This is a genomic window from Nocardioides sp. GCM10030259 (genome assembly GCF_042666375.1).
Lineage (GTDB): Bacteria > Actinomycetota > Actinomycetes > Propionibacteriales > Nocardioidaceae > Nocardioides.
The window spans coordinates 111,958-168,139 of the sequence record NZ_JBHTDF010000019.1; the positions used below are offsets into that span (position 1 = coordinate 111,958).

53 protein-coding genes (2 of these 53 running past the window's edge) are annotated in these 56,182 nt (G+C 73.0%); 11 read left to right on the forward strand and 42 right to left on the reverse strand.

Annotated features, from left to right (window positions below; all coding sequences use genetic code 11):
* Window positions 1-110 carry the 3' portion of a TetR/AcrR family transcriptional regulator C-terminal ligand-binding domain-containing protein gene (locus tag ACFQQI_RS16865; protein WP_378565914.1) on the forward strand. Its footprint begins 481 nt before the window's first position, so 110 of the gene's 591 nt are visible here — the last part of the coding sequence; its start codon lies off the left edge, out of view; its stop codon occupies window positions 108-110.
* Between the two features lie 45 nt (window positions 111-155).
* Window positions 156-1,745, forward strand: a complete 1,590-nt coding sequence (locus ACFQQI_RS16870) for an MFS transporter (protein ID WP_378565916.1) — start codon at window positions 156-158, stop codon at window positions 1,743-1,745.
* A 60-nt stretch (window positions 1,746-1,805) separates the two neighbouring features.
* Here ACFQQI_RS16870 and ACFQQI_RS16875 read toward each other — a convergent pair whose 3' ends face one another.
* The gene (locus ACFQQI_RS16875; RefSeq protein ID WP_378565919.1) at window positions 1,806-2,342 is read right to left on the reverse strand and encodes a type 1 glutamine amidotransferase domain-containing protein; all 537 of its coding nucleotides are present in this window, start codon (window positions 2,340-2,342) and stop codon (window positions 1,806-1,808) included.
* Between the two features lie 254 nt (window positions 2,343-2,596).
* Here ACFQQI_RS16875 and ACFQQI_RS16880 point away from each other — a divergent pair, with 254 nt between their 5' ends.
* Together ACFQQI_RS16880 and ACFQQI_RS16885 are read left to right on the forward strand one after the other, a co-directional pair.
* Window positions 2,597-4,993, forward strand: coding sequence for a GH25 family lysozyme (locus ACFQQI_RS16880; RefSeq protein WP_378565922.1), 2,397 nt, complete (start codon window positions 2,597-2,599; stop codon window positions 4,991-4,993).
* Window positions 4,990-5,313: a hypothetical protein gene (locus ACFQQI_RS16885; RefSeq protein WP_378565925.1), complete on the forward strand. Its 324-nt coding sequence runs from the start codon at window positions 4,990-4,992 to the stop codon at window positions 5,311-5,313. The genes ACFQQI_RS16880 and ACFQQI_RS16885 overlap by 4 nt, the downstream gene beginning before the upstream one ends.
* Window positions 5,314-5,320: 7 nt before the next feature.
* On the opposite strand, the gene ACFQQI_RS16890 is transcribed toward ACFQQI_RS16885, so the two are convergent.
* The 12 genes from ACFQQI_RS16890 to ACFQQI_RS16945 all read right to left on the reverse strand — a co-directional run bounded on the left by ACFQQI_RS16890 (window position 5,321) and on the right by ACFQQI_RS16945 (window position 19,842).
* Complete coding sequence (locus ACFQQI_RS16890; protein WP_378565928.1) at window positions 5,321-6,415, reverse strand: hypothetical protein; 1,095 nt, start codon at window positions 6,413-6,415, stop codon at window positions 5,321-5,323.
* Between the two features lie 4 nt (window positions 6,416-6,419).
* Window positions 6,420-7,421, reverse strand: a complete 1,002-nt coding sequence (locus tag ACFQQI_RS16895) for a methionine synthase (protein WP_378565931.1) — start codon at window positions 7,419-7,421, stop codon at window positions 6,420-6,422.
* Window positions 7,422-7,551: 130 nt separating this feature from the next.
* Window positions 7,552-8,655, reverse strand: coding sequence for a tRNA 2-thiouridine(34) synthase MnmA (mnmA, locus tag ACFQQI_RS16900; protein WP_378565934.1), 1,104 nt, complete (start codon window positions 8,653-8,655; stop codon window positions 7,552-7,554).
* Window positions 8,652-9,827, reverse strand: a complete 1,176-nt coding sequence (locus tag ACFQQI_RS16905) for a cysteine desulfurase family protein (protein WP_378565937.1) — start codon at window positions 9,825-9,827, stop codon at window positions 8,652-8,654. Before ACFQQI_RS16905 ends, mnmA begins: the two co-directional genes overlap by 4 nt.
* Before the next feature lie 51 nt (window positions 9,828-9,878).
* Entirely contained in the window at window positions 9,879-10,841 is a 963-nt protein-coding gene (locus ACFQQI_RS16910) for an endonuclease/exonuclease/phosphatase family protein (protein ID WP_378565940.1), read from the reverse strand.
* Window positions 10,842-10,858: 17 nt separating this feature from the next.
* Entirely contained in the window at window positions 10,859-11,974 is a 1,116-nt protein-coding gene (gene proB, locus ACFQQI_RS16915) for a glutamate 5-kinase (RefSeq protein ID WP_378565943.1), read from the reverse strand.
* Complete coding sequence (gene obgE, locus ACFQQI_RS16920; protein WP_378565946.1) at window positions 11,971-13,533, reverse strand: GTPase ObgE; 1,563 nt, start codon at window positions 13,531-13,533, stop codon at window positions 11,971-11,973. The genes proB and obgE overlap by 4 nt, the downstream gene beginning before the upstream one ends.
* An 86-nt stretch (window positions 13,534-13,619) precedes the next feature.
* On the reverse strand, window positions 13,620-13,874 hold the full coding sequence (rpmA, locus tag ACFQQI_RS16925; protein WP_378565949.1) for a 50S ribosomal protein L27: 255 nt from the start codon (window positions 13,872-13,874) through the stop codon (window positions 13,620-13,622).
* Between the two features lie 42 nt (window positions 13,875-13,916).
* Window positions 13,917-14,225, reverse strand: coding sequence for a 50S ribosomal protein L21 (rplU, locus tag ACFQQI_RS16930; RefSeq protein ID WP_378565952.1), 309 nt, complete (start codon window positions 14,223-14,225; stop codon window positions 13,917-13,919).
* A gap of 169 nt (window positions 14,226-14,394) precedes the next feature.
* Entirely contained in the window at window positions 14,395-17,514 is a 3,120-nt protein-coding gene (locus tag ACFQQI_RS16935) for an Rne/Rng family ribonuclease (RefSeq protein WP_378565955.1), read from the reverse strand.
* Window positions 17,515-17,917: 403 nt separating this feature from the next.
* Window positions 17,918-18,640, reverse strand: a complete 723-nt coding sequence (locus tag ACFQQI_RS16940) for a TIGR03936 family radical SAM-associated protein (RefSeq protein WP_378565958.1) — start codon at window positions 18,638-18,640, stop codon at window positions 17,918-17,920.
* A gap of 14 nt (window positions 18,641-18,654) precedes the next feature.
* Window positions 18,655-19,842 (reverse strand): winged helix DNA-binding domain-containing protein, encoded by a 1,188-nt coding sequence (locus ACFQQI_RS16945; protein ID WP_378565961.1) that lies wholly within the window; start codon window positions 19,840-19,842, stop codon window positions 18,655-18,657.
* Between the two features lie 51 nt (window positions 19,843-19,893).
* Here ACFQQI_RS16945 and ACFQQI_RS16950 point away from each other — a divergent pair, with 51 nt between their 5' ends.
* The gene (locus tag ACFQQI_RS16950; RefSeq protein ID WP_378565968.1) at window positions 19,894-21,135 is read left to right on the forward strand and encodes an MFS transporter; all 1,242 of its coding nucleotides are present in this window, start codon (window positions 19,894-19,896) and stop codon (window positions 21,133-21,135) included.
* On the opposite strand, the gene ACFQQI_RS16955 is transcribed toward ACFQQI_RS16950, so the two are convergent.
* From ACFQQI_RS16955 to ACFQQI_RS17000, 10 genes are all read right to left on the reverse strand, one after another.
* Complete coding sequence (locus ACFQQI_RS16955) at window positions 21,041-21,592, reverse strand: GNAT family N-acetyltransferase (protein ID WP_378565971.1); 552 nt, start codon at window positions 21,590-21,592, stop codon at window positions 21,041-21,043. The two genes, ACFQQI_RS16950 and ACFQQI_RS16955, sit on opposite strands and share 95 nt — an antisense overlap.
* Window positions 21,589-22,299 (reverse strand): hypothetical protein, encoded by a 711-nt coding sequence (locus ACFQQI_RS16960; protein ID WP_378565974.1) that lies wholly within the window; start codon window positions 22,297-22,299, stop codon window positions 21,589-21,591. The genes ACFQQI_RS16955 and ACFQQI_RS16960 overlap by 4 nt, the downstream gene beginning before the upstream one ends.
* Entirely contained in the window at window positions 22,296-23,138 is an 843-nt protein-coding gene (locus ACFQQI_RS16965; RefSeq protein WP_378565977.1) for a hypothetical protein, read from the reverse strand. Before ACFQQI_RS16965 ends, ACFQQI_RS16960 begins: the two co-directional genes overlap by 4 nt.
* Window positions 23,139-23,181: 43 nt before the next feature.
* The gene (locus ACFQQI_RS16970; RefSeq protein ID WP_378565980.1) at window positions 23,182-25,146 is read right to left on the reverse strand and encodes a TIGR03960 family B12-binding radical SAM protein; all 1,965 of its coding nucleotides are present in this window, start codon (window positions 25,144-25,146) and stop codon (window positions 23,182-23,184) included.
* 73 nt (window positions 25,147-25,219) lie between these two features.
* Window positions 25,220-25,378, reverse strand: coding sequence for a hypothetical protein (locus ACFQQI_RS16975; protein ID WP_378565983.1), 159 nt, complete (start codon window positions 25,376-25,378; stop codon window positions 25,220-25,222).
* 31 nt (window positions 25,379-25,409) lie between these two features.
* Window positions 25,410-26,105 carry a RibD family protein gene (locus ACFQQI_RS16980; protein ID WP_378565986.1) on the reverse strand — a complete coding sequence of 232 codons (696 nt, stop codon included), beginning with the start codon at window positions 26,103-26,105 and terminating at the stop codon, window positions 25,410-25,412.
* Window positions 26,098-26,853, reverse strand: coding sequence for a lysylphosphatidylglycerol synthase domain-containing protein (locus tag ACFQQI_RS16985; protein ID WP_378565989.1), 756 nt, complete (start codon window positions 26,851-26,853; stop codon window positions 26,098-26,100). The genes ACFQQI_RS16980 and ACFQQI_RS16985 overlap by 8 nt, the downstream gene beginning before the upstream one ends.
* Window positions 26,850-27,755: a glycosyltransferase family 4 protein gene (locus ACFQQI_RS16990; protein WP_378565992.1), complete on the reverse strand. Its 906-nt coding sequence runs from the start codon at window positions 27,753-27,755 to the stop codon at window positions 26,850-26,852. The genes ACFQQI_RS16985 and ACFQQI_RS16990 overlap by 4 nt, the downstream gene beginning before the upstream one ends.
* Entirely contained in the window at window positions 27,752-28,132 is a 381-nt protein-coding gene (locus ACFQQI_RS16995) for a 6-pyruvoyl tetrahydropterin synthase family protein (RefSeq protein WP_378565995.1), read from the reverse strand. Before ACFQQI_RS16995 ends, ACFQQI_RS16990 begins: the two co-directional genes overlap by 4 nt.
* Window positions 28,120-29,154, reverse strand: a complete 1,035-nt coding sequence (locus ACFQQI_RS17000) for a 3-hydroxyacyl-CoA dehydrogenase NAD-binding domain-containing protein (RefSeq protein ID WP_378565998.1) — start codon at window positions 29,152-29,154, stop codon at window positions 28,120-28,122. Before ACFQQI_RS17000 ends, ACFQQI_RS16995 begins: the two co-directional genes overlap by 13 nt.
* Window positions 29,155-29,175: 21 nt before the next feature.
* Between ACFQQI_RS17000 and ACFQQI_RS17005 the strand changes: the two genes are divergently transcribed.
* Complete coding sequence (locus ACFQQI_RS17005; protein WP_378566001.1) at window positions 29,176-31,188, forward strand: CDP-alcohol phosphatidyltransferase family protein; 2,013 nt, start codon at window positions 29,176-29,178, stop codon at window positions 31,186-31,188.
* Window position 31,189: 1 nt separating this feature from the next.
* On the opposite strand, the gene ACFQQI_RS17010 is transcribed toward ACFQQI_RS17005, so the two are convergent.
* From ACFQQI_RS17010 to ACFQQI_RS17030, 5 genes are all read right to left on the reverse strand, one after another.
* Window positions 31,190-31,927: an anti-sigma factor family protein gene (locus ACFQQI_RS17010; protein WP_378566004.1), complete on the reverse strand. Its 738-nt coding sequence runs from the start codon at window positions 31,925-31,927 to the stop codon at window positions 31,190-31,192.
* Window positions 31,924-32,436 carry a sigma-70 family RNA polymerase sigma factor gene (locus tag ACFQQI_RS17015; protein ID WP_378566007.1) on the reverse strand — a complete coding sequence of 171 codons (513 nt, stop codon included), beginning with the start codon at window positions 32,434-32,436 and terminating at the stop codon, window positions 31,924-31,926. The genes ACFQQI_RS17010 and ACFQQI_RS17015 overlap by 4 nt, the downstream gene beginning before the upstream one ends.
* 66 nt (window positions 32,437-32,502) lie before the next feature.
* Window positions 32,503-34,659 carry a DEAD/DEAH box helicase gene (locus ACFQQI_RS17020; protein WP_378566010.1) on the reverse strand — a complete coding sequence of 719 codons (2,157 nt, stop codon included), beginning with the start codon at window positions 34,657-34,659 and terminating at the stop codon, window positions 32,503-32,505.
* Between the two features lie 219 nt (window positions 34,660-34,878).
* Window positions 34,879-36,408, reverse strand: coding sequence for an aldehyde dehydrogenase family protein (locus tag ACFQQI_RS17025; protein WP_378566013.1), 1,530 nt, complete (start codon window positions 36,406-36,408; stop codon window positions 34,879-34,881).
* Window positions 36,409-36,418: 10 nt separating this feature from the next.
* The gene (locus ACFQQI_RS17030; RefSeq protein ID WP_378566016.1) at window positions 36,419-36,913 is read right to left on the reverse strand and encodes a GNAT family N-acetyltransferase; all 495 of its coding nucleotides are present in this window, start codon (window positions 36,911-36,913) and stop codon (window positions 36,419-36,421) included.
* Window positions 36,914-36,954: 41 nt separating this feature from the next.
* On the opposite strand from ACFQQI_RS17030, the gene ACFQQI_RS17035 reads away from it, so the two are divergent.
* Window positions 36,955-37,521 (forward strand): TetR/AcrR family transcriptional regulator, encoded by a 567-nt coding sequence (locus tag ACFQQI_RS17035; protein ID WP_378566019.1) that lies wholly within the window; start codon window positions 36,955-36,957, stop codon window positions 37,519-37,521.
* Window positions 37,522-37,608: 87 nt separating this feature from the next.
* Here ACFQQI_RS17035 and ACFQQI_RS17040 read toward each other — a convergent pair whose 3' ends face one another.
* A complete protein-coding gene (locus tag ACFQQI_RS17040; RefSeq protein ID WP_378566022.1) occupies window positions 37,609-38,760 on the reverse strand; it encodes an NAD(P)/FAD-dependent oxidoreductase in 1,152 nt (383 codons plus the stop codon).
* Window positions 38,753-40,891 (reverse strand): transketolase C-terminal domain-containing protein, encoded by a 2,139-nt coding sequence (locus tag ACFQQI_RS17045; protein ID WP_378566025.1) that lies wholly within the window; start codon window positions 40,889-40,891, stop codon window positions 38,753-38,755. The genes ACFQQI_RS17040 and ACFQQI_RS17045 overlap by 8 nt, the downstream gene beginning before the upstream one ends.
* Before the next feature lie 110 nt (window positions 40,892-41,001).
* Between ACFQQI_RS17045 and ACFQQI_RS17050 the strand changes: the two genes are divergently transcribed.
* From ACFQQI_RS17050 to ACFQQI_RS17060, 3 genes are all read left to right on the forward strand, one after another.
* Entirely contained in the window at window positions 41,002-42,363 is a 1,362-nt protein-coding gene (locus ACFQQI_RS17050; protein ID WP_378566028.1) for a helix-turn-helix domain-containing protein, read from the forward strand.
* Window positions 42,364-42,797: 434 nt separating this feature from the next.
* Window positions 42,798-45,470: a pyruvate, phosphate dikinase gene (gene ppdK, locus ACFQQI_RS17055; protein WP_378566031.1), complete on the forward strand. Its 2,673-nt coding sequence runs from the start codon at window positions 42,798-42,800 to the stop codon at window positions 45,468-45,470.
* A 48-nt stretch (window positions 45,471-45,518) separates the two neighbouring features.
* The gene (locus ACFQQI_RS17060) at window positions 45,519-46,361 is read left to right on the forward strand and encodes a lysyl oxidase family protein (RefSeq protein ID WP_378566034.1); all 843 of its coding nucleotides are present in this window, start codon (window positions 45,519-45,521) and stop codon (window positions 46,359-46,361) included.
* A gap of 19 nt (window positions 46,362-46,380) precedes the next feature.
* Here the strand turns inward: ACFQQI_RS17060 and ACFQQI_RS17065 are convergent, their stop codons facing one another.
* The 11 genes from ACFQQI_RS17065 to ACFQQI_RS17115 form a co-directional block, all read right to left on the reverse strand.
* Entirely contained in the window at window positions 46,381-47,400 is a 1,020-nt protein-coding gene (locus ACFQQI_RS17065) for an LLM class flavin-dependent oxidoreductase (RefSeq protein ID WP_378566037.1), read from the reverse strand.
* A 37-nt stretch (window positions 47,401-47,437) separates the two neighbouring features.
* Entirely contained in the window at window positions 47,438-47,998 is a 561-nt protein-coding gene (locus tag ACFQQI_RS17070) for a histidine phosphatase family protein (protein WP_378566040.1), read from the reverse strand.
* Window positions 47,999-48,016: 18 nt separating this feature from the next.
* On the reverse strand, window positions 48,017-48,391 hold the full coding sequence (locus ACFQQI_RS17075; protein ID WP_378566043.1) for a carboxymuconolactone decarboxylase family protein: 375 nt from the start codon (window positions 48,389-48,391) through the stop codon (window positions 48,017-48,019).
* A gap of 11 nt (window positions 48,392-48,402) precedes the next feature.
* Window positions 48,403-49,134, reverse strand: a complete 732-nt coding sequence (locus ACFQQI_RS17080) for an SDR family oxidoreductase (RefSeq protein ID WP_378566046.1) — start codon at window positions 49,132-49,134, stop codon at window positions 48,403-48,405.
* Between the two features lie 87 nt (window positions 49,135-49,221).
* Entirely contained in the window at window positions 49,222-50,715 is a 1,494-nt protein-coding gene (locus ACFQQI_RS17085) for an aldehyde dehydrogenase (RefSeq protein ID WP_378566049.1), read from the reverse strand.
* On the reverse strand, window positions 50,712-51,329 hold the full coding sequence (locus ACFQQI_RS17090; RefSeq protein WP_378566052.1) for a hypothetical protein: 618 nt from the start codon (window positions 51,327-51,329) through the stop codon (window positions 50,712-50,714). The genes ACFQQI_RS17085 and ACFQQI_RS17090 overlap by 4 nt, the downstream gene beginning before the upstream one ends.
* Window positions 51,330-51,331: 2 nt before the next feature.
* Window positions 51,332-51,535, reverse strand: a complete 204-nt coding sequence (locus ACFQQI_RS17095) for a ferredoxin (RefSeq protein WP_378566055.1) — start codon at window positions 51,533-51,535, stop codon at window positions 51,332-51,334.
* A 13-nt stretch (window positions 51,536-51,548) separates the two neighbouring features.
* On the reverse strand, window positions 51,549-52,892 hold the full coding sequence (locus ACFQQI_RS17100) for a cytochrome P450 (protein ID WP_378566058.1): 1,344 nt from the start codon (window positions 52,890-52,892) through the stop codon (window positions 51,549-51,551).
* Entirely contained in the window at window positions 52,889-53,668 is a 780-nt protein-coding gene (locus ACFQQI_RS17105; RefSeq protein WP_378566061.1) for an SDR family oxidoreductase, read from the reverse strand. The genes ACFQQI_RS17100 and ACFQQI_RS17105 overlap by 4 nt, the downstream gene beginning before the upstream one ends.
* The gene (locus ACFQQI_RS17110; protein WP_378566064.1) at window positions 53,665-54,873 is read right to left on the reverse strand and encodes a cytochrome P450; all 1,209 of its coding nucleotides are present in this window, start codon (window positions 54,871-54,873) and stop codon (window positions 53,665-53,667) included. Before ACFQQI_RS17110 ends, ACFQQI_RS17105 begins: the two co-directional genes overlap by 4 nt.
* Window positions 54,870-55,448, reverse strand: coding sequence for a TetR/AcrR family transcriptional regulator (locus ACFQQI_RS17115; RefSeq protein ID WP_378566067.1), 579 nt, complete (start codon window positions 55,446-55,448; stop codon window positions 54,870-54,872). The genes ACFQQI_RS17110 and ACFQQI_RS17115 overlap by 4 nt, the downstream gene beginning before the upstream one ends.
* A gap of 89 nt (window positions 55,449-55,537) precedes the next feature.
* Between ACFQQI_RS17115 and ACFQQI_RS17120 the strand changes: the two genes are divergently transcribed.
* Entirely contained in the window at window positions 55,538-55,879 is a 342-nt protein-coding gene (locus tag ACFQQI_RS17120; protein ID WP_378566070.1) for a DUF2200 domain-containing protein, read from the forward strand.
* Here the strand turns inward: ACFQQI_RS17120 and ACFQQI_RS17125 are convergent.
* A protein-coding gene (locus tag ACFQQI_RS17125; protein WP_378566073.1) for a universal stress protein crosses the window boundary here: on the reverse strand, window positions 55,876-56,182 show its 3' portion. The gene runs 179 nt beyond the window's last position; 307 of the gene's 486 nt are visible here — the last part of the coding sequence; its start codon lies beyond the right edge, outside the window — the gene reads right to left on this strand; it ends in the stop codon at window positions 55,876-55,878. The genes ACFQQI_RS17120 and ACFQQI_RS17125 overlap by 4 nt on opposite strands.

Here is a 56,182-nt window from a genome sequence, read left to right on the forward strand (position 1 = left end):
TCGTCCTGCACCGCCTCTTCATCCTCGGCGAGTGCCCCGACCCCGACACGATCACCCGCGTGATCGACCAGATCATCCTGCCGGCCGCGACCCGCGCCCCGGCGTCCTGACCCGACTCCCACCCCGAGTCCGTAGAGGAAGACGAGACCAACCCGATGACCGACGTGATGACGTCCGAGCCAGGCTCGGGCAAGAAGCTCCATCTGGGGTGGGCGCTGGTGCTCATCTCGGTGGCGCAGCTGATGGTGGTGCTCGACGGCACCATCGTGAACATCGCCCTGCCCTACATCCAGGACGACCTCAACATCTCCGACGCCAACCTGACGTGGATCGTCACCGGCTACGCACTGGCCTTCGGCAGCCTGCTGCTGCTCGGCGGTCGACTCGGAGACCTCTACGGCCGCCGCCGCATCTTCATGGTCGGCCTGGTGATCTTCGGCATCGCCTCGCTGCTCGGCGGTCTCGCGACCAACGAGCCGCTTCTGCTGGCCGCCCGCGCCCTCCAGGGCCTCGGCGCCGCGCTCGCCTCCCCCGCCGCCCTCGCGCTGATCGCGACGACGTTCCCGGCCGGACCGGCGCGCAACCGCGCGTTCGCCGTGTACGCCGCGATGTCCGGCGTCGGCGCGGCCGTGGGCCTGCTGCTCGGCGGTTGGCTGACCGGACTCGACAGCTTCCTCGGGGCCGACGTCGAGGGCTGGCGACTCACCCTGCTGATCAACGCCCCCATCGGCATCGTCGCGGCCATGCTCGCCCCGCGCGTGCTCAACGAGTCGGAGAAGCACACCGGCTGGCTGGACCTGCGTGGTGCGGTCACCGGCACGCTCGGCCTGCTCGGCCTGGTCTATGGGTTCAGCCGCGCCGGCGAGCACGGCTGGAGCGACACTTGGACGATCGTGAGCCTCGTCGCGGGCGCCCTCGTGCTCGCGCTGTTCCTGCTCGTCGAGAGCCGCATCGAGCACCCGCTGCTGCCTGCGCGGGTCTTCCTCAACCGCACCCGGGCCGCGAGCTTCGTCGCGATGTTCCTGGCCCCGGCGGCGATGTTCGCGATGTTCTTCTACCTCAGCCAGTACGTCCAGCGGGTCATGGGCTACTCGCCGCTCGAGGCCGGCGTCGCGTTCCTGCCGTTCTGCGTCGGGCTCGTCCTGGCCGCGGGCATCTCGTCGAACCTGGTCAACCGGATGGACCCGCGCTACCTGGCCGGCGTCGGCACCCTGATGGCCTCGGCCGCGCTGTTCGGCTTCTCGCGGCTGCCGTTCGACACCACGTTCCCCGTGCAGGACCTCCAGGGTGACTACGCGACCGACGTGCTCCCGTACATCCTGCTGATGTCCTTCGGCATGGGCATGACGTTCGTGCCGCTCACCCTCACCGCGGTGCACCACCTGCGGACCGAGGACTCGGGCATCGGCTCCGGCGTGCTGAACACCATGCAGCAGGTCGGCGGCGCGCTCGGACTGGCGCTGCTGGCCACGGTGGCGACCCAGGTCTTCACCGACCGCGGCAGTGAGCTGCAGGCCGCGGCCGGCGAAGCGGCGGCCGGTGGAGCGCAGCCCAGCCCCGAGCAGCTGCAGGCGATGCAGCAGGTCATGGCCAACCAGGTGTTCGCCGAGGGCGCGACCAGCGCCTTCCTGCTCGGCGCCATCCTGATGCTGGGCGCCTCGCTCGTCACCTGGCTGTTCCTGAACGTCAAGCACCAGGAGCTGGCCACCGACGGCCCGGAGGGCACCCCCGTCCACGTCGGCTGACCCAGCACGTCGCGTCGTCCGCCTCTCGAGGTCCACAGACCTCGGAAGGCGGGCGACTCGTCATTTCAGGGCGTCCTCGAGCGCCTTGATGAACGCCGGGAGGTCGCCCGGGTCGCGGCTGGTGATCAGCGAGCCGTCGACGACGACCTCCTCGTCGACCCAGGTCCCGCCGGCGTTGCGTACGTCGTCCGCCAGCGACGCGTAGCTGGTCAGCCGGCGGCCGCGCGCGAGGCCCGCCGACACCAGCAGCCACGGTCCGTGGCAGATCACGGCCAGCGGCTTGCCGTCCTCGATCGCCTGCTTCACGATCTGCTGGGCGCGCTCCTCGGTGCGGAGACGGTCGGCGTTCACCGTGCCACCCGGCACGACGACGGCGTCGACCGAACCCACGTCGAGGTCGTCGAGCGTGCCGTCGACCTCGACCCGCTGGGTCGGCTTCGTGTCGCCCTCGACGGCCTGGATCGGGTCGGTGCCGGTCGAGTGGACCACGACGGTCGCGCCGGCCTCGCGCAGGGCGTCCCGAGGCTCCACCAGCTCGGCCTCCTCGAAGAAGTCGGTCGCGATGATGGCCACGGTCTTCCCGCTGAGATCGGTCATGTCCCGGGCGGTACCCACGCGGCGCGGAGATACGTGGTCGCCGTGGGCTGCAAGAACGGACTACACCATCCTCCCGGTTCGATGGCCCAGGCGGGTCATTGATGCTTTGAGCATCCGGAGCGCACCGTCGTTGGGGAGGGCACCTCAGGGGGCAGACGCTCCCGGCCCTGCTGATCGGCTCCTGGGAAGTCGAGGTCGCCATGACGAGCACTGGACTTCCTGAGCTCAGGGGAGAGTCGAACGGCGCACCACAGGTGCCCACCGCAACGGCGCCGTTCCGCATCATCACGGCGAACGTGCAGTCGTTCCCCCCGGACGCCATGACGACGCAACAGGCACTCGCAGACCTGACGTCCAATGCTGCGGACGGCGACCTCGTGCTCCTGCAGGAGATCGCCCCGTCGTACCGTCCACTCGTCCAGGAGGCGTTCCCCTCCCCGGAGTGGGACGTGTACTACGGCAAGGTCGACAACTCCACGCCCATCGCGTTCCGCAAGGCGATCTTCGCGAGGTCGGCGGGCGACGTCACCGTGCTCCACGAGCCGCACCCGCGGCTGCACAGGCGTCGGTACATCACCCATGTGCGCCTGAGGCATCGCGCGCTCGGGATCGAGTTCCACGTCACGAACCTGCACCTGGTCGCCGGCGCCTTCAACAACGTCATCGAGCCGGACCAGGCGCTGCGCGTCCAGGAGTGGAACGAGGGGATCGCCAAGCACCGGTTGATCCTCGAGACCATGGTGGCGAGCGGCCTGCCCGTCATGGGCGGCGGCGACTACAACCGGCAGCTGCGCAGGCACAAGTCCCTCGGCACCGAGATCGCCGGGAGACCGCTCAGGTACGCCGTCGACCCCGGTTCCATCGACCTGCTGTGGTTCATCGACGGAGACCGGGCAGGTTGGAAGGTCCGCTCGAAGCGGATGCTGCCCGGCCGGAACTCCAAGGACGCGGTCCGCAACAGCGACCACGCAGCACGAGAGGCGACCGTCATGGTCACTGCCAGCACGAAGCGCCGGGCGAAGACGCCCACAACCTCGACAGCTCCGCCCCAGCCGAAGGGACCACCGCCGCCCGCCGTACGCGTGCCCGGTCCGTTCGAGCTGACGACGTTCGGCGACGGGACCCCGAAGAAGGTGGACCAGAAGACGCGCGCCGCGCTCGAGGAGGCCGAGCGTCGCCTGGGCTATCGACTCACCGTCGTGCAGGGCTCCTACAACGCGGGTCGCGTGGCCGCGTCCGCCGGCACCCACGACGCGGGCGGGGTCGTCGACCTCCTCGCCTGGGACTGGCGCCGCAAGGTCAAGGTGCTGCGCGCGGTGGGCTTCGCCGCCTGGTACCGCCCCACCCGGCCGGGAACGTGGAACGCGCACATCCACGCGGTGCTCGTCGACCACGGCAACCTGTCGGCGGGCGCGAAGGCCCAGGTCGCCGCGTACCGAGCCGGAGGTGACGGGCTGGCGGGCAACCGCGCCGACGACTTCCCCCGGCCCAACCCGATCCCGGTGTTCAAGTATCCACCCGCACCCGTCGTCGCTGCGACGCCGGACGGCGGCGACGGACAGCGCGACGGCGGCGTGGAGCCGCTGGGCAAGGCGTACCCACCGCGGCGCACGCTCGACGGCGTCGACATCAGCCACCACCAGTCGGGCCGTCTCGACCTCGCCGCCGCCAGGGCGGCCGGCCTGCGCTGGCTCTACGTCAAGGCGACCGAGGGCACCTCGTTCAAGGACCAGACCCACCGCAAGAGAGTGCGCCAGGCGCGAGCCGCCGGACTTCCGGTGGGCGCCTACCACTTCGCGCGTCCCGAGGGCCGCGACGCCGCGGCGGAGGCACAGTTCTTCCTCAAGAACATCGAGCTGCGCGCCGGCGACATGGTGCCCATGCTCGACCTCGAGGACATCGGCGACCTCACCCTCGCCCAGCTGACGGAGTGGACCGGCGTGTGGGTGCGCACGGTCACGCAGGCGGTCCGCCACAAGGGACTGGTCGGCAAGCCGGTCATCTACACGCCGTTCAACCTCGAGAACGGCTTCGGGTGCCTCCTGTGGGTGGCGCGCTACAGCAACGACTTCCGCGCGCCGGTGATCCCGCGCCCGTGGAAGCGGGCCGCCATCTGGCAGCACTCCAACGGCCAGTTCGGTCCGTTCAAGAGCGTCCCAGGTCTCGGTCGTGTCGACGTGAACGCCCTGCACCCGGATGTGTCGCTGGGGGCGCTGCGGCTGCGGCCGGAGAAGTCGGCAGCCGGAAAGCCGGCGAAGCCGGCGGACGGGAAGCCGGCGACCGGGAAGCCGCGGCCGGAGGACGACGCACCGGTGCCCGTGCATGTGCCGCCGGTCGACGTCGTGGTCCCGGTCGCGCCGGCCGAGCCGGTCCCGCCTGTGATCGACCCGGCGCCTCCCGCCACCGTGGCGCCTCCCGCCTCCGTGGCGCTGCCGGGCATTCCGATCGTGCCCACTGTCACGACCACCACGAACGGGAGCACGCCGGGCGACGCCGGCTCGATCACGGTCACGATCACGGTGCCGCTGCCGGCGACTCCCGCGCCCGTCCTCATCACGCCCGATCTCGGCGATGTGGAGGAGCAGCTCAGCCTCGCCGCCCGCAGTGTCCAGGGCGCCATCGACTCGCTTCCCGAGAGGCCCGAACAATGAACCCGCTCACCATCGCCGCCGATGTGCTCCGGGGGCTGCCGGCCGGCGTCCGCAAGACGATCTACTCCGTGCTCGCACTGGTCGGTGCTGCGCTGGCCGGCCTCGTCGCGCTCGGCGTCGACGAGCTCGGCCCGGTCTCGGTCGACCGCCTGCTGCAGATCTACGCCTACCTCTCGCCGCTCATGGGCGCCGTCGCAGTCGCGAACGTGACGCCGGCCAAGGGCGGCGAGGAGCTCTTCGACTTCGACGAGGACGTCGACCTGTCCTCGTTCGAGCCGCTGGGCGATGAGGACGAGGTGTTCGCCGAGGCGGTGCACTGAGCCGGCCTCAGAAGGCGTCGAACACCCTCTTCTCGGTGGTCAGCCCGATGAGCCGGTCGTTGAGGAGACCGCGCAGCATCCACCACTCCCCGCGGAGGGTGGCGGCGTAGCGCCCGGCCGGGACGACGAAGTCGCTCTGCCGCACCACGACCACCTCGCGACGACGTACGGCGACCGCCCAGGTCTGGCCGCGACTCCCCGGGATCCAGGCGAAGTAGCGGGGACCGCGTCGCCCGTCGTCGCGCAGGCAGTGGCCCGCGAACCGCGGCGTCCGGCACACGTGCCGCGACATCCAGGCCGGCAGGTGCCTCGAGGCGAGGACGTCGATCGTCCGGCGCGGATCGTCCCTCCCCATGCGCTCCCGCGAGAACTGTGCCCCGAGCGCGTCGTCGCCGAACGTCGCGCGCAGCGGCGAGCGCCGCAGGTGGTGGTAGTAGGCGTACCCGCCGGTGTGCAGCCAGTAGCCCCACGCCAGCGACCTGTTCGTCGACGGGACCCGGTCACCGGCATGCGGGTCGGGCTCACCGCCCCTCCACCCCGGCAGCGCGGCGCCTGCGTCGACGACCTCCTGCGTCGTGTTCATGCTGATCCGCGGGTCCTGCACGATCGTCTCGAGGGTCTCGACCGGGATGAAGAGATCCTGGTCGCGCGGGTCACCGGTGATCACGTCGCCGGCCCACAGCGCGGAGACCCGCTCACCGGCGCGCTGGAGCAGCACGCGGACGTACCCGGGGTCCTCCTCGGGCGTCTCGAGACCCCAGCTCAGGGTGAGCCTGCCGGTCTCGACCGTGCGGCTCTCGCAGTGCGGCCGCAGCCCGCGGCACGGGTGCTGGGTGCCGTGCTTCGGGGCGACGAAGACCTCGAGCAGGTCGCCGTCGTACTCGCCGTCGCCGTGGTAGCGGAGGTCGGCCCCGAGCCCGCCGCCGTCGTAGTGCGGGCCGGTCCACGTCGCCTGGCGGTGGGTCGTGTCGTCGGGCGCATGCTCGAGGGCCATCGCGGCGATCGCCCGCTGCGTGATCGGCACCTCCCCGTCGGCCCGCGCGTGCGCGGGCTGGGGCAGGGCGAGGGCCATGGCGACGAGCAGGATCCCGAGGCGACGCATCTGCTCAGCCTGCCAGGTTGGCCGCCGTCGTCCGGGCCAGGCCGAGCGCCCGGCGTGCCCACGCGGGCGACGCGCCGGCCAGCCCGCAGGCGGGGGTGATCACGAGCCGCTCCCCCACCTCGACGGGATCGAGCCCGAGCATGTCGAGCCACCGCAACACCGACTCGGTGAGCTGCGCGTCGGTCGGCGGCGCGGGCGGATCGAGCGTCGGTACGACGCCGAGCGCGACCGTCTCGCCGGACTCGAGCGCCTCGGCGAGGGCGTCGTGGTCGGCAGCCGAGAGCGTGGCGAGGTCCACCGAGAGCCCCTGCGCACCCGCCTTGCGGAGCACCGGCCACGGCACGCCGGGGGCGCACGAGTGCACCCACGGCTCGGCGCCCGCCTCGGCGATCGCCGCCAGCACCCACTCCACGTGCGCGGACGCCTCGGGCAGGTCGACGGTGCGGTGCTTGTGGAACCCCGACGCGGTCGGCACCCGGCCGCCGAGGACGGCGGCCAGCGCCGGCTCGTCGACCTGCACCACGAGTCGCTCGACTCCGGGCAGCCGACGGCGTACGTCGGCGACGTGGCCGCGCAGGCCCTCGGCCAGCGCCTGCGCGAGCTCGCGCCGGGCACCGACGTCGGCGAGCACCTTGTCGCCGCGCGGTCGTTCGACGGTGGCGGCCAGCGTCCACGGGCCGGTCACCTGGACCTTGAAGACCCCCGCGTACCCCTGCGCCTGCTCCTCGAGGCCGTCGAGGTCCCGGGCGAGCAGGCTGCGGGCCCGCCGGTGGTCGACGCCGCTGCTGTCGGCTCCGGTCAGCCTCCAGCCCGCCGGCTGCAGGTCGGCGCCGAGCTCGGCGACGACGGCGAGCGCCCGGCCGGTCATCGTGGCGGTCGCACCGCGACCGGGGACCTCGGGCAGGTGCGCGAGGTCGGTCAGCTCGCCGAGGACGACCCGCAGCGCCTCGTCGTACGCAGCCTGGTCGTCGCCGGGCATCGACCCGACGCCGGTGGCGGTCACCATGAGCGCCCGCCCAGCGGTGGGTTCGGCTCGGTTCGAGCCACGCAGACCGAGCCATACTCACCGCCGCCGCGCCGCGCCGCGGGGCGGCGGTGGATTCGGCTCGGTTCGAGCCACGCAGACGGAGCCATACTCACCGCTGCCCCGCCGACACCCGTGACGTCGCCGAGATGGTGGCGGAGCCGACCACGCGCGTGCCGTCGTAGATGACCGCGGCCTGGCCGGGGGCGATGCCGTACGCCGCGTCGAGCAGCTCGATGTCCACACCCTCCTCCGTCACCGTCACGGCGGCGCGGTGCTCGTCACCGTGGGCCCGCAGCTGCACCGTGCCCGACAGCCGGGTCGGGACCGTGCCGCACCAGCGCGGCCGGATGCCGGTGAGCCGGTCGACGGCGAGCCGCTCGTGCGGGCCGACCGTCACCGTGCCGGACACGGGCTCGATGTCGAGCACGAAGCGCGGCTTGCCGTCGGGCGCGGGGCGGCCGAGCCGCAGGCCGCGCCGCTGGCCGATCGTGAACGCGTAGGTGCCCTCGTGGGTGCCGACCGCGGCACCGGACTCGTCGACGATCGAGCCACCCCGGTTGGGCGCGCGGTCGCCGAGCTTCTCGCGCAGCCAGCCGGCGTTGTCGCCGTCGGCGACGAAGCAGATGTCGTGGCTGTCGGGCTTGTCGGCCACGAGCAGCCCGCGCTCCGCCGCCTCCAGACGCACCGCCGACTTGGGCGAGTCGCCGAGCGGGAAGAGCGAGTGCCGCAGCTGCTCCTGGTCGAGCACGCCGAGCACGTAGGACTGGTCCTTGCCGTGGTCCACCGCCCGGTGCATCTCCACGAGCCCGTCGTCGCCACGTCGCAGCTGCGCGTAGTGGCCGGTGGCGACCGCGTCGAACCCGAGCCCGAGCGCGCGGTCGAGGACGGCCGCGAACTTGATCTTCTCGTTGCAGCGCAGGCAGGGGTTGGGCGTGCGGCCCGCGGCGTACTCGTCCATGAAGTCCTCGACCACGTCCTCGTGGAACCGGTCGGAGAGGTCCCAGACGTAGAACGGGATGCCGATCACGTCGGCCGCGCGGCGCGCGTCGTTGGCGTCCTCGATCGTGCAGCAGCCGCGCGCACCGGAGCGGTACGACGCGGGGTTGCGCGACAGCGCGAGGTGGATGCCGGTGACGTCGTGTCCGGCCTCGGCCGCGCGGGCCGCGGCGACGGCGGAGTCGACGCCGCCGGACATGGCAGCGATGACCCTCATCGCCGCGCTGCCCGGGCCCGTTCGACGACGGGTGCGATCGCCTCGACGACGGCGTCGACGTCGGCCTGGGTCGAGGTGTGGCCGAGGGAGAAGCGCAGCGAGTGACGGGCCGCCTCCTCGTCGCGCCCCATCGCCAGCAGCACGTGGGAGGGCTGCGGCACGCCGGCCGAGCAGGCCGACCCGGTCGAGCACTCGATGCCGCGGGCGTCGAGGAGCATCAGCAGCGAGTCGCCCTCGCAGCCCGGGAAGCCGAGGTGGGCGTTGCCGGGCAGCCTGTCCGTCGGGTGACCGTGGAGGTGCGCCTCGGGGACCACCTCGATCACCCGGCGCACCAGGTCGTCGCGCAGCGCGGAGACCCGGGCGGCGTGCTCGGCCTGCTGCTTGACGGCCAGCTCGACCGCCGCCGCGAACCCGACGATCGCCGGGGTGTCGATCGTGCCGCTGCGGATGTCGCGCTCCTGGCCGCCACCGTGGACGATCGGCGTCAGCGCGAGCTCGCGGCGTACGACGAGCGCGCCCACGCCGAACGGGCCGCCGACCTTGTGCCCGGTGAGCGTCAGCGCGTCGACGCCCGTGCGCGCGAACGCGACGGGCACCGAGCCGATCGCCTGCACCGCGTCGGTGTGCACCGGGATGCCGTGCTCGGCCGCGAGCGCCACGACCTCGTCGACGGGCTGGAGCGTGCCGACCTCGTTGTTGGCCCACATCACCGAGACCAGGGCGACCGTCGCGGGGTCGCGCTCGATCGAGGCACGCAGGGCGTCGACGACGAGCCGGCCCCGGTCGTCGACCGGCAGCAGCTCCACCTCGGCGCCCTCGGCCTCGGCGAGCCAGTGCAGCGGGTCGAGCACCGCGTGGTGCTCGATGGAGGTCGCGAGGATGCGGGTGCGCGCCGGGTCGGCCGCGCGGCGGGCCCAGTAGGCGCCCTTGAGCGCCAGGTTGTCGGCCTCGGTGCCACCGGAGGTGAACACGACCTCGCCCGGCCGGCAGTCGAGCGCCTGCGCGATGGTCTCGCGCGACTCCTCGACGACCCGCCGCGCGCGGCGTCCGGAGGCGTGCAGCGAGCTCGGGTTGCCGACGTCGAGCAGGTGGGCCGTCATCGCCTCCACCGCCGCGGGGACCATCGGGGTGGTCGCGGCGTGGTCGAGGTAGACGGTCTTCAGGTCGCTCATCGCACCGACCAGCGTACGGCGCGCGACCCCGGACACCCCACTCGGCGCCCGCTACTTGGCCGCGAGGGTCGCGACGACGGCGCGGTGGTCGCTGCCGGGGACGTCCGCGGTCTCCACGCCGATCGCCGCCAGGCGCGGGCCCAGCAGCACGTGGTCGATCTGGGCGAGGGCGACCGGGATCACGGCGTACTCCCCACCGTCGGGCCACGTGGGGTGCCAGCCGGCGTTCGCGAGCTCCCCGACGTCGCGGTAGCCGCGGTCGGCCAGCGTGCGCATCGAGGCGTGGTCGGCAGTGGCGTTGAAGTCGCCGACGACCAGGTCCGGGTCCCGGTCGGTGACCTCGTCGACCAGCGTGGCCTGGTCGCGCCGCCAGCCCGCGGCGTCGACGGGGTACGTCGGGTGCACGGCGAGCACCTGCAGGTCGTCCCAGCGGAAGCTCCAGCTGCCCAGTGCCATCGGCAGCCGCTCGGCATCGGTCAGCTCGGTCCGCGCGAACGCCATGGTGCCGGTGGCCAGGACGCCCGGCTCGCCGACGCGGTGCGGGAACAGGTCGTCGAGCCCCGCGCGCTCCATGTCGGCGAGCACGGCCAGTGTCACCTCCTCCATCACCAGGAGGTCGACGTCCTGCTCCGACGCCGTCCGCACGACCTCGACGCCGTCGGCCTCCCCGAGACGGAGGTTCGCCGTCATGACGACCAGCGGGTCCGCGCCCTCCGCCGCGGGCGGATTGGCGCCGCTGAGCTGCGGCGCGTACCACCACCCGTGCAGCACCAACCCCGCCGCGGCCACCAGCGCGACCGGGAGGGCCGCCGCCCGCCACCGCCGCAGCACGACCAGTCGCGCCCCGGCGAGCACCAGCACCACGGTGTACAGCGGCAGCGCCAGCGGCGTGAAGGCGACCAGCGCGATGCCGGACCGGAAGCCGGGGTCGGTCAGGCGCGCGACCGTGATCGCGAGCGCCGGCACGAGGACGAGCGCCGTGACAGCCCAGAACACCCCGACCCGCGCACGCACGGGCCAGAACCTATCGGTCAGAGCAGCACGAGGTCGTCGCGGTGCACGACCTCGCGCTCGTAGCCCTTGCCGAGCTCGCGCTTGAGGTCGCTCGAGATGCGTCCGAGCAGCTGCGGCAGCTCCTCGGCGTCGAAGTTCACGAGTCCCCGCGCCACCGGCGTGCCGTCGGGTGCGGCGAGGTCGACCGGGTCGCCGGCGTGGAACGTGCCCTCGACGGCGGTGATGCCGGCGGCCAGCAGCGATGCCCGCCGCTCGACGACGGCCAGCACCGCCCCGGCGTCGAGCAGCAGCGTGCCCTTCGGCTCCGTCGCGTGCGCGAGCCACAGCAGGCGCGTCGGTCGACGACGGCCGGTGGTGTGGAACAGCGTGCCGACCCGCTCCCCCGCGAGCACGGCTGCGGCGTTCTCGGCCGAGGTGAGGACGACGGGGATGCCCGCGCCGGTCGCGATGCGGGCGGCGTCGACCTTCGTCTGCATGCCGCCGGTGCCGAGCCCGGCGGCGCCGGACTTGCCGATGCGTACGCCGTCGAGGTCGTCGACCGAGGCCACCTCGCCGAGCAGCGTGCTGTCGGGGTGGCTCGGGTTGGCGTCGTACAGTCCGTCGACGTCGCTCAGCAGCACCAGCAGGTCGGCGTGCACGAGGTGGGCGACGAGCGCCGCGAGGCGGTCGTTGTCGCCGAAGCGGATCTCGCTGGTCGCGACCGTGTCGTTCTCGTTGACGATCGGCAGCACGCCGAGGTCGAGCAGCTTGGCGAAGGTCTGGTAGGCGTTGCGGTAGTGCGAGCGCCGGGTGACGTCGTCGACGGTCAGCAGCACCTGGCCCGCGATCACGCCGTGCCGCGCGAGCTCCTCGGTGTAGCGGTGCACGAGCAGCCCCTGGCCGACCGAGGCCGCGGCCTGCTGGGCGGGCAGCGCCTTCGGGCGCGTGCGCAGCCCGAGCGGTGCGAGCCCGGCGGCGATGGCGCCCGAGGAGACCAGCACGACCTCGGCGCCACCGGACCGCAGCTTCGCGAGCACGTCGACGAGGTGGCGCACCCGCTGCGGGTCGATGCCGCCCTCGGCGGTGGTCAGGGAGGAGGACCCGACCTTGACGACGATCCGCTTGGCCTCGGTCACCTCGGTGCGGGGGCTCACTGGGGTTCGTCCTCGCCGGGGTCGTGCTCCGCCCAGTCGGGGTCGTCCGCCGTGCCGATCTCGTACGACGTGGGCCCTTGCGCTCCCTGCACTTCTTGGGCGGGTCGGTCGAGCCGGCGCGCGACGTCGGCACGCGTCTCGCCGTCGGCGCGGTCCCCCATCGCGTCGTCGATCGCCCGGCGACGGCGGGCGGCCGGACGCGAGTCGTCGAACCGCTGGTCCTCACCACGACGACCGAGCATCTCCGCACCCGCGTCGATGCCCGGCTTGAAGTCGAAGACCACGGCGTTGTCGGGGTGGCCGATGAGGACGGCGTCGCCCTCTTCCGCACCCAGCTCGACCAGCCGGGTCTCGACGCCCAGCCGGTTGAGCCGGTCGGCGAGGAATCCGACGGCCTCGTCGTTGCTGAAGTCGGTCTGGCGCACCCACCGCTCGGGCTTCTCGCCACGGACCCGCCAACCCTCGCCGGTGCGCTTGACCGTGAAGTCGTCGCTGCCGTCGGCCGAGGCGGGCCGCAGCACGATCCGCGTCGCCTCGACGACCGGCTTCTCGGCGCGCGCGGCGTCGACGATCGCGGCCATGGCGAACGTCAGCTCGCGCAGGCCCTCACCGGACGCGGCGGAGACCTCGAAGACGCGCAGGTCGCGCTCGCGCAGCTCGTCGACGACGAAGCCCGCGATGTCGCGCCCGTCGGGGACGTCGACCTTGTTGAGCGCCACCAGCCGCGGGCGGTCGTCGAGCCCGCCGTACCGGCTCAGCTCACGCTCGATCACGTCCAGGTCGTCGACCGGGTTGCGACCCGGCTCGATGCTGGCGGTGTCGATGACGTGCACGATGGCCGCGCAGCGCTCGATGTGGCGCAGGAAGTCGTGGCCGAGGCCGCGACCCTCGCTCGCGCCCTCGATGAGGCCGGGCACGTCGGCGACGGTGAACGTCGTGTCGCCGGCGCTCACGACGCCGAGGTTGGGCACGAGCGTGGTGAACGGGTAGTCGGCGATCTTCGGCCGGGCACGGGAGATCGCGGCGATCAGGCTGGACTTGCCGGCGCTCGGGAAGCCGACCAGGCCGATGTCGGCGACGACCTTCAGCTCGAGGACGATCTCGAGCTCGTCGCCGGGCTCGCCGAGCAGCGCGAAGCCGGGAGCCTTGCGCTTCGACGACGCCAGCGCGGCGTTGCCGAGCCCGCCGCGGCCGCCCTGCGCGACGACCAGCTCCGTACCGGGGCCGACCAGGTCGGCGAGCACGGTCCCCTTAGGCGTGGTGACGAGCGTGCCGTCGGGCACGGGCAGCACCAGGTCCCGGCCGTGGGCGCCGTTGCGGTGGGCACCCGCGCCGTGGCCGCCGTGCTCGGCGCGCCGCTTCGGGCTGTGATGGTAGTCGAGGAGCGTGGTCACGTCCGGGTCGACGCGGAGGATGACCGAGCCGCCCGGGCCGCCGTTGCCGCCGTCGGGGCCGCCGAGCGGCTTGAACTTCTCGCGATGCACCGAAGCGACGCCGTTGCCGCCGCGGCCGGCGCTGATGTGCAGCGAGACGCGGTCGACGAACGTGGGGAGCGCCATCGGGTGCCTTCTCTCAGGGTAGAAATCGGAAAGGGCGCCCCGAGACCGGGACGCCCTTCCTTCGAAGCGTTGGTGCGAGCGTCAGGTCACTCGCCCGGGACGACGTTCACGACGCGGCGACCGCGACGCGTGCCGAACTCGACGGCACCCGCGACGAGCGCGAACAGGGTGTCGTCACCGCCGCGGCCGACGCCGCTGCCCGGGTGGAAGTGGGTGCCACGCTGGCGCACGATGATCTCGCCGGCGTTGACGACCTGGCCGCCGAACCGCTTGACGCCCAGACGCTGCGCGTTGGAGTCGCGGCCGTTCTTGGTGGACGCGGCGCCCTTCTTGTGTGCCATCTCTTCAGTCCTTCGAGGGAGTCGTTGGTGCGATCGGCCTGATCAGGCGTTGATCGCCGTGACCTTGACCTGGGTGTACTTCTGGCGGTGACCCTGGCGCTTCTTGTAGCCGGTCTTGTTTTTGTACTTCTGGATGATGATCTTCGGGCCCTTGGTGCCACCGAGGACCTCGGCGGTCACGGACGCCTTGCCGAGCTTGGCGGCGTCGGAGGTGACCTTCTCGCCGTCGACGACCATCAGGACCGGGAGGGAGAGGGTCTCGCCGACAGCGGTCGCGACCTTGTCGATCTCGATGACGTCGCCCACGGCAACCTTCTGCTGGGTGGCGCCAGCGCGCACGATCGCGTACACCGCGGTCTCCTTCGTCGATCTCTCAGCTGAACTGGAACGTCTGGTCTGGGGCGCAACGCTGGGCGGCGCCGCACAGAGAGGGCGCGCCCCTGAGCGCGCACCGAGGGTCAATACTACGGACGCGACCCGTCGAGGGCAAAACCGCGCCCCGGCCCGCGCCTCGCGCGGGTCACCGCTTGCGCGAGCCCTTCTTCTTGATCGGGACGTGCTCGACGTGCGGCGGCTCCTCCTCCGTGGAGGCGCCGGGCTCGGCGTCGCTCGTTCCGGGCTCCACCGCGCCGTCCGCCGGGGGCGCACCGACGCTGCCCACGGCGCCCGGGGGCGGCGGCAGGGTCTCGCCGGCCGTCTCGTCGGCCGTCTCGTCGGCCGTCTCCACCGGCGGTCCGGCCGGACGGCTCGCCCGGCGGCCGCGACTGCGGGTCACGACCTTCGGGGGCTCGGGTGCGGCCTCGGGCTGGGCGTCCGGCTCCGGGGTCTCGACGGGCTCGACCACCGGCTGTTCGACCACCGGCTGCTCGACCACGGGCTCGGCCACCTGCTCGGGCGCGGCGGCGGGGCGGCTCGCGGCGCGGCGACTGCGGGTGCGCGTCGTCACCTTGGGCGCCTCGGGCTCCGCGGGCTGCTCGGGTGCGGGGGTCTCGACGGGCTCGACCACCTCGGCGGCCGTCTCTTCGGCGGCCTTCTCAGAGGTCTTCTCCGCGGCCTTGTCTGTGGCCTTGTCCGTGGCCTCGTCGGCGGCCGGCTCGGCCTCGGGCTCCGCCTCCGGGCGTGCCATGGCGGCGACGTCCTTGGGCGACGGCGGCTTCGGAGCACCGCCGTTCCCGCCGTTGCCGCTCTCCTGGTCCTGCCCGCGCCCGCGGCCACGTCCGCGACGTCCGCGACGCGGCTCCTCCTCGGAGCCCTTCGGCTCCACCGGGGCGTCGTGGATGACCACGCCGCGTCCCTGGCAGTGCTGGCAGTTCTCGCTGAACGCCTCGACCAGGCCGGTGCCGATGCGCTTGCGCGTCATCTGGACCAGGCCGAGCGAGGTGACCTCCGCGACCTGGTGACGGGTCCGGTCACGGCCCAGGCACTCGACGAGGCGGCGCAGCACCAGGTCGCGGTTGGACTCGAGGACCATGTCGATGAAGTCGACGACGATGATGCCGCCGATGTCGCGCAGCCGGAGCTGGCGGACGATCTCCTCAGCGGCCTCGAGGTTGTTCTTGGTGACGGTCTCCTCGAGGTTGCCGCCAGAGCCGGTGAACTTGCCGGTGTTGACGTCGACGACGGTCATCGCCTCGGTGCGGTCGATGATCAGCGAGCCACCCGAGGGCAGCCAGACCTTGCGGTCGAGGCCCTTCGAGATCTGCTCGTCGATGCGGTACTCCGCGAACACGTCGGCCTTGCCGCCCTGGCCGTCCGGCCCGGGGTCGTAGCGGACCAGCCGCTCCTCGAGGTCCGGCGCGACGTGCGCGACGTACCCCTGCACGGTGTCCCAGGCGTCGTCACCCTGGATGACGAGCTTGGAGAAGTCCTCGGTGAAGAGGTCGCGGACGACCTTGAGGGTCAGGTCGGGCTCGCCGTACAGGAGCTGCGGCGCGCTGCCCCTCGCCTTGCCCTCGATGTCCTCCCAGCGAGCCTTGAGGCGCTCGACGTCGCGGGTCAGCTCGTCCTCGCTGGCGCCCTCGGCCGCGGTGCGCACGATGACGCCGGCGGAGTCGGGGACGATCTCCTTGAGCAGCGCCTTGAGGCGGTTGCGCTCGGTGTCGGGGAGCTTGCGGGAGATGCCGCTCGTGGTGCCGTCGGGGACGTAGACCAGGAACCGGCCGGCCAGGCTGATCTGGCTGGTCAGGCGGGCGCCCTTGTGGCCGACGGGGTCCTTGGTGACCTGCACCAGCACGGTCTGGCCGGACGAGAGGACCGACTCGATCTTGCGGGGTTGGCCGTCCTTGTGGCCGAGCGCGGACCAGTTCACCTCGCCGGCGTAGAGGACCGCGTTGCGGCCCTTGCCGATGTCGATGAACGCCGCCTCCATGGAGGGCAGGACGTTCTGGACCCGGCCGAGGTAGACGTTGCCGATCAGCGAGGTCTGCGACTCGCGGGCGACGTAGTGCTCGACCAGCACGCGGTCCTCGAGCACGCCGATCTGGGTGAGGTCCTGGCGCTGGCGGATCACCATCACGCGGTCGACGGCCTCGCGGCGGGCGAGGAACTCCGCCTCGCTGACGATCGGCGCCCGGCGGCGGCCCGCCTCGCGGCCCTCGCGACGGCGCTGCTTCTTCGCCTCGAGCCGGGTCGAGCCGGTGACCGCGGTGATCTCGTCCTCGACGGAGCGCTTCGAGCGCACCCGGGTCACGGTGTTCTCCGGGTCGTCGGTGGCGTCGCCGCCCTCCTCGCCGGCGCGGCGCCGGCGGCGTCGGCGGCGGGACGACGAGCTCTCGCCCTGGCCCTCCTCGGCGCCGGACGTGTCGTCGCCGGCCTCGTCGGTGTCGCCCTCGGCGGCCTCGGCGTCGTCGGCGCTGTCGCCGGCCTCGCCCGAGGAGTCGCCTGACTTGCGCCGACGGCGACCACCGCGGCGGCGCCGGCGCCGGCCGGACCCGGTGCCCTCGCCGCCCTGCTCCTCGGTCTCGCCCTCGCCCTCGGCGGTGGCGTCCTCGGCGGGCTCGGACGCCGGCTCCTCGGTCGGCTTCTCGGTCGGCTTGTCGGTCGGCTTCTCGGCCGCCTTGTCGGTGGCCTCCTTGGCGGGTGCGCCCTTCGTGGCCGTCTTCTTGGCGGTGGTCTTCTTGGCGGCCTTCTTCTTCGGCTTCTGGGCCGCCGGCGTCTCGGCGGCGGCCTCGTCGGCGGGCGGCACGGTGCCCTCCGCCGGCGTCTCGTCGGCTGCCGCGGCCGCCTTGCGCGTACGCCGCGCCGGGGTCTTCTTCGCGGGCTCGGGCGCCTGGAAGAGCAGTGCGGTCGCCGTCGGGTCGCCGTGCGGCCCCTCGGTCGCCTCCGCCTCGGTCACCGCGACCGGAGCCTCGGCGGCCTTCTTGGCGGGGGCCTTCTTGGCGGGCTTGGCCGGGGCCTTCCTGGTGGCCTTCTTCGCGGGGGCGGGAGCCTCGACACCGAGGTCGAGCTGCTCCTCGGCGGCGGGCGCGGCGGCTGCCTTCTTCGCGGTGGTCTTCTTCGCGGCCGCCTTCTTGGCGGTCGTCTTCTTCGCGGCGGTCTTCTTCGCGGCCGCCTTCTTCGCCGGCTTCTCGGCCGGCGGCTCGCCGGCCTGGGCCGGCGTGGTGGCGGGTTCTGCTGCTTCGGCCCGGAGGTCGTCGGCCATCTGGTGCACTCCTAGCGCCCGCGCCTCATGGCGGGCGGTCCGACGCCGCTCGCCCGAGTACCCAGAGCGAGTGACGCAAAGCCTTCGTGTGGCGGCGACACCCTCCGCTGCGCGTCACCGCGGGACACCATTCGCCACCTGCCGCGGTCGCTGGGCGCGGTCCTGTGGGACCTGTGGCGGGTCGCTGTCACCGACCTGCCGGCCGCGTCGCGGTCTGGCGACGATCGCGTCTCGTGGTGTGCCGGGCCACGGGGGTCCGGCGAGAACGTCGTCGGGTCTGCCCGGACAGGGTGCCCGGATCGACCACGGCGAGTATCGCACACGTCCGGGCGGGACCCGGCAACGTGAGCCTGGACCCGCCGATGGCCGCCGTCGCAGCAGGCGGAGAGCGGTGGGTCCAGGCTCAGCTCGAGAGCGGGTCGCCGACCGTCCCGGTCTCCTCGTCCAGCGGCCCCTGCGCCAGGCGCGTCAGCAGCGGCGCACCGGCCGGCTCGAGCCCCGCGACGGAGGCGAGCCCCGAGAGGACGTCGTCCGGACGGACGGCGGGTACGCCGTGGCGCAGCACCAGGTCGAGCCGGGCGCCCTCCGGACGCTCGGCGGGCGGCGCGGCCACGGCGAGCGAGACGACGGCGGCCCGGCAGTCGAACTCGCGAAGCCCCTTCTTCGTCATCCGCTCGACGAGCACGGTGTCGGCTGCGAGCAGGGCGTCCACCGCGGCCCGCGCGGCCGCGGGGTCCACGTCGAGGTCGATCTGCCACCGGCTCCCCTGCAACAGGTCGGCGAGGGCTCCGCCGGGCGACTCGACGACCTCGAGCACGTCGAGTCCGTCGGGAAGCGCCTCCTCGAGCTGGCCCTGCACGACCGCCGGGTCGACGACCTCGGCGAGGGCGATCTCGAGGTACTCCGCCTCGCTGGCGGACCCCGTCGGCGCGGCGCCGGCGTAGGAGATGCGCGGGTGCGGGTTGAACCCGGATGAGTAGGCCATCGGCACCCGCGCCCGGAAGATCGCCCGCTCGAACGCCCGGCTGAAGTCGCGGTGGCTGGTGAAGCGGAGCCGCCCGCGCTTGGCGTAGCGGATCCGCAGCCGCTGGACGGGAGGGGCCTGCTGCTCGGGCTGGTCGCGCACGGACCAACCGTAGGTCAGCCGAGCACGGCGCCCTTCATCTGCGGTGAGGCGTAGACGTTGGTGATGCGGACGCCGTCGAGCCACGCGGTGAGCCGGGCGGCCTCGGCGTCCAGCGCCGCCCGGGCATCGGAGCCGACGTCCTCGCGCAGCACCGGCACGACCACGGCGTCGGGGTCCTGCACCCAGCAGCCCACGATCCGGCCGTCCCACCAGGCGGTGTTGCCGGCGTTGCCGTTGGAGTCGAAGAGGTACGGCGTGTGCGCGGCGTCGAGGTAGAACGACCGCCCGCGCCAGCCCATGACCGTGGGGTCGAGCGTCGGCAGCAGCGCGGCCCACGGCTCGACCGCGTCGACGGGGTCGTCATCGCCGGCGAGCACCCAGCCGGCCTCGTCGCCGTCGAGCTCGACCTGGACCGCGCCGACCTCGGCGAGCGCCTTGCGCACTGCCGTCTTGGTCGAGCCGAGCCACCACACGATGTCGGCCTCGGTGCCGGGGCCGAAGGTGGCCAGCCAGCGGCGCACGAGCTCGGCGTACCCCTGGTCCGTCGACCATGGCTCGGACGTCTCGCCCAGCCAGGTCGCGGTCGTCGTCCACGTCGGCTTGTTGAGGCGCCAGTGCCCCGCGTTGGTCGCCCGCAGCAGCCGGCCCTCGGCCGCGAGCGTGCCGATGACCCAGCGCCCGATCGGGAAGTCGCCGCCCCACTTCTTGTCCGGGTCGCCGATGGTGAATCGTCCCTGGAGCTCGGGCACGAGCGCGCGCAGGTCGGCCGTGCTCCGCGGCACCTCGTCGGCGAGGACGTCGAGCACGTCGGCGTTCGCCTTCGCGATCCACGCGTCCGCGTCGGTGGTGATCCCTGCCCCGACGATCCACTTCGCGACCTGCGCGCGCTGCTGCGCCGCGACCCGCGCCGAGGCGCTCCCCCACGCGGCGGGCAGCAGGTCGCGCGGGAAGACGAAGAGCGTGCGGCGCATCGCGAGCTGCTTGACGAGCGTGCGGTCGTCGTACAGCGCGCTCTCCACGTCGTCGACGGTGAGGCCGTCGACGCGGGACCAGAGGGCGAGGTGGACCGAGGCCGCCTCGGTCGCGTGCAGCACGGTCATCGCCCGCGTCGCCGCCTCGGGGTCGCCCAGGCGGTGCCCCGGCGCCAGGGCGTGCCGCCGAGCCAGGCGGTGACGGCGCTCTACGTCACAGATCCGGCGCATGTGAGCCATCCTGCCGGAGGCCGCCGACAGTGCTGCTGACACGATCGGTCGGTGAGCACCTCCTCCCGGCGCGCGGTCATCCTGGTCCTGGTCGGCATCGTGCTCGTCTCGGTCAACCTCCGTCCGGCCGCCGTCAGCGTCGGGCCCGTGCTCGCGGAGGTGCGCGACGCGTTCTCGATGAGCGGCCCCACCGCCGGCCTGCTGACGTCGCTGCCCGTGCTCGGTTTCGCCTTCTTCGGCGCGCTGGCGCCGGCCGCCGCGCACCGGATCGGCGTGCACCGCGTGACGCTCCTCGCGCTGGTCGCGGTGGTGCTCGGCCTGGGCGGGCGGGCGATCACGCACAGCGAGGCGCTGTTCCTGCTGCTCTCGCTGCTCGCTCTCGCGGGCATGGCGATGGCGAACGTGCTGATGCCGTCGCTGGTGAAGCTGCACTTCCCCGACCGGATCGGGCTGATGACCGCGATCTACACGACCGCCCTGTCGACCGGTCTCACGGCCGCGCTGGTGCTGACGGTGCCGATCTCGGACGCGCTCGGAGGCTGGCGCTGGGGCCTGGGCGCGTGGGCACTGGTCGCCGCGGTCGCCGCCCTCCCCTGGATCGGGCTCGCCGCGCACGACCGCAACCTCGAGACCACGCCCCGGACGATCTCATTCGGCGACGTCGCGCGGACCCGCCTCGGTGGCGCGATGGCGCTGTTCTTCGGCCTCCAGTCGCTCCAGGCGTACGCGATCTTCGGCTGGTTCGCGCAGCTGTGGCGCGACAGCGGGTACGGCGCGACGACCGCCGGCGTGCTCGCCGGCCTGGTCGCCGGCACCTCGATCCCGCTGTCGCTGTGGCTGCCCAACGTGCTGGCCCGGTCGGCCACGCCCTGGCGGGTGCTCTTCGTCGTCATCGGCACCTACCCGATCGGGTACGTCGGGCTGATGGTCGCGCCGTACTCGCTCGCCCCGCTGTGGGCGGTCGTCGTCGGCGTCGGCACCGTGACCTTCCCGCTGATCCTGACGCTGATCGGGCTGCGGGCCAGGACGCCGCAGGGCACGGCCGCCCTGTCCGCGTTCACCCAGTCCGCGGGCTACCTCGTCGCCGTCGGCGGGCCGTTCGCGATCGGCGTCGTGCACGACGCCACCGGCGGCTGGGACCTGCCGCTCCTGCTGATGCTGCTGCTCGCGCTGCCGCTGTTCGCGCTCGCGGCGTACGTCACCCGGCCGATCTACGTCGAGGACCAGCTGCCGGGGTCCACACCCCCAGCCACTGCTCAGCCGACCACGCCTCGAACCGCTCCACCTCGGTGAACCCGAGCCTCGCCGCCAGGCTCATCGACGCGGCGTTGGCGGTCTGGGTCGCGAGCACCACCGGTTCGCCGGGACGCACGCCGGCGATCCAGTCGAGCGCGGCCGAGCACGCCTCGGCGGCGTACCCGGATCCCCAGGCCTCCGGCAGGAAGAGGTAGCCGAGATCGACCTTGCCGGCCGCCGACGGGCACCTCAGCGCATCCTGCTTGAGCAGGACCTGGCCGATCATCGCTCCGTCACGATCGACGACGAAGCTCCCCGGGGACTGCGCGGGCACCTCAGGTACGTCGCGCTCGAGCTCGTCCCGCGGCTGGGCGCCACCGAGGTAGGCGTTCACCTCCGGTGAGGCGAACAGCTCGATGAACGCAGCCCGGTCCCGCGCCTCCGGCGCACGGAGCACGAGGCGCTCGGTCCGGATCGGCTCGGGCGGCCAGGGAACGTCACCGAGGTCCGTCACGTCGACGACCGTAGTGGCACGATGCCGGTCCGGCCCTCCCAGGCGCCGTGCTCGGACAGCGGCCGGAACCGGTACGTCGCGAACTCGTGGTGGAAGTCCCGGCGGCGCCGCTCGGCCATGGCGGCGGCGTGCCGGTCCGGCTCGGTGACGGCCGAGCGGCCGTGGACCATCGCCTCCATCTCGCGCACCGACCGCCAGACCGAGAACGTCGAGACCGTCCGCGGCGGCCGGAGGCCGGCCAGCGCGAGGGTCACGCCCGGGTGGTCGCGGACGAGCCGCTCGACGGGCCTGCCCCAGTGCAGGAACCGAGGCACCTCGGGCAGGCGCATCCGGGCGACGGTGACGGCGACGACGGGCTCGTCCCTGCTCCACGCCCCTGCGCGGGCAGGGAGGTCGGGGAGCGCGGCCAGCGTCGACCACCGGCGCAGGAACTCCAGGCGCACGTGCCAGCCGGTCGCCAGGCGCCGGCCGACCGGGTCCACCTCGAGGTAGCGGTCGAGCGCCGCCTCGTCGCTCCACTGGGCGAAGACGGCCATCCGGCGCAGCTGCAGCCGGTCCGGTGAGACCGTGGGGGCGCCGAGCCGCATGAGTGCCAGGCACTCGGCGTGGTCGAGGCCCGGCACCGAGCCGGCCGACGGCGGACGGGCCAGCACCCGCGCGCCCACGACGGCGGGGAGCTCGGCCAGGTGGAAGGTGTGGACGGTCACGGCTTCGGTTCCAGCTTGTAGTGCAGGCGGACCGCCCACCTGCTGCGCAGGCGGATCTCGTGGTCGGTGCGCAGCACGCCGTACCGGTCGACGAACACGTGGAAGGTCTCGTGCAGCGGTGCGCGGGCGGCGTACGTGCGCCCGTGGTCGCTGACCACGACGTATGCGCCGTCCTCCCCGAAGCGCCCGAGCGGCGACTCGAGGACCAGGCCGCCGTCGTCGGTGATCGACGGCCGGAGCAGGACCTGGACGTTCCCCGACTCGAGCGGGAACGCGACGTGGACGCTCGGCCGGCCGGCCCCGGGCAGCGTGCGGGTCGAGTAGCACCCGCTGAACGCGTGGCGGCCACTGGCCCGCAGGGTCCGGATCCACGCGGCGCCGACCTGGGCGCCGTCGCCGTCGCGGATCAGGGTGATCCTGCTGTCCATGCCGCGTGCGACGTCCAGCGGCCGCATGGGGAGGGCCAGCTGCTCGACGCGCCTGCCGTAGACGCGGGAGACGAGCTCACCGGCGGGCCAGAACACCGGCGACCACGCGGTCCACACCTCCATCTGCCACGCTGCCGTTCGCTCATAGAAGTCGCGGATCTCGGGACGCAGCCGGGCGGCGTCGAAGCCGGGCCCGTCGAGCGCCGCCATGGTGGACAGCAGGCCCGCCGTCGGACGGTCGGGCTCCAGGTGGCCGTGGCGTCGCGCCGCCTCGGCGTCGAGCCAGGCGTCGGCGACCCTCGCCGACCGGCTCATCGGCGCGGCCAGCCACGACTCGCGGCCGTCGAGGTCGACCGAGCGTCCTGCGATCCGCCAGAACTTCCGGGAACCGAGGTCCAGCAGATGGCTCACGGGCGAGCATTCTGGCAGAGGTGGCCCTCGGCCAGCGGGACCCCTAGACCACGCTGAGCGGGAGCAGCTTCTGACCCGTGGGGCCGATCTGGATCTCGGTGCCCATCTCAGGGCACACACCGCAGTCGTAGCAGGGCGTCCAGCGGCAGTCCTCGACCTCGATGTCCGCGCCGTCGGCGGCGGCGAGCGCGTCCTCCCAGTCGGCCCACAGCCAGTCCTTGTCGAGCCCGGAGTCGAGGTGGTCCCAGGGCAGCACCTCGTCGTACTCGCGCTCACGGGTGGTGAACCACTCGAGGTCGATGCCGGTGCCGGCCAGGCCCTTCTCGGAGGACTCGACCCAGCGGTCGAAGGAGAAGTGCTCGCTCCAGCCGTCGAAGCGGCCGCCGTCGCGCCAGACCTGCTCGATGATCCGGCCGACCCGGCGGTCGCCGCGCGAGAGCAGTCCCTCGATGATGCCGGGCTTGCCGTCGTGGTAGCGGAAGCCGATCGCGCGGCCGAAGCGCTTGTCCTCGCGGACGGTGTCGCGCAGCTTCTTCAGCCGCTCGTCGGTCGTCTCGTGGTCGAGCTGCGCGGCCCACTGGAACGGCGTGTGCGGCTTGGGCACGAAGCCGCCGATCGAGACAGTGCAGCGGATGTCGTTGCGCCCGGAGACCTCGCGGCCCTTCGCGATCACCTTCTTGGCGAGCTCGGCGATCGCGAGCACGTCGTCGTCGGTCTCGGTCGGGAGGCCGCACATGAAGTACAGCTTCACCTGTCGCCAGCCGTGGGAGTACGCCGTGGCGACGGTCCGGATCAGGTCCTCCTCGGTGACCATCTTGTTGATCACCTTGCGCATCCGCTCCGAGCCGCCCTCCGGGGCGAACGTGAGGCCGGAGCGGCGGCCGTTGCGGGAGAACTCGTTGGCGAGCGTGATGTTGAAGGCGTCGACACGGGTCGACGGCAGCGACAGCGAGACGTTGGAGCCGTCGTACCGGTCGGCGAGGCCCTTGGCGACGTCGCCGATCTCGGTGTGGTCGGCGCTCGACAGGGACAGCAGGCCGACCTCCTCGAAGCCGGACTTGCGGATGCCGTTCTCGACCATGTTGCCGATGGTCTCGATCGACCGCTCCCGCACCGGGCGGGTGATCATGCCGGCCTGGCAGAACCGGCAGCCGCGGGTGCAGCCCCGGAAGATCTCGACCGAGAAGCGCTCGTGCACGGTCTCGGCGAGCGGCACCAGCGGCTTGGCCGGGTAGGGCCAGGCGTCGAGGTCCATCAGCGTGTGCTTGCGGACCCGGAACGGGATCCCGGGCCGGTTGGGCACGACCGCCTCGATGGTGCCGTCGGCGGCGTACGTGACGTCGTAGAAGCGCGGCACGTAGATGTTGCCGCTGACCGCGAGCCGCCGCAGCAGCTCGTCGCGACCGCCCGGGCAGTCCTCCGCCTTCCAGTCGCGCACGACCTCGGAGATCGCGAGCACGACCTCCTCGCCGTCACCGAGGACGGCGGCGTCGAGGAAGTCGGCGATCGGCTCCGGGTTGAACGCCGCGTGGCCGCCAGCGAGCACGATCGGGTCGTCGTCGCTGCGGTCGGCCGAGTGGATCGGGATGCCCGCGAGGTCGAGGGCGTTGAGCATGTTGGTGTAGCCGAGCTCGGTCGAGAAGCTGAGGCCGAAGACGTCGAACGCCTTCACCGGCCGGTGCGCGTCGACGGTGAACTGCGGGATGTCGCCCTCGCGCATCACCTGCTCCATGTCGGGCCACACGGAGTAGGTGCGCTCCGCCACGATCCAGTCGCGCTCGTTGAGCACTTCGTAGAGGATCTGCACGCCCTGGTTGGGCAGCCCGACCTCGTAGGCGTCGGGATACATCAGCGCCCAGCGGACGGTGGGGCCGTCGGGTGCGCAGTCCCAGTCCTTGACCGTGGAGTTGAGCTCGCCGCCGACGTACTGGATCGGCTTCGACACCGACGGGAGCCGGGGCTCGAGCCGAGAGAAGACCGACTCGGGGGCGCTCGTGGGCGCGGACATGCAACTACCTCGCAGGATCGACACTTGGCGGAACAACCAAGGGTACGACGCGGCGCGGCGCTGGGCCGAACCGTCAGTCGGAGTCGGTGCCCAGCTCCTCGAGCGCCTTGCGGGCCGCGACCAGCTCCTGCTCGGCGAGGACGATCAGGTCCTCCAGCCCGCGTGCGCCGTACCTGTTCGCGATGTGCTGCACGGCGTCGACGACCTCGGCCTCCGGCTCACGTTGCGTCATGCGCTCCATCCAAGCACGGCCGACGAGGCCGTCACGCGCTGTCCCGGAAGCGGGCCGAGAGCGCGTATCGCAGCAGCACCACGTCGTCCACCCGGCGTACGTCAGCGAGCTCGGCGGGATGTCCGGGCCCGAACGGGAACGCGCCGTCGTCGACGAACCGGCGCGCCCGCGAGTCGCCGACGAAGAACGGCGCGACCACGAGGTGCAGCTCATCGGCGAGGTCGTCGGCCAGGAACTGGGTGAGCACGGTGCCGCCGCCCTCGACCATGAGCCGGCCCACGCCGCGGTCGTGCAGGTCCTCGCTCAGCCGGCGCATCGAGACGCGCGGCCCGCCGCCGACGATCGTCGCGACCGCGCCGAGCCGGGTGCCGGCCGCGCCGACCCGGTCGTCGGGGCAGTAGACGAGCTTCTCGGACTCCCCGGTGGTGAAGAACCGGGCGGACGGGTCGAGCTCGGCGCCGCACGTCACGGTGACCTTGACCGGCGACGGCTTCAGCCCGCGCGCGACCCGCTCCTCGCGCCGCTCCGGGCAATGCACCAGGAGCCGGGGGTTGTCGCGACGGACCGTCGTCGCGCCGACCAGGATCGCGTCGCAGCCCGCGCGGACCTCGTCGACGCGGTCGAGGTCGGCCTCACCGGACAGCACCAGCCGCTCCGCACCGGCGCGGTCGAGGTAGCCGTCGAGCGACATCGCGCAGCTCAGCAGGGTGTACGGGCGCTCAGGCACGGACCACTCCCCTCGTCCAGAGGACGGCCCCGGGCAGGGTGGCCACCAGGGCCAGCACGCCGTAGAGCACGGCGACGGTGGCGCCCTGCGCGGCGCCGAGACCGGCCGTCGCGAACGCCGCCGCGGCCACGCCCTCGCGCGGACCCCAGCCGGCGACGTTGAGGGGTACGGCGGCCGCCAGCATCACCAGCAGGGCGAGCGGCAGCAGCTCGGTGAGCGGCGCGTCGGTGCCGGCTGCGCGGGCGGCGACGAGGAAGACGACGACATGCCCGGACGCTGCGACCAGCGAGGCTGCGACCACCACCGGCCACCGGGCCAGGGCGGCGACGATCGCCACCGCGAGCAGTGCCGACGCCCACGGCGCCGGGCCGACCAGCAGCACGGCGCCCGCCGCGACCGCCTGCACGACCTGGCCGGTCCCCCGGTCGGCCACCACCGGCAGCGCCCCGTGGCGGGCGGCCCGGTGCACGTCGCCGACGACTCCGCCGGGCAGGGTCGCGTTCAGGAACTGCGAGCGGTAGTAGGCCGCCACCGCCTCGCCCATCGGGACCTCGGCGCCCAGCCGGCGCGCGAGCACCCGCCAGCGCCACGCGCAGCACACGGTCGTGACGGCCGTGATCGCCACCGCGGCCGCCAGCGCCGCCGGACCGGCCGAGCGCACCGCGTCGACGAACGGCGCCGGGCCGACCCACCACACGACGGCCGCGAGGACGACCGCCCCGCCGAGCACCCGCAGCCGTCGACTCATCGCAGCGCCCCCAGGGCCGCAGCGACCAGCGCGGTCGTGCGCTCCCAGCCGGTCAACGTCTCGCGCCGGTCGCGGGCCGCGGCGCGGAGGCACGCGCGATGGTCGGGGTCGGTGAGCCAGGTGCGCAGCGCACCGGCGAGCGCGACCGCGTCTCCGGGCGGCACCAGCACGCCGGCGGCCCCGACGGCCTCGCGCACTCCCCCGACGTCGCTCGCGACGACCGGTACGCCGTGCGCGAGCGCCTCGGTCACGACCATGCCGTAGGTCTCGGCCCGCGAGGCGAGCACGAGCAGGTCGGCCTCGGCGTACGCCGCGTCGAGGTCGGCGCGGGACAGCGGTCCGGTCAGCCGGACGGCCGGCCCGAGCCCGGCCGCGAAGGCGGGCTCGATCGTGGTGGCCCCGACTCCGCGGCAGGTCCACGCCAGGTCGTCGAGCGTGGCGAGCGCTGCGGCGAGCACGTCGTACCCCTTGATCCGGGTGACGGCCCCGACGCTGAGCAGGGCGGCGCCGTCCGCGGACCCCGGCGCCAGCGGGGCGGCATCGACCCCGGGCTCGGCGACGAACACCCGGTCCGGAGCCAGTCCGTAGTGCTCGAGCAGCCACCCGCGGGTCCAGCGGCTGGTCGTCACGACGCCGGCTGCCGCGCGCAGCACCGCGCGCTCCCAGGGCTCCTCGCGCGGCGTGTGCACGAGCACGACGACCCGCAGGCGGTCGGTCTCGGCGAGCAGGTCGGCCGACGACAGCAGTCCGTCGACGAGGGCCACCGCCCCCTCGGGCACGGTCGCGGTCGTGGCGTGCTCGACGGCACCGAGTCCGTCGACCACCCGACGGTCGTAGACGTTCCCGCCGCTCGGCCGGGACGGGTCGTCGACGCCCTCGGGGCGCACCACGTGGACGGTCACAGCGACCTCTCGTAGCTCGCCCAGGCGACATGCGACTCGTGGAGGGTCACGACCAGGCGGGTCGCCGGGCCGAGCGCGGCCGCCCCCGCGGCGAGCCGGTCGGCGACGGTCCGGGCGAGCACCTCGGTCGTGGTGTTGGCGCCGGCGAGCCCGGGGTCGTCGTCGAGGTTGCGGTAGGTGAGCCCGCCCAGAACCTCGCGCAGCAGGTCGGTCGCCGCGCCGATGTCGAGCAGGATGCCGTCCGGGCCGAGCTCGGGCCCCGAGAACGCCGCGTCGACGACGTACGTCGCGCCGTGCAGGCGCTGCGCGGGACCGAAGACCTCGCCACGCAGGCTGTGCGCGATCATCATGTGGTCGCGCACGGTCACGGTGTACATGCGGGCTCCCCGGGATAGACGACGGTGTGGCAGAGGCCCGGCAGTCGCCCGGCCGCCAGCGCGGCCATCGTCGCGGGCAGGTCCGCGAAGTCGGACTCGCCGGTCAGCAGCGCGTCGAACGCCGGGTCGCGGAGCAGCCGCAGCGCCAGGGCGAGCCGGTCGGCGTGGCTGTGCCGGTGCCGGCGCGCGGGCGAGACCGCGCCCACCTGGCTGGCCCGCACCGCCAGCCGACGTACGTGGAACGCCCCGCCGAGCGAGAGCTGCACCCGCTGGTCGCCGTACCAGCTGAGGTCGAGCACGGTGCCCTCCGGAGCGAGCAGGTCGAGGGAGCGCTGGAGCCCGGCCGCGGTGGCGCTCGTGTGCACGACGGCGTCCAGGTCGCCCGGCGCCTCCTCCGGCGCCGCGAACGCGGCTCCCAGGGCGCGCGCCACGTCGGCGCGATCGGGGTCGACGTCGACGAGCGTCACCTCGACCTCCGGGATCCGGGCCAGCAGCCGCGCGACGCTGCACCCGACCATCCCGGCGCCCACGACCGCGACCCGGTCGCCGGGCAGGGGCCCCAGGTCCCAGACGGCGTTGAGCGCGGTCTCGACGGTGCCGGCCAGCACGGCCCGGCGGTCGGGCACCCCGTCGGGCACCGGGACGACCGCGTCGGCCGGGACGACGTACGCCGTCTGGTGCGGGTGCAGGCAGAACACCGTCCGGCCGCGCAGCTCCGTCGGGCCCGCCTCCACGCGCCCCACGGAGAGGTAGCCGTACTTGACCGGGGCGGGGAACCTGCCCGCCTGGAACGGCGCCCGCATCGCGTCGCGCTCCTCGGCCGGCACGCCGCCGCGGTGCACCAGCAGCTCCGTGCCTCGGCTGATGCCCGAGTGGAGGGAGCGCACCATCACCTCGCCGGTCCCGGGCTCGGGCAGGTCCTCCACGCGCAGCTCGCCCCGGCCGGGCTCGCGGAGCCAGTACGCCGTCGCGGTGCGCGTCTCGGTGAACCGGACCCGAGCCTGCGCCGTATGGCTGGTCACACCCCCAGACACGGAGGCGCGGTGGTCCGGGTTCAGCGTCCGGCAGACATCATCACCGGCACGCGTCTGGCCCTTGCCCTGGTCGTCGCGTTCGTGGGGCCGACCGAGCTCGGGCTGACGCTGGTCGCGATCGCGCTCGCGATGGACTGGGTCGACGGGCAGGTCGCGCGACGCACCGGCACCGCGAACCCGTTCGGGGCGCGGTTCGACATGGAGACCGACGCGTTCCTGATCGCAGTGCTGAGCGTCTACGCCGCCGCGGCGTACGGCTGGTGGGTGCTGCTGATCGGCGCCGCGCGCTACCTGCTCTGGCTCGCCGAGCGGGTCGCGCCGTGGCTGCGGCAGCCGGTGCCGCCGCGCTACTGGCGCAAGGTGGTCGCGGCCGTGCAGGGCATCGTGCTCGCCGTCGCGCTGTCCGGCCTGCTTCCCGACGTGGTCGCCTCGGCCGCGCTGGTGGTCGCGCTGGCGCTGCTCGCCGAGTCCTTCGGCCGGGACGTCTGGTGGCTCCGGCGCCGACGGGCCGACCCGGCCACGCCGTACCCGACCGGAGGCGGGCCCACCCTGGTCGCGATCGGCGTCGTCTGGGCGGCACTGCTGCTGCCGACCGGTCCCGCGGGGCTGGTGCGGCTGCCCGCCGAGGCGCTGCTGCTCGCCGGCGTCGCGCTGCTCCCCCGCGGCCGCCGGTTCGCCGCCACCGCCGTCGGGGTGCTGATCGCGGCGCTGGTCGTCGTGCACGCGATGGACCGGGGCTTCGAGACCTTCCTGGACCGGCCGTTCGACCCGCTCACCGACTGGCGCTACCTGGGCCCCGGCGTGGACGTGCTCGGCGACTCGATCGGCGACTCCGCCGCCTGGGCCACCGCGGCCGCGGCCGCGGTGCTGGTGCTGGCCCTGCTCGTCGCGCTCCCGCTCGCGACGGTCCGGGTCGCCGGCGTCCTCGCCCGGCACCGGCAGCCGACGCTGGCGCTCGGGGTCGCGTGCCTCCTCGCGCCGCTGCTGCCGATCGGGTCGACGGCCTCCAGCGGCCTGGCGTACGCCGAGGTGCGCCAGGTGCGCGCCGATCTCGCCGACCAGCGGGCGTTCGCGGCCCGGGTCGACGACGATCCCTGGGAGGATCCGCCGGCCCTCCGCGGCCTGCGCGGACGGGACGTGCTCGTGGTGTTCGTGGAGTCCTACGGGCGGGTCGCGCTCGACATGCCTCAGACGACGGCGGCCGTCGCCGCCGGGAGCCGCCGGCTCGACGACGCCGACTGGCGGACCCGCAGCGCCTACCTGACCTCGCCGACCTTCGGGGCCGCGAGCTGGCTGGCGCACGCGACCCTCCAGTCCGGCCTGTGGGTCGACAGCCAGCGCCGCTACGACCAGCTCATCGACGCGGACCGGACGACGCTGACCTCGGCGTTCGACGACGCCGGGTGGCGCACGGTGTTCGACGTACCCGCCAACACCAGGGACTGGCCCGAGGGACAGGCGTTCTACGGCTTCGACGACCTCTACGACTCGCGCAATGTCGGCTATCGCGGCCCGGACTTCGGCTACGCCCCGGTGCCGGACCAGTACACCCTGGCGACGTTCACCGCTCGTGAGCTCACCCCGACGGACCGGCCACCCACGTTCGCGGAGATCGACCTGGTCTCCAGCCACCACCCGTGGACACCACAGCCACCGCTGACGCCGTGGGACGAGGTCGGCGACGGCGCCGGGCTCCACCCGCCGCAGGAGACCCTGGACGACGTCCGCGCGAAGTACGACCGCAACATCGCCTACTCGCTGACCACCCTGGTCTCCTGGCTGGAGACGCAGCCGGACGACGACCTGGTGCTGCTGGTCCTCGGCGACCACCAGCCCCACTCCTACGTCACCGGGCCCGACCCCGGCCACGACGTGCCGGCGACCGTGATCGCCCGTGACCCGCGAGTGCTGCACCGGATCGACGGGTGGGGCTGGCGGCCCGGGCTCCGGCCGAGCGACGACGGCCCGGTGTGGCCGATGGACGACCTGCGGGACCGGCTCTTCGCGGCGTTCGAGGAGTAGGTCAGCCGGCGAGCTCGAACGCCGGCCGTCCGTCCGCGGTCTGGATCTCGACCGAAGCGATGTCGTCGCGGGCCAGCGACGTCGCGCCGCTGACCTGCATGGTCTTGCCGGGCAGCCCGGTCCAGGTGGCGACCTGCTGGGCGTCGCCGTCGATGGAGCGCACCACCAGCGCGTACGTCGGGGGCGGGCCGTGGTCGTAGTCCGGCGGCGCGTCCTCGCCACTGTCCCACCGGCACACCACGTCGAGCCGAGTGCCCCAGGCGACCGAGGTGAGGGCGACCGTGGCGACGTCGTCGCCGCCCGGTCGCACCGGGGTCATCTGCTGCGGCGGCGCGGTCGACGGCGTGGTGGCGCTGCTCGCGGGCGGGTCGGCCTGCGGGCCCGCCGTGCCGTCGTCGTCCGCCACGACCGCCACGACCACCGACGCCCCGGCGATCGCGGCCACCGCCGCCGCTGCGGCCAGGCCGACCACCCAACGGCGGCGCCGCTCGGTGCGCCGCGCCTCGTCGAGCAGCGCGGGCAGCAGGGTGTCGGGCAGCGGCTCGGGCGCCGGCGCGGACTCGACCACGTCCAGCGGCACCCGGGCGAGCAGGCCCGGCAGCCCGGCGATCTGGCCGACCGACCGGGCGCAGTCCGGGCAGGTCGCCAGGTGGCGCTCGAACGCCAGCCGCTCCGCCGGCGGCAGCGCGCCGAGCACGTAGGCGGCGTCGTCGTGGGTGAACTCGCAGCTGGTGGTCATGCCACGACCCCCATCTCCTCGAGCGCGAGCCGCAGCGCACGCAACGCGTAGTGCGTGCGCGACTTCACCGTGCCGGCGGGTACGCCGAGCCGCTCGGCCGCCTCGGCCACCGGCAGCCCGCGGTAGTAGCACTCGAGCAGCACCGAGCGGTGCTCGGCCGACAGCCGGGTCAGCGCCTCGGCGACGACCCAGGAGAGCAGCACCTGGTCGGTCTTGTCGGCCTCGCCGGCGCCGTCGGGCACGTCGGCGACCGTCACCTCGCTCTGCGAGCGCTTGGTCCGCCAGTCGTCGATCACGATGTTGCGTGCCACCTTGAACAGCCAAGCCCGGACGGATCCCTGGGCCTCGTCGAGGCTCTCCAGGCTGCGCCACGCGCGCAGCAGGGTCTCCTGGACCACGTCCTCCGCCCGCGCCCGGTCGTTGCCGGTCAGGCGGAGGCAGTAGCCCCACAACGCACCGGCGTGCTCGTCGTGCAGCCGCTGCATCAGGACGACCGGGCTCTCGGCCATCACCACCTCCCGCACCTCACACGGCCCACGGCGTGGTCCGGTTCAGCACGTGCCCATTCTCCGGGCTCAGGCGGCGTACTTCTCCTCGAGCGCGTCGGTGAGGAGGGTGACCAGCGCCTCGAGCTGGACGTCGATCGAGGTCGCGACCGTCTCGCCGGCGCCGTCGAGCGCCCGGGCAGCCAGGCCCGCCTTGCTGTCGATGAGCTCCGCGATCCGGGTGTCGATCGTCTGTGCGGCGATGATCCGCCACGCCGTGACCGGCATGGCCTGCCCGATGCGGTGCACCCGGTCGATGGCCTGGGTCTGCTCGGCGTCGGTCCACGAGAGCTCGGCGAGCACCAGGTTGGACGCGACCTGGAGGTTGATGCCGACGCCGGCCGCGGTGAGCGAGCAGACGATGATCTCGACCTCGGGGTCGTTGACGAAGTCGCTGATGTTCTGCTCGCGCGCCTTCGTCGTCTGGTCGCCGCGGATCGACGAGTAGCGGATGCCGCGGCGGGCGAACGTCTCCTCGGCGGTGTCCATGACGTCGATGTGCTTGGCGAAGAACACGACCTTGCCGACGTTCCTCGCGAGCTGGGCGGCGTAGTCGGCCGCGAGGCCGGCCTTCGCCTTGCCGATGTGGCGCATCATCGTGAAGACGTTCTCGCCGCTCGAGCTGTCGGTGTCCTCGCGCTCCCACGTCGCGACCTGGCGGACCAGCCCGTGGTCGATGCCGTCGACGACGCTGCCGGACTTGCGGGTGGCGAGCGCGGTCTCGTAGCGCTCGACGAGCCGGCGCGCGAGCTCGCGCTCGGCGTCGCGGATCGAGCGGCCGACCTCGTCGTCGAGCTCGACGGGCAGGTCCGCCACCCGGCGGGCCGGGATGTCGGCGGCGACGTCGACCTTGCGGCGACGCACGATGCCCATGTCGACCACGGCGCGGCGCGCGGCCGGGTAGAACGCGTGGTCGGCCGGCGTCAGGCCGGTCTCCTCGAGCGAGGCCATCAGCGTGTCGAGGGGCTTCTTGTCGTCGACCCAGCCGAGGAACTGCCAGATCGCCCGGAAGTCCTCGATGTCGTTGATCAGCGGCGTACCCGTCAGCGCCATCAGCAGCGGCCGGGCGGCCCGTTCGCGGATGCGCGCGGAGAGGTGCAGGACGTTCTGGGAGCGCTGCGAGGTCTTGTTCTTGATGAAGTGGGCCTCGTCGACCACCATCCCGCGGAAGCCGTGGTTGGCCATCCAGCCGACGTGGCGGTCGAGCACCTCGTAGTTGACGATGACGATGTCGGCGAACCCGTCGAGGTCGTAGCCGTCACCGTGGATGACGGTGGAGGTACGCCGCGGCGTCCACATGCTGGCCTCGCGCGCCCAGTTCATCTTGACGACGTTGGGGACCACGACGAGCAGCGGGAACGCGCCGGCGGCCTCCGCGGCCAGCAGCGACTGCGCGGTCTTGCCGAGGCCGGGCTCGTCGGCGAGCAGGAAGCTGCGGTGGCCGTGCCGGGCGGACTCGACGAGCTGCGCCTGGTGGCGCATCAGCTCGTGACCACCGGGCGCCTGGAGCGACTCCGGCTCCGGCAGGTCCATGCACGAGGTGGCGCCGGCGGCCGCGGTCTCGAACGACCGGAAGAGCGGGCCGAGGAGCTCCCAGGTGGCGAGCCGGTGGGTCAGCGGCCTGCGCTGCTCGGCGGCCGTGAAGTCGGGCACCAGGAAGGGGTTCGCGAGCTGGCGGGAGAGCACCGACTGGGGCACGACGCGACGCTCGGCGTTGGGGTCGAGCTCCGGCTCGACCTCGGGCTCGGGCTCCTCCTCGGCCTCGAGCCCGGCGGCGGCGATCATGTCCTTGCGCAGCGCCTTCGCCGAGTCGGAGACGGTCGCGTCCTCGGCGAGCAGTGCGAAGAGCGACGGCTCGCGGGCGGCGGTCTTGGCGAGGATCGTCGCGATGCCGTCGAGCCGCTTGAGCTGCTCGTTGCGCTGGGCGTCGGTCATCGCGGCGTCGGCCTTCACCCGCGCCCGCTCCTCGCGCGCCAGCAGGGCGACGACCTGGAACTTGCTGCGGATGCCGGGGACGTTCGAACGGCGCTCGACGGCGTTCTCGACCTCGCGCACGGCACGCGCGAGGATCGGGATGATCCCCTCGTTGTCGAGCGGGCGGCGTCGCCCGTTGCGCTGGCCGCCTCGCTGGGACGACCGGTTCGACGTACGGCGACTCGCCGTCTGCTGCTGGCCCTGTCGAGCCAAGAACCCTCCTCGAGTGACGGTCGCGGAGACGCGGATGGGTGTGGGTACACCCTCACGGCCCCGGGACCGGGACGAACGCGCGTCGTCGGACCTGCCCCCGACGGGGCCGCTCCCCTGACGCGATTCGGTCGGCGTGTCCCCCACGCGACCATTGAGAAACGCGGCCCGATCGGGCCGACGTCCCACCCACTGTAGCGCGCAAACCCCGCCGCGCGTGAGTCAGACCGTGAAGTCCACTCCCTGGGCGAGCGGGAGCTCGCCGGAGAAGTTGATCGTGTTGGTCGCGCGACGCATGTAGGCACGCCAGGCGTCCGACCCGGACTCGCGGCCGCCGCCCGTCTCCTTCTCCCCGCCGAACGCCCCGCCGATCTCGGCGCCGGACGTGCCGATGTTGACGTTGACGATGCCGCAGTCGGAGCCCTCGGCCGACACGAACAGCTCCGCCTCGGCCACGTCGGAGGTGAACACGCACGACGACAGCCCCTGGGGCACGGCGTTGTTGAGCGCGATCGCGTCGGCGAAGTCGTCGTACGGCATCACGTAGAGCAGCGGCGCGAACGTCTCGCGGGCGACCACGCCGGCCTGCTCCTTCATCCGCACCACGGCGGGCTCGGCGTAGAAGGCGTCCGGCGCGAGGTCCGCGTGGGCCCGGCCTCCGCCGACCACGACCTCCCCGCCGTCGGCCCTCGCCTCCTCGAGGGCGGCCGTCATCGCGTCGTACGAGCGCCGATTGACCAGCGGCCCCACGAGCGTGCCCTCGGTCATCGGGTTGCCGATCGGGAGCCGGCCGTACGCCGCCTCGAGCCGGTCGGTGAGCTCGTCGACGACGCTCGTGTGCGCGATGACGCGGCGCATCGTCGTGCAACGCTGGCCGGCGGTGCCGGCGGCGGCGAAGACGATGCCGCGGACGGCGAGGTCGAGGTCGGCGCTGCCCGTCACCACGGCCGCGTTGTTGCCGCCGAGCTCGAGCAGGGAGCGGCCGAACCGCTCGGCCACCCGCGGGCCGACCGCGCGGCCCATCCGGGTCGAGCCGGTGGCGCTGAGCAGCGCGATGCCGTCGTGGTCGACGAGCGCCTGCCCGACGTCGGGGCCGCCGAGGACGACCTGCGACAGCGCGTCCGGCGCGCCCTGCTCGGCGATCGCCCGCGTCAGGGTGGCCTGGCACGCCAGCGCCGTCAGCGGGGTGAGCTCGGAGGGCTTCCAGACGACCGGGTCGCCGCAGACGAGCGCGATGGCGGTGTTCCACGACCAGACCGCCGCCGGGAAGTTGAACGCGGAGATCACGCCGACGACGCCGAGCGGGTGCCACGTCTCCATCAGCCGGTGGCCCGGGCGCTCGGACGGCATGGTCCGCCCGTAGAGCTGGCGCGAGAGACCGACCGCGAAGTCGCAGATGTCGATCATCTCCTGGATCTCGCCGCGCGCCTCGGACGTGATCTTCCCGGCCTCGATGCTCACCAGCGTCGCGAGGTCGTCCTTGTGCTCGCTGAGCAGCTCGGCCCAGCGCTTCACCAGCCCGCCGCGGGCGGGCGCCGGCACCTTCCGCCAGGCCCGGAACGCCTCCCCCGCCCGGCCGACCGTTTCGTCGACGTACACCGCGTCCCGCCACGTCAGCGACGCGACCCCCTGCCCGTTGATCGGCGACGCGGAGGTGACGTCGCCGGTCAGCGCCTCGACGTCGACACCGCAGCGGCGCGCGGTCTCGAGGGCCAGCGCGGACAGCTCGGACTGGGACGGGATGGTGGTCATGGTGCTGTTCCTACAGCATCAGGCTCCACGTCTGCCCGACGAGGTCGTGGCCGAAGCTGTGGTGCGGCTCCTCGGCCACCAGCCGGAACCCTGCGGCCTCGTAGATCCGGCGGGCCGAGGCCAGCACGTCGTTGGTCCAGAGGTCGACGCGCGCGTAGCCGGCGGCCCGCGCGAACGCCAGGCACTCCTCGACGAGCCGACCGCCGAGACCGAGCCCGCGCGCCTTCGGGGTGACCAGCAGGATGCGCAGCCTTGCGGCTCCGTCGTCCCCCTCGTCGCCCCGGACGAGAACGATGCAGCCGGCGCGCTCGCCGTCCACCTCGGCGACCCAGGCCGCCTCGCGCGCCGGGTCGTGGTCGGCGGCGTACTCGCCGACGATCCGGGCGACCAGCGCCTCGAAGTCGGTGTCCCACCCGAACTGCTCGGCGTACACCTCGCCGTGGGCCATCACGACCCACCCCAGGTCGCCCGGCCGGTCCGCGCGTCGTACGACGACCCCTGCCATCACACCTCCAACTGAAACGACTGTTTCAGTATGCTAGTGCCGTGACCGCCTCGGACGCCACCCCCTCCGCCCGACAGCTCGAGCTGCTGGAGGCGGCGTACTCGTACGTCCTCGAGCACGGCCTGGCCGACCTGTCGCTGCGGCCGCTCGCGGCGGCGATCGGCTCGAGCCCGCGGGTGCTGCTCTTCCTGTTCGGCAGCAAGGACGGCCTGGTGCGGGCGCTGCTCGCCCGCGCCCGCACCGACGAGGTCGCGCTGCTCGGCCGGCTCGACGACCCCGGCGACCTCGCGTCGGCCGGCGGGCAGGTCTGGTCGTGGCTGTCGGCGCCCGAGCACCGGCCGCTGCTCCGGCTCTGGGCCGAGGCCTACGCCCGGTCGCTGGTGGAGCCCGACGGCGCCTGGGCCGGGTTCGCGGCCGCGACCGTGCGCGACTGGCTGGCCGTGCTCGCCGCCCACCAGCCCGAGACGGAGCGGGACACCGACGCGGGCCTCGTGCACCGTACGGCCGTGCTCGCGGTGCTCCGCGGCGGCCTGCTCGACCTGCTGGCCACCGACGACGAGCCTCGCGTCACGGCCGCAGTGCACGCAACGTTGAATCGAGAGTTGTGACGGTTGAATCGAGAGTTGTGACGGTTGAATCGAGAGTTCTGGCCACCGAAAGTCCGGAGTCAACTGGCAGAAGTCCCGATTCGACCTTCACACGATGTTGAGCTCCGGGCGTACGCCGGCGCCGAACCGCTCGACCGAGAGGCCGGCGACGTCGACGGGAGGAGTGCGGCCGAGCACCAGGTCGCGCACCACCTCACCGATCGCCGGCCCCATCAGGAAGCCGTGGCCGGAGAAGCCGGTGGCGTAGAGGAACCGCGAGACCCCGGCGGCCTCGCCGACCAGTGCGTTGTGGTCGGGCGTCATCTCGTAGAGCCCGGCCCAGCCGGACGCGATGCCGACGTCGGCGAGCGCGGGCACCCGGCGCTCGATGGCCGAGCCGAGGCGCGGGAGCCAGGCGTCGGAGCGGGCCACGTCGAAGCCGGGCTGCTCGTCGGGGTCGGACATGCCGAGCAGCAGGCCGGGTCCCTCGAGGTGGAAGTAGAGGCTGGTGCCGAAGTCGATGGTGAACGGCGTCGCCGGGTCGAGCCCCGGCATCGGCGAGGTGGTGAGGATCTGTCGCCGCAGCGGCGTGACCGGCAGGTCGACGCCGGCCATCTCCCCCACCGCCCGCGACCATGCGCCGGCGGCGCAGACGACCGTGTCGGTCTCGATCCGGCCAGCCGACGTCGCCACCGACCGCACCGCACCGTCGACGACCTCGATGCCCGTCGCCGCGCAGTGGGCGATGACGCGGGCGCCGGCGCGACGCGCCCCCGCGGCGTACCCGAGCACGACCGACTCGGGCGTGCAGTGGCCGTCGTCGGGCGACCAGGCGGCGGCGAGGATCCCGTCGAGCGAGACCAGCGGCGACAGCGCCCCGGCCTCCCGCGCAGAGACCATCCCGCTGGGCACGCCGAGCGAGTTCTGGAGCGCGACGGCCGCCTCGAACGCCGCGACGTGCCCGGGGTCGTCGAGCAGGAAGAGGTAGCCCGACCGCTGGAGGTCGATGTCCTGTCCGAGCTCGTCGGGGAACCGTTCGAAGGCCTTCAGGCTGCGCAGTCCGAGCTCGATGTTGACCGGGTCGGAGAACATCGCCCGCACCCCGCCGGCCGCCTTGCACGTCGACCCGGAGCCGAGGCTGTCGCGCTCGAGCACCACGACGTCGGGCACGCCGGCCCGGGCCAGGTGGTACGCCGCGCTCAGCCCCATCACCCCGCCGCCGACGACGACCACCAAGGCGCGCGTCGGCACCTCAGCCACCGCAGAGCCCCCGTGCCGCCTCGACGATCTCGTCCTCGGTCACCAGCACCAGCCGCGCCGCGGGTCCGAGCGGCACGTAGGAGTCCGTGCTCGCGACGCGGCCGATCCGGCCGCGGTAGCCGCGCTCGACCAGCGCGGTCACCACGCCCTCGCCGACGCCGCCCGACCGCCGGGTCTCGTCGACGACCAGCACCCGGTCGAAGTCGGCGGCGTACGCCGCGAGCTCGTCGACCGGCAGCGGCGCGACCCAGCGCAGGTCGAGCACGGTGGCGCCGATCCGGTCGTGCGAGAGGGTGCGGGCCGCGCGCAGCGACATGGGGACGCCGTTGCCGAACGTCACGACCAGCAGGTCTTCGCCGTCGCCGTGGGCGCGCGGTCCGCGGGGCGTCCCCGCGGCGTACCGCGCGGTCCACAGCCCGTCGCCCGGCTCGTGCAGGTCCCGCGCGTGGTAGAGCGCGATCGGCTCCACCATCACGCAGACCCGGCCGTCGAGCTCCGCGAGCTCGGCGCACTCGCGGAGCAGCAGCGGCGCGTCGGCGGGATGGCTCGGCACGCACACGACCAGCCCGGGGATGTCGCGGAGCACGGCGAGCGAGTTGTCGTTGTGGAAGTGGCCGCCGAACCCCTTCTGGTAGGCGAGCCCCGGGATCCGCACGACCATCGGGTTGCGGTAGCGCCCGTCGGAGAAGAACGCAAGCGACGCGGCCTCGCCGCGGAGCTGGTCCTCGGCGTTGTGGAGGTAGGCGAGGTACTGGATCTCCGGCACCGGCAGCAGCCCGGCCAGCGACGCGCCGAGCGCCGTGCCGAGGATCGTCTGCTCGTCGAGGAGCGTGTCCATCACCCGCAGGCCGCCGAACCGCTTCCGCAGCCCGCGAGTCACGCCGTACACACCGCCCTTGACGCCGACGTCCTCGCCGAGCACGAGCGCGTGCGGGCGCTCCTCCAGCAGCTCCGCGAGGGCGCCGTTGATCGCCTGGGCGAGGGTCAGCGACCCCTCCGGCGGAGCACCCGTCGGCCGCCGGGGCGGTGCCGGCCGCGTCTCGGGCCGGTGCAGCGGGCGCACGACCTCGCCGCGCGACGCGAGCCGACGCTCGCCGATGACCGACTTCGCCTCGTCCATCACCGCGGCGCGGGTGCGCTCGTACGTCTCGAGCACCTCGTCGGGCGTGCAGACACCGGTCTCGACGAGGTACGCCGCGGTCGCCAGCAGCGGGTCGCGCTCGTGGTCGCGGGCGATCTCGGCGCTGGTGCGGTAGCCCAGCTCGACGTCGGAGCCGGCATGCCCGAGAAAGCGCACCGTGCGGAGGTGCAGCAGCACCGGCCGCCGCCGCTCCCGCACGTGGTCGACCGCGGCCTCCACGTCGGCGAGCAGCCGGTCGGGGCGCGGCGACGCGGCCTCGACGTACTCACAGCCGGGGAGCCGACGCAGCGTCGCCTCGAGCCAGCCGGCCGGCGTGCGCGTGCTGATGCCGAGGCCGTTGTCCTCGACCACGACGAGGAGCGGCAGGTCGAGGCCGCGGTGGGTGAGGTACGCCGCGGCGTTGAGCGCGCCCTGGGCCGTCGAGTGGTTGACCGAGGCGTCGCCGAGTGACGTCACGACGATGGCGTCCTCCGGCCAGCGGCGCTGCGGCGCGAGGTCGGCGAGGTTGCCGAGCGCGAACGCGAGGCCGACCGCCCGGGGCAGGTGGGAGGCGATCGTGGAGGTCTGCGGGATCACGTGCAGGTCCGGGTGCCCGAACACCTTGTGGCGACCACCCGCGATCGGGTCGGCCGCCGCGGCGGTGAGGCCGAGGAGCACGTCGCGGACGGGCGTGGTCGCGGCGTCGGGGCGCTCGGCCGCGTTGCGGGCGGCGCGGGCGGCGTAGAAGCCGCCGGACCGGTAGTGCAGCAGCGCCGGGTCGTCGACGCGGGTGAGCATCCCGAGCGCCGCGTTGGCCTCGTGCCCGGCCGAGCCGATCGTGTAGAAGCCCTCCCCCTGCGCCTGCAGCCAGCGCGCGGCGAGATCGAGGTGACGGCTCTGTGCCTGGGCCTCGAACAGGACGAGCGCGCGCGCCTGATCGGCCTCCTCTGCGACCCCCGGCCGCAGCGCGCGCACGCGCTCGAGGAAGTGCTCGTCGATCGCCTCCGGCATCCGCGTCCTCCCGTCTCGGCCCCGCTCGGACCACTCTTCCACCGGGAGGTCGGACCGAGGGTTGCGACACGTTCTGACAAGATCTGTCATCTTCGGTCACAATGTGTGTCATGCGCGACGATCTCCTCGAGCTCTGCCGGACCATCGACCTGTCGATCCTGGGCGACCGGGTCCGCTCCACGCGCCTGCGCGCGGGGCTGACGCAGGCCCAGGTCGCGGGCGATGCCGTCTCGGTCGGCTACGTCTCCCGGATCGAGAGCGGCCAGCGCCGCCCCGACGCCCAGCTCCTCGAGACCATCGCCGGCGCCCTCGGCGTCAGCGCCGAGGAGCTCCTCGTCGGCGTCTCCCCCGACCGGCTCACCGAGCTCCGGGTCGAGCTGGACCATGCCCAGATCGCCCTGGCGACCGGCTCGACCGAGCAGGCGCTCGAGATCGTGGGCCGGATCCTCGCCGACCCGGCCGTCGAGAACGTGCCCGACCTCGAGCGCGAGGCGTCCTACCTGCGGGCGAACGTGCTCGAGGTGTCCGGCGACGTGCCCGGAGCCATCATCGCGCTGGAGGACCTGGCCGAGAGGGCGCCGCGGGACCTGACCTGGCTCGGCGGACAGACCGCGCTGTGCCGCTGCTACCGGGAGTCCGGGGAGCTCGGCCGGGCCATCGAGGTCGGCACCCAGGCGTCGCGTTTCGTCGAGGAGCACGGACTGACCGGGCTCGACGAGGCTGTGCGCGTGACGCTCTCCCTCGCGGCGGCGTACGTCGAGCAGGGTGACGTCGACTACGCGGCACGGATGTGCCGACGCGTCATCGAGCGCGCCGAGGACGCGAGCTCGCCGGTGGCGAAGGCCTCGGCGTACTGGAACCTCTCGATCATCGAGTCGATGCGCGGCAACGCCGACCTCGCGCTGCCGATGACCCGGCGAGCCCTTGCCGTGCTCGAGGCCGCCGGCGACGCACGCAACATCGCCCGCCTGCGGACCGAGCTCGGCATCCAGCAGCTGCTGGTCGACCCGCCGGAGCCCGTCGAGGCCCTCGACCTGCTGACCAGTGCCGCCCTGGAGATGGAGGTCGCGGGCGCACTGCCGGGCGACCTGGCCGACAACCGCCTGGCGCAGGCTCGGGCCCGGTTCCTACTCGGCGACATCGATGCCGCGCGGGCGCAGGCGACGGAGACCGCCCAAGCCGCGCGCGCCAGCACACCGATCGTTGCCGCGAACGGGTACGCCCTGCTGGGGCAGATCGCAGTCAACGACGGCGACCGCGCGGTGGCGCACAGCCACTTCCAGGAGGCCGTGCTCGTGCTCAGCGGACTGGGCGCCGACCGATCGGCCGCCCAGCTCTGGTTCGAGCTCGCGGGTCTCCTCGAGAGCGTCGGGGACGCCACGGGGGCGCTCGACGCCTACCGGCGCGCCGCCGCGGCCACCGGCCTGGTGGCACCAGCAGTGCGCCTCACGCAGCCGCAGTCAAGCTCCTGACGGCGGCCGGATCTCAGCTCGAGATCAGCAGCACCAACGGTGTGCCGAGGTCGCCTGCGCAGAATCTGCCGCGGCCGCCTGTACGGCTCCCCCGAACCCGACCAGCGACAGCACCGCGACGACTCCGACCAGCATCCTGCGCGTGCGAGCCATGTTCATTTCTCCCTCTTCATGGGTCATGCCCGGGACCGGGCGTGACAACTTCTTGTCATATCTTGGCAAGTCTTGTGGCAGAATGGCCAGACACCGCGCATCGAGACGCTCGCCGGACCCGGAAGCCCCCCTCCGCAACCGGCGCGTTCCTCGGGGGTGCGCGGCAGCAACACTGCGACGGCCCCGTCGGCCACCCACCCCCCTGAGGCCGACGGGGTCGAGCGCTGTCCGGGGCCGTTCGGCCCTCGCCCCAGCACCCGGTCGGGGTGCACCCTCAGGACATGAGCGTCTACGTCCGCGAGTTCAACGAGGGCAACAAGGACCAGAAGGACCTGCTGGGTGGCAAGGGCGCCAACCTGGCCGAGATGACCAACCTCGGCCTGCCGGTGCCACCCGGGTTCACGATCACCACCGACGCCTGCCGGGCCTTCCTCGGCACCGGCCGGGAGCCCGACGGGCTCGAGGCCGAGGTCGACGAGCACCTGCGCGCCCTCGAGGAGCGCCGCGGCCGCCGGCTCGGTGATCCCGACGACCCCCTGCTGGTGTCGGTGCGGTCGGGGGCCAAGTTCTCGATGCCCGGGATGATGGAGACGGTGCTCGACGTCGGACTCAACGACGCGTCGGTCGCCGGGCTCGCCCGGGTCAGCGGCGACGAGCGCTTCGCCGTCGACTCCTACCGCCGGCTGCTCCAGATGTTCGGCGCCACGGTCCTCGGCATCGACGCGGACGCGTTCGCCTCGGCGCTCGACCGCAGCATGCAGCAGCGCGGGGTCAGCGCCGACACCCAGCTCGACGCCGACGACCTGCGCTCGCTCGTCGAGGAGTTCAAGGGGATCATCCGCGACCACACCGGCGCCGACTTCCCGCAGGAGCCGCGCGAGCAGCTCCGCCTGGCGATCCGGGCGGTCTTCACGTCCTGGAACACCCCCCGCGCCGCCCTCTACCGGCGCCAGGAGCGGATCCCCGACGACCTCGGCACCGCGGTGACGGTGCAGACGATGGTGTTCGGCAACCGGGGGGACAGCTCGGGCTCCGGCGTGTGCTTCACGCGGGACCCCGCGACCGGCGCGCCCGGCGGGTACGGCGACTACCTGGCCAACGCCCAGGGCGAGGACGTCGTCTCGGGCATCCGCAACACGCTGGCCCTGGACGGTCTCGCCGAGCACGATCGCCCGTCGTACGACGCGCTCATGCAGGTGATGTCGACGCTCGAGGGCCACTACCGCGACCTGTGCGACATCGAGTTCACGATCGAGGACGGCAACCTGTGGTTGCTCCAGGTGCGGGTCGGCAAGCGGACCCCGGAGGCGGCCGTGCGGATCGCGGTCGACCTGGTGGACGAGGGGGCCATCGATCTCGACGAGGCGCTCACCCGGGTGACCGGTCACCAGCTGGCCACGCTGATGTTCCCCCGGTTCGCCCCCGACGCCGAGCGCACGGCAGTCACCCGCGGCCTGAGCGCGTCGCCCGGCGCGGCCGTCGGCCGCGTCGCCCTGGACTCCGAGACGGCGGCCGAGTGGGCCGCCCGCGGGGACGACGTGATCCTGGTCCGCAAGGAGACGACGCCCGACGACCTGCCGGGCATGGTCGCCGCGCGCGGGATCCTCACCAGCCGTGGCGGGAAGACGTCCCATGCCGCGGTCGTCGCTCGCGGCATGGGACGCACCTGCGTCTGCGGGGCCGAGGAGATCGAGATCGACCTGGGCCGGCGCGAGTTCCGCGTGCGTGGCGGGGAGGTCGTCGCCGAGGGCGACACGATCTCCGTCGACGGCAGCACCGGCGAGGTCTTCCTCGGGGCGGTTCCGGTCGGCGACTCCGGCGTCGTACGACTGCTGGCAGGCGAGGAGATCGACGACCCCGTTGCCGCCGCGGCGGCGCGCCTGCTCGCGCACGCCGACGGTGTGCGTCGGCTCGAGGTGCGGGCGAACGCCGACACCCCGGACGACGCCCGCCACGCGCGGCTGCTCGGCGCCCAGGGCATCGGGCTGTGCCGCACCGAGCACATGTTCCTCGGCGACCGGCGCGAGCTCGTCGAGGAGCTGATCGTCGCCGCCGACGCGGCCGGCCGGTCGGCCGCGCTCGGCAAGCTCCTCCCCCTCCAGCGCACCGACTTCGTCGGGATCCTGGAGGCGATGGACGGGCTACCCGTGACGATCCGGCTCATCGACCCGCCGCTGCACGAGTTCCTGCCCGACCTCACCGACCTGGCCGTCCGCGTCGCGCTGGAGGACGAGCGGCATGTCGAGGACGAGCACGACCACACCCTGCTCGCGGTCGTACGCCGCCTGCACGAGCAGAACCCGATGCTCGGGCTGCGTGGGGTCCGGCTCGGCATCGTGATCCCGGGCCTGTTCACCATGCAGGCCCGCGCGGTCGCAGAGGCCGCGGCCGACCGCGTGGCCGCCGGCGGTGACCCGCGCCCCGAGCTGATGGTGCCCCTGGTCGCCACCGAGCGGGAGCTGGCCCTGGTGCGCACCCAGCTCGAGGAGGCCGTGGCCGACGTGGAGCGCACCCGCGAGGTCGAGCTCGACATCCCCATCGGCACGATGATCGAGCTGCCGCGCGCCGCCGTGACGGCCGACCGCATCGCCGGCGTCGCCGACTTCTTCTCGTTCGGCACCAACGACCTCACGCAGATGACGTGGGGGTTCTCCCGCGACGACGTCGAGTCGGAGTTCGTGCAGGACTACCTCGACCAGGGCATCTTCGCGACCTCGCCGTTCGAGTCGATCGACGAGGAGGGCGTCGGCGAGCTGGTCCGCACCGCCGTCCGCCTCGGCCGTGAAGCCCGGCCCGGCCTGCACCTCGGCGTCTGCGGCGAGCACGGCGGCGACCCGAGCTCCATCCACTTCTTCGACGAGGTCGGGCTCGACTACGTCTCGTGCTCGCCCTTCCGCGTGCCCGTCGCCCGATGGGAGGCCGGCCGGTCGGCCCTCGAGCGCCGCCGGGGCTGACGCCGCTTCCCGGGGTGGGCTCACATCCTGCGGACCTACCATGCGGCCATGGGTCGGTGGGGCCGCGGGAGGGTCCTCGGCCTCGGGGCGGGAGCGCTGGTGGCCGGGGCCGTGCTGGTGGCCGCTCTCGGGCGGACCGACGGGGCGCCGACGGGCGACCCGCAGGAGCGACCGCCGCCGACCACGCCGGCACCGTCGCCGAGCGCCGGGCCGACGCCTTTGCTGCCCAACATGCGCAGCCTCGAGGCGTTCGACCTCGACGTCGTCCGGACGCCTGGCGGGCGCGAGCTCCGGTTCGCCGCGGCGCTGGCCAACCTCGGGCCGGGGCCCCTGCTGCTGCGCCCGCTCGCGGCCGGGGCGACCTGCCCTGCCGGGCAGCACCCGGCGACGCAGCTCGTCTTCCGCGACGTCGGCGCCGATGCGACCTACCACCCGCTCCGGGAACGCCCGCTGCGGCGCCAGCCGGTCGGCTGCATGCTCGAGCACCCCGACCACGACCACTGGCACTTCGACGCCATGGCCGCCTACGCGCTCCGGGACCCCGCGACGGGTGCGACCCTCGCGGAGCGCCGCAAGGTCAGCTTCTGCCTGCGGGACAACCGGCGGGTCTCAGGTGTCGCCACCCGGGTACGCCGCGAGCACTTCGGCGAGTGCAGCCGCACGGCCCGCCAGGGCATCTCGCCGGGGTGGGTCGACGTCTACTCCGCCGACCTGGCGGGCCAGTCGCTGCCGCTGCCGCCCGGCGCCGGGCGACGGGCGCTGTGCCTCGACCTCACCGCGGACCCGCGTGGACGGATCGAGGAAGCGGACGAGACGGACAACGCCGTGTCGACGGGCATCGTCGTGCGTGGACCGGATGCCCGGTTCGCCCCGGGGGTGCGGTGCTCGTGACCGGCCCCCGGGACCCGGGTCAGCGCCAGCCGAGCTCCGGAGCGAGGTGCTTCAGGACGCTCTCGATGACGTGGGCGTTGTAGTCGACACCGAGCTGGTTGGGGACGGTCAGCAGCAGGGTGTCGGCGGCGGCGATCGCCTCGTCCTCCGCGAGGTCGCGGACCAGCTGGTCGGGCTCCCCGGCGTACGACTTGCCGAAGCGGGCGAGGCCGCCGTCGATGTGACCGACCTGGTCCTGGCTGCGCGACTCGTGGCCGAAGTAGGCGTCGTCCATGTCATTGACGATCGGGAAGATGCTGCGGCTGACCGAGACGCGCGGCTCGCGGTCGTGGCCGGCCGCCTTCCAGGCGTCGCGGAAGCGCTGGATCTGCTCGGCCTGGAGCTGGTGGAAGGGCACGCCCGTGTCCTCGGTCAGCAGCGTCGAGCTCATCAGGTTCAGTCCCTGCTCGGCGGTCCACTCGGCGGTGGAGCGGGAGCCGGCTCCCCACCAGATCCGGTCGCGCAGGCCGGGCGAGTGCGGCTCGATGCGCAGCAGGCCGGGCGGGTTCGGGAACATCGGCCGCGGGTTGGGCTGCGCGAACCCCTCCCCCTCGATCACGTCGAGGAAGACGCGGAGGTGGTCGCGCGCCATGTCGGCGTGGTCGGACCCCTCCCCCGGCACGTAGCCGAAGTAGCGGAATCCGTCGATCACCTGCTCCGGTGACCCGCGGCTGACGCCGAGCTGGAGCCGCCCGCCGGCGATGAGGTCGGCGGCGCCGGCGTCCTCGGCCATGTAGAGGGGGTTCTCGTAGCGCATGTCGATGACGCCGGTGCCGATCTCGATCCGGCTGGTGCGCGCCCCGATGGCGGCGAGCAGCGGGAACGGCGACGCGAGCTGCCGGGCGAAGTGGTGCACGCGGAAGTACGCGCCGTCGGCGCCGAGCTCCTCGGCGGCGACGGCGAGATCGATGGACTGCAGCAGCGCGTCCGACGCCGACCGCGTCTGCGACTGCGGTGACGGCGTCCAGTGGCCGAAGGACAGGAACCCGATGTGCTTCATGCCGCCTCCAACAGAAGTTGAACGGTCAAGCTTCCCGCTACGGTGCGTTCCACAGCAGCAGCGCCGGGTGCTCGCGCTCGTGGCCGAGGACCGACAGGGTCGCGGTGTCGAGCTTGAAGAACCGGCCGTCGCCGACCGGCAGGCCGAGCCAGCGCGCGGCGAGGGCGCGCAGCGCGTGGCCGTGCCCGAAGACGAGGGTCCGGCCGTCGGCCTCACGGGCGCTCGCCACGACCCGGTCGAGGCGCGCCCCCACCTGTGCGGCGGTCTCGCCGCCCGGCACCGGGTGGGTCCAGATCGTCCAGCCGGGAGTGTGCTCGCGGATCTCCGCCGTGGTGGTGCCCTCGTAGTCGCCGTAGGCCCACTCGACCAGGTCGTCGTCGACCTCGGCGTCGGGGAAGCCCGCCAGCTCCGCCGTACGTCGGGCGCGCAGCCGCGGGCTGGTCAGCACCCGGGCGAAACCGCCGTCGGCGAGCCGAGGTCCCAGCGCCCGCGCGACCTCCTCCCCCTCGGGGAGCAGCGGGAGGTCGGTCGTCGACGTGTGCCGGCCGTTGGCGCTCCACTCGGTCGTGCCGTGCCGGACCACCCAGAGCTCGCTCACCCGGCCATTCAAGCAGCGTCAGGTCTTGCGGGCCTTCGCGATCGTCTCCTCGACGATCTGGTTGACGCGGGAGCCGCTCGGCCAGCCGGCGTAGTGGCAGAGCAGGATCACGATCTCGCGCAGCTGCTCGTCGTCGAGCTCGCCGGCGGTGTACGCCGCGGGGATCTGGATCGTCAGCACGTCGTGCTGGTTGGAGCCGGCGAGCAGGCCGATGAGCAGCAGGCGGCGGTCGCGGTCGGTGAGGCCGGGCCGGTTCCAGATGTCGGCGAAGAGGTGGTCGGCGGTGTAGGCGAAGAAGTCGCCGGTGCCGTCGGACATCTCGAAGCCGTAGACCTGCTCCATCCGCTCCAGGCCGCGGCGCCGCGTCTCGGGGAGATCGTCGAACTTGCCCATCACTGCTCCTTTCACGCGCGGAACGTCTGTCCGCCGTCGACGGCGATGATCTGCCCCGTCACCCACGACGACTCGTCGGAGAGCAGGAAGAGGCAGGCGCCGACCATGTCCTCGGGCTGGCCCATCCGCTTCAGGGCGAGGTTCTTCACCAGGTCCCTGGCGGCGTCGCCTGCCTGGGTGCGGGTCGCGGCGGTGTCGGTGGGCCCGGGGGCGATGGCGTTGACGCGGATCTTCATGCCGCCGAGCTCGTGGGCGAGCTGCTGGGTCAGGCCGTTGACGCCGACCTTGGCGAGGCCGTAGAAGCCCGAGTAGAGGTACGCCGCGGTGCTCGACTGGTTGACGATCGCGCCGCCGCCCCGCTTCTGCATCTCGGGGTAGACCGCGCGGGTCATCACCAGCGCACCGTCCATGTTCACCGACATGAACTTCCGGTAGTAGTCCCAGTCGACGCTGATCAGCAGGTCGAACGCCATGTCGCCGTAGATCGCGGCGTTGTTGACCAGCCCGTCGATCCCGCCGTACGCCGCGACCGTGGCCTCGACCAGCGCGGCCGCGTCGTCGTGGGACGAGACGTCGCAGCGGACGAAGAGACCGCCGATGTCGGCCGCGACCTTCTGCCCCGCCTCGACGTTGAGGTCGGCCACCACGACCGACGCGCCCTCCGCCGCGAGCGCCCGCGCGTAGGCCTCGCCGATGCCCTGCGCCGCCCCCGTGACGACGACGACCTTGTTCTCGAATCTCATCTCTCTCCGTCCTGTGGAGTCTGTTTGGGATAGTCCGTCACGATCTGGTCGCCCTCGAGCCCGTTCCGGCGACCAGAAGGTGACGGACTATCCCGCCGGCTCGGCGATCGTCTTCGTCTCGAGGTACTCCTCGAACCCCGCGACACCCATCTCCCGGCCGATGCCGGACTGCTTGTAGCCGCCGAACGGCGCGTCGGGGCTGAACCAGACCCCGCCGTTGACGGCGATCGTGCCGGTGCGGATCCTCGCGGCGACCGCCTTCGCACGGTCGAGGTCGCCCGACTCCACCGACCCCGAGAGGCCGTACGCCGAGTCGTTGGCGATCCGCACCGCGTCGTCGTCGCCGTCGTGCGGGATCACGACCAGCACCGGGCCGAAGACCTCCTCCTGCGCGAGCCGGCTGGAGTTGTCGAGGCCGGCGATCACGGTCGGCTCGATCCAGAAGCCGTCCTGCTCGATGACACGACCGCCCGTGGCGAAGGTGCCGCCCTCCTCCTCGGCCAGCCTGAGGTATGACGCGACGCGGTCGCGCTGGGCCTCGGAGATCACCGGGCCGCAGATCGCGCCCGGGTCGGCGGGATCCTTGGCGCCGATCGACTCCATCGTCGCGGCGGCGACCTGCACCGCCTCGTCGTACCTCTCGCGGGGCACGACGAGGCGCGTCGTGATCGCGCAGCCCTGGCCGGCGTGGATGCACGCCGCGAACGCCGTGGCGCCCGCAGCTGAGCCGATGTCGGCGTCGTCGAGCACGATCGCGGCGGACTTGCCGCCGAGCTCGAGGAACACCTTCTTCAGGGTCGGCGCGGCCGCGGCCATGATCGCCTTGCCAACCTGGGTGGAGCCGGTGAAGGACACCATGTCGACGCGCGGGTCGGTCGTGAGCAGCGCCGCGACCTCGTTGGCGCGCGGCGTCACGACGTTGAAGACGCCGGGCGGGATGTCGGTGTGCTCGGCGATCAGCCGCCCGAGCTCTGCCGCCAGCCACGGCGTGTCCGGCGCGGGCTTCAGCACGACCGTGCAGCCGGCGGCCAGAGCGGGGCCGACCTTGGCGAGGTTGATCTGGGTCGGCACGTTCCACGGCGAGATCGCCGCGACCACGCCGACCGGCTCGCGGCGCACCGTGCGCCGCGACGGGATGCCCATCGGCGCCGCGACGCCGAGGTCGCTCTCGAACTCGTAGGATTCCAGCAGGTCCGTGACCCACTTCAGCCCCTCGACCGGCACGTCGAAGCCGGCCGCACCCATCATGAAGCCCGGCATCCCGACCTCAGCGGTCGTCAGCGCCTTGAACGCGTCGCCGTCGTCGAGCAGCGCCTGGTGGAGCTGGCGCAGGCAGCGCACCCGCAGCTCGGCGTTCGTCGACCAGTCGGTCTCGTCGAAGGCCCGGCGTGCAGCAGCGATCGCCGCGTCCACGTCGGTGGCGGTGCCGTCCGGGGCGACGCCGATCTCCTGCCCCGTGGCCGGGTTGAGGATCGGGTACGACGAGACCGCGCCGACGAGCTTGCCGTCGATCAGCTGCTGGGCAGGAGGGGGCAGGGCTTGTCCTGAGGAGCCGAGGGACGAGGCGTCTCGAAGGGTCATCGCGTCGGCTCCTGGGTGACGTGGTCGCCGCGCTCGACCGGCGGCGGCCACACCGTCGACGGCATCTCCTTGTGGCGGTAGTGACCCGGCACCTTGAGCCCCCCGACGGACATCCGCCTGAGCAGCGTGTCGGGCGCCTTGCCGGCCTCGACGATCTGCATGAACGTGTGCGCGGTCGACGGCATGTCGAACCAGTCGCGCTGCCAGGCGATCTTGACCTGGCCGACGTCGGCCCCGCCGACCTGCCGCTCGAGGCCGAACCACGAGCCGCCGATGCCGAGGATCTCGTACTCCTCGCCGGCGTCGTCGAGGATGCCCGACCTCTGCTTCCAGAAGCCGACGACCATGCCCTTGGCGTCGTCGATCATCGTGCACTGGTAGTCGTAGTGCCAGCCGTCGAGGCCGTCCATCTCGATGCCGATCGCGTAGTCGCGGATCTGGTCGCGGCCGACCGCCATGAAGTGCTCGTCGGGGCTGTACATCCAGCCGTACGTCGCGTCCTCGGCGTACCACTCCGCCATCACGCGCCAGTCGCCGGAGGCCTCGGCCTTGCGGTTGACGTCGAGCCAGGAGTCCCAGAACTCCTCGATCTCGGCCCTGCTGAGAGCTGACACCTTCACTCCTCCTCGATTGCCAACGCCATGGCGGGGCAGTAGCGCACGGCCGACTGCACGTCGGACCGCAGGGACTCGTCGGGGTGCTCCTGGAGCACCCTCACCTGGTCGGTGTCGTCGTCGAACCCGAACACGTCGGGCGCCTCGCCCTGGCACATCTGGTGCCCCTGGCAGAGCCCGAGGTCGGCGACGACCGTGAAGCTCATCGGCCATCTCCGCTCATCGCGCCCTCCGGCGGTAGCGCACCCGGCACGGCTGCTCGAGCTGGATGACCATCTTGGAGACGTCGTCGCGGTAGGTGTCCGACGGCTGCGCCATCTCGAACTCGTAGTCGCGCAGGATCACCGAGAAGATGGCCTTCATCTGCATCATCGCGAACGCATTGCCGACGCAGCGGTGCTTGCCGGCGCCGAAGGGGATCCAGGTCCAGCGGTTCTGGAGGTCCTCCTGACGCGGGTCGATGTAGCGGCCCGGGTCGAAGGCGTCCGGCCGGGGGAAGTCCGCGGCGATCCGGTTCGAGACGCGCGGCGACGCGGCGACCACGGTGCCGACCGGGATCGTGTGCCCGGCGAGCTCGATCTCCTCGGCCACCACGCGCATCAGGATGATCAGCGGCGGGTGCAGCCGCAGCGTCTCCTTGAGCGCCGACTCCAGCACGGGGATCGACCTGAGCGCCTGGAAGGAGACCTCCACGGCGCCATCTCCGTCTGGGTCGGCGTACAGCTCGTCGAGCTCCTTGACGACCGCCGCCATGGTGTCGGGGTGTCGCATCAGCTCGATCAGCGCCCACGACGCCGTGCCCGACGACGTGTGGTGCCCGGCGAACATCATCGAGATGAAGATGCCGGTGATGTAGTCGGCGCTCATGTCGATCGAGATGAGCACGTCGAGCAGGTCGCGCCCCTCCTTCGGGACCGTGCCCCGCTCCTTGCGGCGGTCGATGATCCCCTGCACCAGCTCGACGAGCTTCTCCCGCGCCGCGTCGCGGCGACGGAACGACTCGATGTCCATGTAGGGGTCGACGTAGGCGAGCGCGTCGGTGCCGCGCTCGAGCTCGTGGTAGTGCTGGGCGAACGAGGAGTCGAGCTCCTCGCGGAACGGCTTGCCGATCAGGCAGGCAGAGGTCGTGTAGATCGTCAGCTCCGCGAACCAGTCGAGCAGGTCGATCTCGCCCTCGTCGCCCCAGTCCGCGACCATCCGGCGGATCTCGGCCTCGATCGTCGAGGCATGACCACGCATCATGTCGCCGCGCAGCGCCTGGTTCTTCAGCATCTGCTGGCGCTCCTCGGGCGAGGCGTCGAAGACCACGCCCTTGCCGAAGATCGGCGTCATGAAGGGGTACGCCGCCGCCTGGTCCAGCGTCGAGTCGGGCGCCCGGAAGAACTGCTCCTGCGCCTCGGCGCCGTAGACCAGCACGACGTCCTTGTCGGCGAGCCGGAAGCGGCCGATGTCGCCGCACTCGTCGTACACCCGCTGGAACAGGCCGATCGGGTCGACCCGCATCTCTGCGAGGTGGCCGTGCCCGTCGTCGGGGACGGCGTAGGAGACCTCGGGAATGCTCATCGCTCCTCCAGGGGTGCCTCGGGAGAGACCTCGACCAGGTTCAGGTGCACGCCGCGCGGGGCGCTGACGACGGTGGCGATCGCGTCGGCGATCGCCGTCGGCTTGAGGAAGTGCGGGTGCCGGGCCTGCCCGAAGCGCACCCACTGGTTGAGCACGAACGCCGCCTCGTCGACGTCCCAGTCCGCACCCATCTCGCTCCACGTCGGGCCCGGCCGGACGATGGACGCGCGGACGCCGGTGCCCTCGAGCTCCATCTGCATCGCGTGGGCCATGCCCTCGAGGCCCCACTTGCCCGCGGCGTACGACGACATGAACGGCCGCGCGCGCACCGCGACGTCGGAGGAGACGAACACCAGGTCGCCGCGGCGCCGCTCGACCATGCCGGGCACGAACGCGCGGACCAGACGGTGGGCGCCGGTGATGTTGAGGTCGAGCTCGCGGGCGAAGCGCTCGCTGTCGACCTCGTGGATCGTCCCCGGTCCGACCGCGCCCGCGTTGGACACGACCACCTCGACGTCGCCGAGCTCGGCGGTCACCTTCTCGGCGAACGTCTCGACCGAGGAGGGATCGGTGACGTCGAGCGCGTGCACGACCGCCTCGCCGCCCGCCTCGCGGACCTGCGCCGCGACCTCCTCGCACTTCTCGGTACGGCGGGCGCCGAGCGCGACCGGGAAGCCGGCAGCGGCCAGGGTGAGCGCCGTGGCCGCGCCGATGCCCGACGACGCACCGGTGACGACGGCCGGTCGCCGTGAGGGCTGCGCGTACTTCTCGCTCATCGAGCCTCCATCCGCACCGGCACCGACGCGAAGCCGCGGACGTTGACGGAGTGCACCCGCTCGCAGTCGTCGTGCGCGACCTCGATCGTGCGCACGCGGCGTACCAGCTCCTTCAGGACGATCCGCGCCTCGAGGCGGGCCAGGTTGGCGCCCAGGCAGAAGTGCCGGCCGCCGCCGAAGCTGAGCAGCTGGGCGAGCTCCTCCCTCTCCCGGAAGATGTCGTAGCGGTCGGGATCGCCAAAGACGCGGTCGTCACGGTTGGCCGAGCCGAGCACCAGCACGGCCTTCGACCCCGCGGGAGCCACCTTGCCGTGCAGCTCGACGTCACTGAGCAGGTGCCGGGCCACCATCTGGCTGGAGGTGTCGAAGCGCAGCGTCTCCTCGATCCACGGGACCACCAGGTCGCGGGAGTCCTCGGGATCGGCGAAGACCTGGTCGTACTGCTCGGCATGGCGCGTCAGGTGGAAGATCGCGTGCCCGAGGAGCTTGGTCGTGGTCTCGTTGCCGGCCACCACCATGAGGAACAGGAACGCGATGATCTCCTCGTCGGTCAGCTTGTCGCCGTCGAGCTCGGCGGAGAGCAGTGCGCTGGTGAGATCCTCGGTCGGTCGCCGCTTCCGCTCCTCGACCATCTCGGTGAAGTAGACGACCAGCGTCAACGCCGCCTCGGAGCCGGCGGGGGGCACGTCGCGCACCCCCGGCTCGCGGTGCACCAGCAGGTCGGCGAGTCGACGGGTCTCGGCGCGGTCGGCCTCGGGCACGCCCATCATCTCGGAGATGACGTCCATCGGCAGCCTGCCGGCGAAGTCGTGGATCCAGTCGAACGACTCCTGTTCGAGGCATCGCGTGAGGTAGTGATCGGTGAGCCGCTCGATCTGCGGCGCCAGCTCGGTGACCCGCCGCGGCGTGAAGCCCTTGGACACCAGCGACCGCAGCCGCTGCTGCCGTGGCGGATCCATGCCGAGGAACGACATCACCCGGTGGGCGTCCGGGCCCCAGGCGCTCTTGTCGATGGAGACGCCCATCGCGTTGGAGTAGACACCCTCGGTGCGCACCGCGTGCTGGATGTCGGCGTGGCGGGTCAGGAACCAGATGTCGAGGTCCTCGTTGTGGTGCAGCGGGTCCTCGTCGCGACAGCGGCGGTACGTCGGGTACGGGTCCTCCTGGAACGCGTAGTCGTAGGGGTCGAAGACGATCTCACTCATGCGGCGTGGCCCTTCATGATCACGGCGACGACCGCGTCGAGCCGCTCGCCCATCTCCGTGTAGGTCAGCAGGCCCATCCCGCCCTGCAGCAGCGCGCCCGAGAACGCCAGCGCCACCGTCTCGACCACGACGGCGTCGGCGTCCGGACCGAGGGCGGCGCTGAACCGGTCGACGAGCTCGGCGCCGATCCGCAGCCGCAGCCGCGCCACGTCGGGGTCGCCGCCGAGCAGCGCCGGCGTGACCGCGGCCGCGAGCTCAGGCGCGTCCGCGAGCCGATGCGCCAGGTGTCGGGTCACCGACTGCAGGCGGGCGACGGCGTCCGCCCCCTCGGGCTCGTGCTCGTCGTCGGCGAGGAAGCGCCAGAAGAGCTCGGCGAAGAGGTGGTTCTTCGACGCGAGGTAGGTGTACGCCGTCGCCGGCGACACCCCCGCCCGCTGCGCGACCGTGCGCACGGTGAGCGCCTCGTGCCCGACCGCGCGCAGCTCCTGCGTGCCCGCGGCCATCAACCGCTCGACGGTCTCGGCCTGGCGGGGGTTCAGACCCTGGCGCGGCAGCGCGGACATCTGACTGGACACCTGTCCAATTTAGAACAGGTTCTCGTCCGCCCGCAAGGGGTCGCGCTCGCCGGTTCCCGTCCTGAGCGACCCGGTCTACGCTCCACAGCATGCACCGGGTGTTCGCCGTACCAGTCGCTTCGGTCTACCCGCACTACGTGGCGAAGGTGGAGAAGAAGGGGCGCACCAAGGACGAGCTGCACGAGGTCATGCGGTGGCTCACCGGCTTCGACCAGGCCGAGCTGGAGCGCCACCTCGCCGAGGAGACGACCTTCGAGAACTTCTTCGCCGACGCGGACCTCAACCCCGACGCCAAGTTGATCACCGGCGTCATCTGCGGCTACCGGGTCGAGGACATCGAGGACCCCCTGATGCAGAAGCTCCGCTACCTCGACAAGCTCGTCGACGAGCTCGCCAAGGGCAAGGCGATGGAGAAGATCCTCCGGTCCTAGTCCTCGGCCGGCGGGATCACCACGACCGGGCACCGCGCACGCCCGGCCACGGTCGCCGTGACCGAGCCGAGCACCAGGCTGCGGAACGGCCCGCGGCCCCGGCTGCCCATCACGACCGTCGAGGCGTGCTCGGCGAGACTCAGGACCAGCTGGCGCGGGTCGCCGTGCTCGATGACGGTGGACGTCTCGAGCGACGGGTGCGCGTCGGCGACCTTCGTGGTCGCGGCCGCGACGATCGTCTCGCCGTCGGCGCGCAGCTGGTCGTAGACGAGGGCGAACGTCGCGCCGCCGTCGAACTGCATG

Coding starts and splice junctions, on each gene's coding strand:
- ACFQQI_RS17065 (WP_378566037.1), bottom strand. CDS start 47,400: ATGAAGCACATCGGGTTCCTGTCCTTCGGCCACTGGACGCCGTCACCG.
- ACFQQI_RS16985 (WP_378565989.1), bottom strand. CDS start 26,853: ATGAGTCGACGGCTGCGGGTGCTCGGCGGGGCGGTCGTCCTCGCGGCC.
- ACFQQI_RS16870 (WP_378565916.1), top strand. CDS start 156: ATGACCGACGTGATGACGTCCGAGCCAGGCTCGGGCAAGAAGCTCCAT.
- mnmA (WP_378565934.1), bottom strand. CDS start 8,655: ATGAGGGTCATCGCTGCCATGTCCGGCGGCGTCGACTCCGCCGTCGCC.
- ACFQQI_RS16975 (WP_378565983.1), bottom strand. CDS start 25,378: ATGACGCAACGTGAGCCGGAGGCCGAGGTCGTCGACGCCGTGCAGCAC.
- ACFQQI_RS16885 (WP_378565925.1), top strand. CDS start 4,990: ATGAACCCGCTCACCATCGCCGCCGATGTGCTCCGGGGGCTGCCGGCC.
- ACFQQI_RS17030 (WP_378566016.1), bottom strand. CDS start 36,913: ATGGCAGGGGTCGTCGTACGACGCGCGGACCGGCCGGGCGACCTGGGG.
- ACFQQI_RS17120 (WP_378566070.1), top strand. CDS start 55,538: ATGCACCGGGTGTTCGCCGTACCAGTCGCTTCGGTCTACCCGCACTAC.
- rpmA (WP_378565949.1), bottom strand. CDS start 13,874: ATGGCACACAAGAAGGGCGCCGCGTCCACCAAGAACGGCCGCGACTCC.
- ACFQQI_RS16890 (WP_378565928.1), bottom strand. CDS start 6,415: ATGCGTCGCCTCGGGATCCTGCTCGTCGCCATGGCCCTCGCCCTGCCC.
- ACFQQI_RS16905 (WP_378565937.1), bottom strand. CDS start 9,827: ATGAGCGACCTGAAGACCGTCTACCTCGACCACGCCGCGACCACCCCG.
- ACFQQI_RS17010 (WP_378566004.1), bottom strand. CDS start 31,927: ATGACCACCAGCTGCGAGTTCACCCACGACGACGCCGCCTACGTGCTC.
- ACFQQI_RS16995 (WP_378565995.1), bottom strand. CDS start 28,132: ATGTACACCGTGACCGTGCGCGACCACATGATGATCGCGCACAGCCTG.
- ACFQQI_RS17080 (WP_378566046.1), bottom strand. CDS start 49,134: ATGAGATTCGAGAACAAGGTCGTCGTCGTCACGGGGGCGGCGCAGGGC.
- ACFQQI_RS17045 (WP_378566025.1), bottom strand. CDS start 40,891: ATGCCGGAGGCGATCGACGAGCACTTCCTCGAGCGCGTGCGCGCGCTG.
- ACFQQI_RS17095 (WP_378566055.1), bottom strand. CDS start 51,535: ATGAGCTTCACGGTCGTCGCCGACCTCGGGCTCTGCCAGGGGCACCAG.
- ACFQQI_RS16935 (WP_378565955.1), bottom strand. CDS start 17,514: ATGGCCGACGACCTCCGGGCCGAAGCAGCAGAACCCGCCACCACGCCG.
- ACFQQI_RS17075 (WP_378566043.1), bottom strand. CDS start 48,391: ATGGGCAAGTTCGACGATCTCCCCGAGACGCGGCGCCGCGGCCTGGAG.
- ACFQQI_RS16875 (WP_378565919.1), bottom strand. CDS start 2,342: ATGACCGATCTCAGCGGGAAGACCGTGGCCATCATCGCGACCGACTTC.
- ACFQQI_RS17085 (WP_378566049.1), bottom strand. CDS start 50,715: ATGACCCTTCGAGACGCCTCGTCCCTCGGCTCCTCAGGACAAGCCCTG.
- ACFQQI_RS17105 (WP_378566061.1), bottom strand. CDS start 53,668: ATGAGCGAGAAGTACGCGCAGCCCTCACGGCGACCGGCCGTCGTCACC.
- ACFQQI_RS17050 (WP_378566028.1), top strand. CDS start 41,002: ATGCGCGACGATCTCCTCGAGCTCTGCCGGACCATCGACCTGTCGATC.
- ppdK (WP_378566031.1), top strand. CDS start 42,798: ATGAGCGTCTACGTCCGCGAGTTCAACGAGGGCAACAAGGACCAGAAG.
- obgE (WP_378565946.1), bottom strand. CDS start 13,533: ATGGCGCTCCCCACGTTCGTCGACCGCGTCTCGCTGCACATCAGCGCC.
- ACFQQI_RS17060 (WP_378566034.1), top strand. CDS start 45,519: ATGGGTCGGTGGGGCCGCGGGAGGGTCCTCGGCCTCGGGGCGGGAGCG.
- ACFQQI_RS17015 (WP_378566007.1), bottom strand. CDS start 32,436: ATGGCCGAGAGCCCGGTCGTCCTGATGCAGCGGCTGCACGACGAGCAC.
- ACFQQI_RS16970 (WP_378565980.1), bottom strand. CDS start 25,146: ATGTCCGCGCCCACGAGCGCCCCCGAGTCGGTCTTCTCTCGGCTCGAG.
- ACFQQI_RS17110 (WP_378566064.1), bottom strand. CDS start 54,873: ATGAGTGAGATCGTCTTCGACCCCTACGACTACGCGTTCCAGGAGGAC.
- ACFQQI_RS16945 (WP_378565961.1), bottom strand. CDS start 19,842: ATGCGCCGGATCTGTGACGTAGAGCGCCGTCACCGCCTGGCTCGGCGG.
- ACFQQI_RS17025 (WP_378566013.1), bottom strand. CDS start 36,408: ATGACCACCATCCCGTCCCAGTCCGAGCTGTCCGCGCTGGCCCTCGAG.
- ACFQQI_RS17100 (WP_378566058.1), bottom strand. CDS start 52,892: ATGAGCATTCCCGAGGTCTCCTACGCCGTCCCCGACGACGGGCACGGC.
- ACFQQI_RS16895 (WP_378565931.1), bottom strand. CDS start 7,421: ATGGTGACCGCCACCGGCGTCGGGTCGATGCCCGGCGACGACCAGGCT.